54 protein-coding genes (2 of these 54 cut by a window edge) are annotated in these 57,671 nt (G+C 30.5%); 1 reads left to right on the top strand and 53 read right to left on the bottom strand.

Going from position 1 to position 57,671, the window contains the following annotated elements:
• From EYY60_RS09760 to EYY60_RS09520, 49 genes are all read right to left on the bottom strand, one after another.
• Window positions 1-731: the 5' portion of a glycosyltransferase family 1 protein gene (locus EYY60_RS09760; protein ID WP_132989164.1), read on the bottom strand. Its footprint begins 517 nt before the window's first position; the window shows 731 of its 1,248 coding nt (coding positions 1-731); it begins with the start codon at window positions 729-731; its stop codon lies off the left edge, out of view.
• 20 nt (window positions 732-751) lie between these two features.
• Window positions 752-1,834 (bottom strand): non-hydrolyzing UDP-N-acetylglucosamine 2-epimerase, encoded by a 1,083-nt coding sequence (gene wecB / locus EYY60_RS09755; RefSeq protein WP_132989163.1) that lies wholly within the window; start codon window positions 1,832-1,834, stop codon window positions 752-754.
• Entirely contained in the window at window positions 1,824-2,765 is a 942-nt protein-coding gene (locus EYY60_RS09750) for a glycosyltransferase family 2 protein (protein ID WP_132989162.1), read from the bottom strand. Before EYY60_RS09750 ends, wecB begins: the two co-directional genes overlap by 11 nt.
• Window positions 2,766-3,605 (bottom strand): glycosyltransferase family 2 protein, encoded by an 840-nt coding sequence (locus EYY60_RS09745; protein ID WP_132989161.1) that lies wholly within the window; start codon window positions 3,603-3,605, stop codon window positions 2,766-2,768.
• Between the two features lie 10 nt (window positions 3,606-3,615).
• Window positions 3,616-4,788 (bottom strand): glycosyltransferase, encoded by a 1,173-nt coding sequence (locus EYY60_RS09740; RefSeq protein ID WP_132989160.1) that lies wholly within the window; start codon window positions 4,786-4,788, stop codon window positions 3,616-3,618.
• A 108-nt stretch (window positions 4,789-4,896) separates the two neighbouring features.
• Window positions 4,897-5,913, bottom strand: coding sequence for an acyltransferase (locus EYY60_RS09735; RefSeq protein WP_132989159.1), 1,017 nt, complete (start codon window positions 5,911-5,913; stop codon window positions 4,897-4,899).
• Window positions 5,910-6,932, bottom strand: a complete 1,023-nt coding sequence (locus EYY60_RS09730; RefSeq protein WP_132989158.1) for a glycosyltransferase family 2 protein — start codon at window positions 6,930-6,932, stop codon at window positions 5,910-5,912. The genes EYY60_RS09735 and EYY60_RS09730 overlap by 4 nt, the downstream gene beginning before the upstream one ends.
• A complete protein-coding gene (locus tag EYY60_RS09725) occupies window positions 6,929-7,846 on the bottom strand; it encodes a glycosyltransferase family 2 protein (protein WP_132989157.1) in 918 nt (305 codons plus the stop codon). The genes EYY60_RS09730 and EYY60_RS09725 overlap by 4 nt, the downstream gene beginning before the upstream one ends.
• Before the next feature lie 12 nt (window positions 7,847-7,858).
• Window positions 7,859-8,776 carry a glycosyltransferase family 2 protein gene (locus tag EYY60_RS09720; protein ID WP_132989156.1) on the bottom strand — a complete coding sequence of 306 codons (918 nt, stop codon included), beginning with the start codon at window positions 8,774-8,776 and terminating at the stop codon, window positions 7,859-7,861.
• On the bottom strand, window positions 8,773-9,867 hold the full coding sequence (locus EYY60_RS09715; protein WP_132989155.1) for a glycosyltransferase WbsX family protein: 1,095 nt from the start codon (window positions 9,865-9,867) through the stop codon (window positions 8,773-8,775). The genes EYY60_RS09720 and EYY60_RS09715 overlap by 4 nt, the downstream gene beginning before the upstream one ends.
• Window positions 9,860-10,999: a glycosyltransferase family 4 protein gene (locus EYY60_RS09710; protein WP_132989154.1), complete on the bottom strand. Its 1,140-nt coding sequence runs from the start codon at window positions 10,997-10,999 to the stop codon at window positions 9,860-9,862. The genes EYY60_RS09715 and EYY60_RS09710 overlap by 8 nt, the downstream gene beginning before the upstream one ends.
• Window positions 10,996-11,706 carry a CatB-related O-acetyltransferase gene (locus EYY60_RS09705; RefSeq protein ID WP_132989153.1) on the bottom strand — a complete coding sequence of 237 codons (711 nt, stop codon included), beginning with the start codon at window positions 11,704-11,706 and terminating at the stop codon, window positions 10,996-10,998. Before EYY60_RS09705 ends, EYY60_RS09710 begins: the two co-directional genes overlap by 4 nt.
• Window positions 11,707-13,086, bottom strand: a complete 1,380-nt coding sequence (locus EYY60_RS09700; RefSeq protein WP_132989152.1) for a hypothetical protein — start codon at window positions 13,084-13,086, stop codon at window positions 11,707-11,709.
• Window positions 13,087-13,303: 217 nt separating this feature from the next.
• The gene (locus tag EYY60_RS09695; protein WP_132989151.1) at window positions 13,304-14,503 is read right to left on the bottom strand and encodes an ABC transporter ATP-binding protein; all 1,200 of its coding nucleotides are present in this window, start codon (window positions 14,501-14,503) and stop codon (window positions 13,304-13,306) included.
• A gap of 2 nt (window positions 14,504-14,505) precedes the next feature.
• The gene (locus EYY60_RS09690; RefSeq protein WP_132989150.1) at window positions 14,506-15,351 is read right to left on the bottom strand and encodes an ABC transporter permease; all 846 of its coding nucleotides are present in this window, start codon (window positions 15,349-15,351) and stop codon (window positions 14,506-14,508) included.
• A 223-nt stretch (window positions 15,352-15,574) separates the two neighbouring features.
• The gene (locus EYY60_RS09685; RefSeq protein ID WP_132989149.1) at window positions 15,575-17,542 is read right to left on the bottom strand and encodes a polysaccharide biosynthesis protein; all 1,968 of its coding nucleotides are present in this window, start codon (window positions 17,540-17,542) and stop codon (window positions 15,575-15,577) included.
• 84 nt (window positions 17,543-17,626) lie between these two features.
• Window positions 17,627-18,511: a glucose-1-phosphate thymidylyltransferase RfbA gene (rfbA, locus tag EYY60_RS09680; RefSeq protein WP_132989148.1), complete on the bottom strand. Its 885-nt coding sequence runs from the start codon at window positions 18,509-18,511 to the stop codon at window positions 17,627-17,629.
• A 39-nt stretch (window positions 18,512-18,550) separates the two neighbouring features.
• Complete coding sequence (rfbD, locus tag EYY60_RS09675; RefSeq protein ID WP_132989147.1) at window positions 18,551-19,396, bottom strand: dTDP-4-dehydrorhamnose reductase; 846 nt, start codon at window positions 19,394-19,396, stop codon at window positions 18,551-18,553.
• On the bottom strand, window positions 19,396-19,944 hold the full coding sequence (gene rfbC / locus EYY60_RS09670) for a dTDP-4-dehydrorhamnose 3,5-epimerase (protein ID WP_132989146.1): 549 nt from the start codon (window positions 19,942-19,944) through the stop codon (window positions 19,396-19,398). The genes rfbD and rfbC overlap by 1 nt, the downstream gene beginning before the upstream one ends.
• Before the next feature lie 12 nt (window positions 19,945-19,956).
• Window positions 19,957-21,084, bottom strand: a complete 1,128-nt coding sequence (locus EYY60_RS09665) for a DegT/DnrJ/EryC1/StrS family aminotransferase (protein WP_132989145.1) — start codon at window positions 21,082-21,084, stop codon at window positions 19,957-19,959.
• Window positions 21,077-21,505, bottom strand: coding sequence for a cupin domain-containing protein (locus EYY60_RS09660; protein WP_132989144.1), 429 nt, complete (start codon window positions 21,503-21,505; stop codon window positions 21,077-21,079). Before EYY60_RS09660 ends, EYY60_RS09665 begins: the two co-directional genes overlap by 8 nt.
• Window positions 21,502-22,467: an MraY family glycosyltransferase gene (locus tag EYY60_RS09655; RefSeq protein WP_132989143.1), complete on the bottom strand. Its 966-nt coding sequence runs from the start codon at window positions 22,465-22,467 to the stop codon at window positions 21,502-21,504. Before EYY60_RS09655 ends, EYY60_RS09660 begins: the two co-directional genes overlap by 4 nt.
• Window positions 22,467-23,372, bottom strand: coding sequence for an NAD-dependent epimerase/dehydratase family protein (locus EYY60_RS09650; RefSeq protein WP_132989142.1), 906 nt, complete (start codon window positions 23,370-23,372; stop codon window positions 22,467-22,469). The genes EYY60_RS09655 and EYY60_RS09650 overlap by 1 nt, the downstream gene beginning before the upstream one ends.
• Window positions 23,365-24,471, bottom strand: a complete 1,107-nt coding sequence (locus EYY60_RS09645) for a glycosyltransferase (RefSeq protein ID WP_132989141.1) — start codon at window positions 24,469-24,471, stop codon at window positions 23,365-23,367. Before EYY60_RS09645 ends, EYY60_RS09650 begins: the two co-directional genes overlap by 8 nt.
• Before the next feature lie 2 nt (window positions 24,472-24,473).
• Window positions 24,474-25,553: a glycosyltransferase family 4 protein gene (locus EYY60_RS09640; RefSeq protein ID WP_132989140.1), complete on the bottom strand. Its 1,080-nt coding sequence runs from the start codon at window positions 25,551-25,553 to the stop codon at window positions 24,474-24,476.
• Between the two features lie 83 nt (window positions 25,554-25,636).
• Window positions 25,637-26,731 (bottom strand): glycosyltransferase, encoded by a 1,095-nt coding sequence (locus tag EYY60_RS09635; protein WP_132989139.1) that lies wholly within the window; start codon window positions 26,729-26,731, stop codon window positions 25,637-25,639.
• Entirely contained in the window at window positions 26,728-28,020 is a 1,293-nt protein-coding gene (locus tag EYY60_RS09630; protein WP_132989138.1) for a hypothetical protein, read from the bottom strand. Before EYY60_RS09630 ends, EYY60_RS09635 begins: the two co-directional genes overlap by 4 nt.
• An 82-nt stretch (window positions 28,021-28,102) precedes the next feature.
• Window positions 28,103-29,413 carry a glycosyltransferase family protein gene (locus EYY60_RS09625; protein WP_132989137.1) on the bottom strand — a complete coding sequence of 437 codons (1,311 nt, stop codon included), beginning with the start codon at window positions 29,411-29,413 and terminating at the stop codon, window positions 28,103-28,105.
• On the bottom strand, window positions 29,410-29,928 hold the full coding sequence (locus EYY60_RS09620) for a DapH/DapD/GlmU-related protein (protein WP_132989136.1): 519 nt from the start codon (window positions 29,926-29,928) through the stop codon (window positions 29,410-29,412). Before EYY60_RS09620 ends, EYY60_RS09625 begins: the two co-directional genes overlap by 4 nt.
• A 128-nt stretch (window positions 29,929-30,056) precedes the next feature.
• Complete coding sequence (locus EYY60_RS09615; RefSeq protein ID WP_132989135.1) at window positions 30,057-31,550, bottom strand: glycosyltransferase family protein; 1,494 nt, start codon at window positions 31,548-31,550, stop codon at window positions 30,057-30,059.
• Window positions 31,547-33,016 carry an O-antigen translocase gene (locus EYY60_RS09610; RefSeq protein WP_132989134.1) on the bottom strand — a complete coding sequence of 490 codons (1,470 nt, stop codon included), beginning with the start codon at window positions 33,014-33,016 and terminating at the stop codon, window positions 31,547-31,549. The genes EYY60_RS09615 and EYY60_RS09610 overlap by 4 nt, the downstream gene beginning before the upstream one ends.
• Window positions 33,009-33,992, bottom strand: a complete 984-nt coding sequence (locus EYY60_RS09605) for a glycosyltransferase family 92 protein (RefSeq protein WP_162847869.1) — start codon at window positions 33,990-33,992, stop codon at window positions 33,009-33,011. Before EYY60_RS09605 ends, EYY60_RS09610 begins: the two co-directional genes overlap by 8 nt.
• Before the next feature lie 161 nt (window positions 33,993-34,153).
• Entirely contained in the window at window positions 34,154-34,765 is a 612-nt protein-coding gene (locus EYY60_RS09600; protein ID WP_162847868.1) for an acyltransferase, read from the bottom strand.
• Between the two features lie 110 nt (window positions 34,766-34,875).
• The gene (locus tag EYY60_RS09595) at window positions 34,876-35,976 is read right to left on the bottom strand and encodes a DegT/DnrJ/EryC1/StrS family aminotransferase (RefSeq protein ID WP_132989131.1); all 1,101 of its coding nucleotides are present in this window, start codon (window positions 35,974-35,976) and stop codon (window positions 34,876-34,878) included.
• Window positions 35,973-36,515: an acyltransferase gene (locus EYY60_RS09590; RefSeq protein WP_208749465.1), complete on the bottom strand. Its 543-nt coding sequence runs from the start codon at window positions 36,513-36,515 to the stop codon at window positions 35,973-35,975. Before EYY60_RS09590 ends, EYY60_RS09595 begins: the two co-directional genes overlap by 4 nt.
• Window positions 36,496-36,918, bottom strand: coding sequence for a sugar 3,4-ketoisomerase (locus EYY60_RS09585; RefSeq protein ID WP_132989129.1), 423 nt, complete (start codon window positions 36,916-36,918; stop codon window positions 36,496-36,498). The genes EYY60_RS09590 and EYY60_RS09585 overlap by 20 nt, the downstream gene beginning before the upstream one ends.
• Window positions 36,911-37,312: a sugar 3,4-ketoisomerase gene (locus tag EYY60_RS09580; protein WP_132989128.1), complete on the bottom strand. Its 402-nt coding sequence runs from the start codon at window positions 37,310-37,312 to the stop codon at window positions 36,911-36,913. The genes EYY60_RS09585 and EYY60_RS09580 overlap by 8 nt, the downstream gene beginning before the upstream one ends.
• Window positions 37,313-37,460: 148 nt before the next feature.
• A complete protein-coding gene (locus tag EYY60_RS09575) occupies window positions 37,461-38,537 on the bottom strand; it encodes a lipopolysaccharide biosynthesis protein (protein WP_317128858.1) in 1,077 nt (358 codons plus the stop codon).
• A 6-nt stretch (window positions 38,538-38,543) separates the two neighbouring features.
• A complete protein-coding gene (locus EYY60_RS09570) occupies window positions 38,544-40,994 on the bottom strand; it encodes an SLBB domain-containing protein (RefSeq protein ID WP_132989127.1) in 2,451 nt (816 codons plus the stop codon).
• Between the two features lie 45 nt (window positions 40,995-41,039).
• The gene (gene rfbB, locus EYY60_RS09565) at window positions 41,040-42,086 is read right to left on the bottom strand and encodes a dTDP-glucose 4,6-dehydratase (RefSeq protein ID WP_132989126.1); all 1,047 of its coding nucleotides are present in this window, start codon (window positions 42,084-42,086) and stop codon (window positions 41,040-41,042) included.
• An 11-nt stretch (window positions 42,087-42,097) separates the two neighbouring features.
• Window positions 42,098-43,105 carry a mannose-1-phosphate guanylyltransferase gene (locus EYY60_RS09560; RefSeq protein ID WP_132989125.1) on the bottom strand — a complete coding sequence of 336 codons (1,008 nt, stop codon included), beginning with the start codon at window positions 43,103-43,105 and terminating at the stop codon, window positions 42,098-42,100.
• A 35-nt stretch (window positions 43,106-43,140) separates the two neighbouring features.
• Window positions 43,141-44,424 carry a nucleotide sugar dehydrogenase gene (locus tag EYY60_RS09555; RefSeq protein WP_132989124.1) on the bottom strand — a complete coding sequence of 428 codons (1,284 nt, stop codon included), beginning with the start codon at window positions 44,422-44,424 and terminating at the stop codon, window positions 43,141-43,143.
• A gap of 284 nt (window positions 44,425-44,708) precedes the next feature.
• Window positions 44,709-45,173, bottom strand: a complete 465-nt coding sequence (locus tag EYY60_RS09550) for a UpxY family transcription antiterminator (RefSeq protein WP_132989123.1) — start codon at window positions 45,171-45,173, stop codon at window positions 44,709-44,711.
• Between the two features lie 83 nt (window positions 45,174-45,256).
• Window positions 45,257-46,648, bottom strand: a complete 1,392-nt coding sequence (locus tag EYY60_RS09545) for a UDP-glucose 6-dehydrogenase (RefSeq protein WP_132989122.1) — start codon at window positions 46,646-46,648, stop codon at window positions 45,257-45,259.
• Between the two features lie 21 nt (window positions 46,649-46,669).
• Window positions 46,670-47,659 (bottom strand): SDR family oxidoreductase, encoded by a 990-nt coding sequence (locus EYY60_RS09540; RefSeq protein WP_132989121.1) that lies wholly within the window; start codon window positions 47,657-47,659, stop codon window positions 46,670-46,672.
• Window positions 47,660-47,670: 11 nt separating this feature from the next.
• Window positions 47,671-50,118, bottom strand: coding sequence for a polysaccharide biosynthesis tyrosine autokinase (locus EYY60_RS09535; protein ID WP_132989120.1), 2,448 nt, complete (start codon window positions 50,116-50,118; stop codon window positions 47,671-47,673).
• Window positions 50,119-50,140: 22 nt separating this feature from the next.
• Window positions 50,141-50,932 carry a polysaccharide biosynthesis/export family protein gene (locus EYY60_RS09530; RefSeq protein WP_132989119.1) on the bottom strand — a complete coding sequence of 264 codons (792 nt, stop codon included), beginning with the start codon at window positions 50,930-50,932 and terminating at the stop codon, window positions 50,141-50,143.
• Window positions 50,933-51,004: 72 nt separating this feature from the next.
• Window positions 51,005-51,625 (bottom strand): recombination mediator RecR, encoded by a 621-nt coding sequence (recR, locus tag EYY60_RS09525; protein WP_132989263.1) that lies wholly within the window; start codon window positions 51,623-51,625, stop codon window positions 51,005-51,007.
• 152 nt (window positions 51,626-51,777) lie between these two features.
• The gene (locus EYY60_RS09520) at window positions 51,778-52,143 is read right to left on the bottom strand and encodes a CoA-binding protein (protein ID WP_132989118.1); all 366 of its coding nucleotides are present in this window, start codon (window positions 52,141-52,143) and stop codon (window positions 51,778-51,780) included.
• Between the two features lie 151 nt (window positions 52,144-52,294).
• Between EYY60_RS09520 and EYY60_RS09515 the strand changes: the two genes are divergently transcribed.
• Entirely contained in the window at window positions 52,295-52,921 is a 627-nt protein-coding gene (locus tag EYY60_RS09515; RefSeq protein WP_132989117.1) for a MarC family NAAT transporter, read from the top strand.
• 85 nt (window positions 52,922-53,006) lie between these two features.
• On the opposite strand, the gene ctlX is transcribed toward EYY60_RS09515, so the two are convergent.
• The 4 genes from ctlX to eno all read right to left on the bottom strand — a co-directional run.
• The gene (gene ctlX, locus EYY60_RS09510; RefSeq protein ID WP_132989116.1) at window positions 53,007-53,942 is read right to left on the bottom strand and encodes a citrulline utilization hydrolase CtlX; all 936 of its coding nucleotides are present in this window, start codon (window positions 53,940-53,942) and stop codon (window positions 53,007-53,009) included.
• A gap of 77 nt (window positions 53,943-54,019) precedes the next feature.
• On the bottom strand, window positions 54,020-54,934 hold the full coding sequence (locus EYY60_RS09505) for a dimethylarginine dimethylaminohydrolase family protein (RefSeq protein WP_132989115.1): 915 nt from the start codon (window positions 54,932-54,934) through the stop codon (window positions 54,020-54,022).
• A 62-nt stretch (window positions 54,935-54,996) separates the two neighbouring features.
• Window positions 54,997-56,274 carry a citrate synthase gene (locus EYY60_RS09500; protein ID WP_132989114.1) on the bottom strand — a complete coding sequence of 426 codons (1,278 nt, stop codon included), beginning with the start codon at window positions 56,272-56,274 and terminating at the stop codon, window positions 54,997-54,999.
• Between the two features lie 156 nt (window positions 56,275-56,430).
• Window positions 56,431-57,671, bottom strand: the 3' portion of a protein-coding gene (eno, locus tag EYY60_RS09495; RefSeq protein ID WP_132989113.1) for a phosphopyruvate hydratase. It continues 52 nt past the right edge of the window; 1,241 of the gene's 1,293 nt are visible here — the last part of the coding sequence; the start codon falls outside the window, past its right edge; the stop codon is at window positions 56,431-56,433.

Raw genomic sequence — 57,671 nt, 5'->3', positions numbered from 1 at the left:
AAATTTCCTGCATGCAATAAATTAAATTTTGATGCTTCAAAATAGTCTGGCAAATCTTGATTTTGAATATTTTGCTCGGCATTTTGATGAGGTATTACAATACCAGTTTTTTGGAAATTGGGAAAATAACTAGACATCCATTCTTTTAATAAGAAACTTGGAAAAATACTAAATTTTGCTTTTTCAGAAACCTTTAAAAAAAATCGTTCTTTTTGACGAAATCCTGGTTGGATCCAATTATAAGGCCGTGGATAATAATGAAATGGAAAAGGATCATGCACATAAGCCATCCATTTATCATGAAATTCAGGAATACCTAACATGGCATAATGAGGCTTAAAACTAGCTCCTTTACTTAAAGTCAAAATCAAATCATAATTATCTATAATCTCTTTTTTCAATGTTTTTTTTATACTTTGTGTATCATTAAAAAAGGTAAAAGAAAATCCAAACCAACTTTCTAAATAGGGATTCAAACTAATTTTTGTAATCCGAGTAAAAACTCTTTCTGTTCTACTCAATAAATATAGAAGTGAAAATTTTCGTTCTTTTATTTTAACACATTGAACACCCTCTAAAAAAATTTCTTTTGGTGTATAATGAAGTACTTTCAGATCAAATCCTGATTTTATCAGATTATTAATCAATGCCACACGCCCTTTTGACCCACTACTATCATTAATATCAATAGATTCTGAAATCACTAATATCCTTTTGGCTTTAATATCCATCAAATTAAGAGATTATAAATTTAATTTTTGCGGATAATGTCGATTATCCTTTCTGCAGTTTTTCCGTCCCATAATTCTGGTATAGTACCCTTTTTCCAATTCCCTGCAAATAGTTTTTCTAAAATAGGTTTAATTGCATTTGGATTAGTCCCAATCAATTCATTTGTACCTACCGTTATAGTTTCTGGTCGCTCTGTATTATCTCTTAAAGTAATACAAGGAATTCCCATTACAGTTGTTTCTTCAGTGATCCCGCCCGAATCGGTAATTACGGCTTTGGCATTTTTTACCAAATAATTAAATTGTAGATATCCCATTGGCTGAACTAAATAGAGATTTTTATGATCTATCCCTAATTTATCTATCACTTTTTGAGTTCTAGGATGTACCGGAAAAACGACTGGTAGATTATTTGAATTTGCTAAAATTTGCTCTAGATATCCTTTTATTTTTTCATCATCATCCACATTTGATGGCCTATGAATTGTAAGTAATAAATAATTCCCTGCATTTAGATTAATCGAATCCCAAAAATCAGGTTTGACAAATTTTAATTTAAACTTTTCAAGAGTATCGATCATGGTGTTGCCAACAAAAAATATTTTCTCAGATGCAACTCCTTGCGCAATTAAATTTTTATTTGCTGTAACCGAAGTAGTAAAAAAATAACTAGTAATACTATCGGTAACTATTCGATTTATTTCTTCTGGCATTGACCAGTCGTTTGATCGAATTCCAGCTTCTACATGTGCTACTTTTACTCCCATTTTAGCCGCTACAATAGAGCATGCCATTGTTGAATTGACATCACCAACAACGAGACAAATATTTGGCCTAAAACTTTCGTTTAATAGTTTTTCATAACGTACCATTATTGCCGCTGTCTGTTCGGCTTGACTTCCTCCTCCAACTTCTAAATTATGGTCTGGTAACGGAATATTTAATTGTTCAAAAAAAGTTCCACTCATATTCGCATCATAATGTTGACCTGTATGGATAAGCCTATATTTTATTTCTGAATTTTTTAAATCTTTAATTGCTGAAATAATGGATGCTATCTTTATAAAATTTGGTCGTGCTCCTGCTATAATATCAATTTCCATATTGAGGCTTTATTAACTTTTTATAAAATTTATGCATACGAATTTTAAACGGTAAAATTCGGTAAATAATTACCCATTTTGACTTCTTAAGAAAATTTAATTTGCTAGCGTTAAGTATTTTTGAAAACAATTTAAATTTCTTGTAGGACAAAGCTAGTTGAACAAAATATCTCATTAGTGAATCATTTAATAGATTCTTGGACTCTAAATTTTGAACCACTAATAAAATTGCCTCCTGTTTTGATTCAACGCGTATCGGATTATTCCTATAAAACTCAGCTGTATTGGAATTAGAATGTTTTCGTCCATAAAACAAACATTTTTCGATAGAAATTCCTCGATAACCAGATGAAATAATTCTGGAATACAACTCCCATTCTTCAGCATACATTAAATGTTCTACAAAACGATTCTTTTCAAAACATTCTTTCTTCCACATTACTGCGCAGGAATTAAAGGGAAGCTCATTTTTCAGCATTTTGTCGAGATATTTTACATCTACATAAAAAGAATCATAATCTTTCGAATAGTCAAAATCATAATCAAATTTTTCAAAAAAAACGTTCCGAATGTAACGGCAAAAGTAAATATCCGTATTTTCTAATTCTCGAACACATAATTCTAAATTTTGCGGATGTACAATATCATCATCATCAAAGAAAATAATTCTCGATCCTTTAGCTAGATCTAGTCCATAATTTCTGCATCCAGGCAAGCCTTTTTGGTAAGTATCTGGGCGTTTTAAGAATTTAAAACGTAAATCTTCATTTAAGATTTGATCGATAACTTCGCTGGTATTATCATTCCCGCCGTCATCAATGATCAAACATTCCCAATTTAAATAGGTTTGTTTTTGTATTGATTCTAATGTTTCAACAATAAAATGCGCCCTATTGTAGGTCGCCATAATAATGGTTACTTTTGGTTGCATTTATTTAAAAAATAATTTTATAATTCTAAAAGGTTTGAGTACAAAAGTCCCTATTTTGTAATCTATTGAATTCATTTTCTTTTTTTTCTCAATCTCCTCTTTTTGAACTAACTTTAGAAGATAATCGGTATATAGTTCAAAATTCTCTATATATAAAGTTTTATTTTTATTAAAAACATACGCTAATAATTCATATTTTTTTGAATTTGCTATACTTGTTGTCGAATAATTTCTTTTCCTATATGTGTATAATGGCTCTGGAATTACCACGGCTTGACCGCCATTTTTTAAAAGTCGAATAAAAAATTCCCAATCCTCAAAACCATTACGCATGTCTTCATCATAACCACCACATGCATTCCAATCTGCCTTTTTAAACATTGATGTCCCTAAGGCACTATTTCCAAATATAAAATCAGTTATCCCTCCTCCATTTGGAGTGAATATTCTTGACGATCCATCTTTGAAAAGCAAATTAGCTTGACAGGTTACCAATTTAGCATCTTCACTATTTAAAAAGATTTCCATTGCTTTTTGGCAAAAACTCAGGTCAAAAAAATCATCACTATCTAATACCAGAATGTATTTTCCCTCTGAAGCTTCGATACCTATATTTCTTGCTTTACTTTGTCCCTGATTTTCTTGAGTAATCAGCTTTGTGATTTTTGGTTCAAGTCTTTTCAAAACCTCTTTAGTATCTAAATTTGAACCATCGTCAACAACTATAACCTCTTTGTTTAAATGTGTTTGATTTAATGCTGAATTTATAGCTTGCTCAACATATCGATAGTCGTTATAACAAGGGATTATGATAGAAATTAAAGAACTATTTTTTTGCATAAGTTTTAAATCAATTTTTCATCTTTTTACTTATTATTTTTTCAAGTCTATGCACATATGATTCTACATCATACTTTTTTATTTTCATTAAATTTAAATCTCCTTCAATCTTTCTTAAACTATCCGAAGCAATTAATTTATTTAGTTTTTCAAATAATATTTCCTCATTGTTATCAATTAAGAATTCAGATTCCCCTAATAATTGGACACAGCCCGGATGGTTTGTAGTTATTACCGGCAATCCGTATAACATATATTCCATAACTGCATTTGGCATACCTTCAATCCTTGAAACTAAGACGCCTATGTCAATACAACTTAATATATCAGTAACCTTTTCTTCTGACAATAAAGAGACATTATTTTCTAAGCAATTGTTTTTAACAATATTTAATAGATTATCAAATTTTGTCTGTGTTGCGCTTGTATTAAATCGATTACCTAAAAAAACTAAATGAATATTTTTATGAATTTCATTTAATTTAATAAACGACTGTAATAAAAGTTCATGAAATTTTTCTTCGCGATAATGTGCAACCATTCCAATTACAATTGCATTTTCTTGAATATTATATTTCCTGCGTAATAATTTTTTGTCTCCAATTTCTTTTGTCAAAGATAGATATTGAGGAAGTATATTTAATTTTTCCCTATTTATAGAATAAGGTGAGGTAAACATCTCTAAACAATTTGATGCATTGCCAATCACAAGCGGTATATTATTAACAGCAATTTTTTCAAAAATGTCTAAACTTAGGGTATCTAGTCCTAATTGGTGCCAAAAAGTAAATTTAACAGAAGGTATAAGCTTGTATAAGTAGTAAGAAATTTTGGAAGGAAAATTTAAAAACGGAATAATAATTTCAGGATTGTATTTTTTTACTTCTTTTCTCAGGCGTATTAAATATTCTATTGACCATTTTAATCGCTTTATATTTAATATTGAAAACTCCTTTTTTAAAATAAGATAGGGAGGACCAAAGTACAAAACATTATTAATGCCACATTCTTTTACATAATCATCAAATTCAGCTGTTGTTTCGCTGGAAAAAGTTAAAAGCAAATCGACATTACAATTATATTCCTTTGAGAGGTATTTTCCTAATCCTAAAGCCTGCCTTTCAGCTCCTCCTAATGCACCTTGATGAAGAACCAATAATATTCTTTTACCTGCTAATCGCATCTACCTTCAATTTATTTCTTTATTATTAAAGCACTAGTTTTGATATCTAACTATGCTTTTTTAATCTGCAACTCATTTTTAACGATCATAATTTCTCTAATTATTTTTTCAAACAATTAAGTATCCATACCTTAATTGTTTGAAACAAAAGGTTATCACACTACAAACAAAAAAACATACAAATGCAAGCATCAAAATACTTATTACTGGACTGGCTGTATATACATTAAAACCAATTAAATTAAATTCATCCAAAACTAATGGATGCATTAAATAAATGCCAAAACACAATTGATTTAATCGTTCTACAAATAAATGAATATTTTTATTTGAACTATGTGCTTTATTAAAAAGCATAAATAATCCTGAACTAACCAAAAATGTATTTAGAGACAAATGCTCATAAAAATAATAATAGGGTTCAGAATTCAACACTGTAAAATGACATGTTCCTAAAAATGTAATGGTAAGGCCTAAAATAATAAACGAAATAGGAACTACTATTTTAAATTTAAACATCGATAAATAATAGCCTAAAATGAAATAGCCAATATAACCAGAAAAATAAACCAAATTAATTTTCGGAAAATAAATTTTTAAATTCGGGATTGTAAGAGTCACAGTAAGTAACCAAATAATTAATACATATTGTATCTCTTTATTAGAAGCATTTTTTATCCATTTTCTCAAAATTGGTACCATTAAATAAACCCCTAATAAAGCAAATATAAACCATAAATGATACTTTGAACCATAAAAAACATCTTTTACAACTTTAACTAAATTGAACGAGTCTTCTCCAAATAAATAACGATTTAAAAGACTATAAATCGTTGACCAAATTATAAATGGCGGAAGTATCTTGCCCAATCTTTTCTTCAAAAAATCAATTAGTTCATAATCTCTCCCCAATAATAAAGCACCGCTGATCATAAAAAACATAGGGACAGAATATCTGCTGATACTGTCAAAAAAATTAGCGACATTCCAATCAAAAAAGGAAATTTGACCATATTTTGTAACTAAAGATGCTGAAACATGAATAAGTATAACGGAGAAAGTTGCCATTATTCTTAAAAAAGACAATCCAAATTGTGTTTCGAAAGAAACATTTTCATTCTTCATTTTAATAATTTTGTTTTTAAATACTCTCTAGATTTAATTTTTAAAATATATGAGATATCCTGTAAAGACAATTCAAACAAAGCCTTTGTTCTCCATTTTTTTGTAATTCCGATTGAAGTCTTTTTAAAATAAAGAGAAAACAGAATCGATCTCTTTAAAATTTTCAAAACTTTCTCTAGTTCAATTGGAGAATAAATTTGAGTTTTTTTGTTTAAAAATTTTAAATTGTTTAGCCATTTTAAAAACAATTTCAAGTCTTTTAATTCAATAGGTTTATCCAATAATAACATTTTTACTATTACAACATCACTAAACAATTTAGTGTCATATTGCAATTTTTTAAATAAAAACAATTTTATACCTATATCGCCTTGTATTTGTATTGATTTATAACGAGTAGATACTTGTGACTCATGAACTCTATAATTATACAACACCTCCTGTATATTATAAAATTTTCCTGACCAAGCCACCTTTGACCAGAAGTCATAATCCTCAACATGTAATTTTGTTTTATCAAAAATATAATCTCGACACCATGATCTTTCAAGCATAACACTGCATAACGACATTGAACATGATAAAAGAAGTCTGGAAACTATTTCGTCATGACTTTTTTTATACTTTATTATCTTATTCGAACAATCAAACTCTTGAAGCCAGCTGCCACATGCTTTAATATCATGATTATTTTCTAAAATTTCTAATTGTTTTTGAAATCTATCAGGCCAACTAATATCATCACCGTCCATACGCGCAATATATTTTCCTTTAGCTTCTCTAAAACCAATATTAAGACTATCAATAAGTCCTTTATTTTGCTGCTTAAGTATTAGCTTAATCCTTTTATCTCCAATGCTATCAATTATTTTAACGGTATCATCAATAGAATGGTCATCAATAATAATTATCTCAAAATCCTGAATGGTTTGAGTCAAAATAGAATTAACAGCATCTTCAATATACATCGCACAGTTGTATACTGGTAGAACAACTGATATTAAAGGTCCTCCACTCATACTCGTCCAAGTATTAATAATAATAAACTTTTAAATTTTAATTTAAACTCATGAAATGGATCTGCTAAAAAAGCTTTTATTAAAAAATAAAACTTTGATTTATATTTCGTTGAGAATTTCAATTTAACAAATCTTGACAGATAATAATTGGAACGATATACCCTAATATATTCGCTTGTAAAATTATCTATTTCCATTTTTTGTTTTTTTCTTCTTTTATAAGCCTTATTTATAGCATAAAAATGCCAATATTCTGCTTTATATAAATTATCATTACAGGATATACTGTTTTTGTGGACCCTATAGCTATACAATACTTTATCGACAAAGGAATGACTCCCCGTCTCTTCAAGTTTATAATATAAATCTTGATCGACCGCCCTTTTCATCTCGCTATCTATACCGGGGGAATCTAAATAAAAACTTTTTTTGAATGTTGCAAAATGTGTTAATGCTCCTTTAGCATAAGTAAGATATGATTTATTTGAAGGCACAAAAGATCCATATTTACTAGCTTCTTTAAAATTCATTTCTAAGTCTACGAACTCGTATTTTGAAGTAATAATAGCTGCTTTTAAAATTTTTATATGCTCTGATACCATGACTTCTAGAGCATTTTCTTTCAATGCATCATCAGGATCTAAAAATCCTAAAATTTCTCCCTGTGCTAGTTGTGCACATCTGTTTTTTGTATAGCCACAACCTTTATTATTTTTGTTCTCAAATAATTTAAAACGACTATCATCTCCTGTTATCTGTTTTATTATTTCAACTGAATTATCAGTCGAAGCGTCATCTACAATAATTACTTCCCAATTATAATAAGTCTGATTTAATATACTTTCATAACAGTCCTTAAAAAAATGACCATTATTATAATTTGCTACTAATATTGAAAAAAGAGGATTCTCCATTATTTAACTCGTTTAATTTAAAAATGATAAATTGGAGTTCCTACTTTCGTTTCTTCTGCTTATTATACCTTTTTTATCCAAACTATTTAATATTTGTATCTGTACTTTGATTTTCAAAAAAAGTTTAAACCTAAAAGACAACAGAGCTCTAGCAGCAAATTTATAGAGTTTTTTATTTTCCAATTCAAATGAAAATTGATTGAAAGGATTAGAGGCCTTCAATAAAATTTTTCTCTTATAAATTAATTGTGAATCATGGAAATAAACACTTTTGTTTACTTCGTCCCTATCATGAAATAACTCTGTTATGGCCAAAATCCCCACTTTCATTCCATGAAAATGCACTCGTTCTACATAATTATCATCTTCACCATAATGAAAAAAGGAAGGATTAAATCCGCCGACTAATTCTATACACTTACGTGACAATAACCAACCTGCTGCATTAACAAAACTCACTTGATAAACATTTGGTTGTATTTTATTTAAATAAATATCTGAATACAATTTTTTGCATTGATACGGAATAATATAATTAGAAAAATTATAATCGAGCTCATCTCCTTTGCCATTCAAATGCATTGGGCTTATAATTCCATATTCAGGTTGCTTTTGTTGTGCACTTATTAATTTTTCGATGGTATCTGGTTGTACCCAAGCATCTTGATTCAATAAAAAAACGAAATCAGCATCATTATTATATGCTTTTCGGATACCTATATTATTTGCTGCTCCAAAACCCAAATTAGATGAACTTTGGACAAACATTATTTGCGGATATTTCGATTTTAAAATTTCTTGAAAACCATCTGTGGAGTTGTTATCTATAATCAGAATCTCAACTGAAATTGTACTCTGAATCAAACTGTCTAAACATTTTTCAATCCATTTTAAAGGATTATATGTCACTATGACAACTGCCGTTTTCATACTAGCGCTTCAAGATAAGATGTCCCCCATTTTTGGCAAGGCTCTAAATGATTCCCTTCTGCCCACTCATTCCATGCATTTATAAATACAAAAGAATCATCTAAACCTTCAAAATTTTTAGTTGTCGTTTTGTTTTTGTACCAATATTTAAATAATTCCGGAGTGCTATCATTAAGCATAATTGCATTCTGTCCACTTCGTCGAGATGAATTATCCCACATTGGGGTAACTCCCGGGTATACGCCTTTGGTTCTATTTTGAAGATCATACTCGATAAACTCTTTATAATCAACCCTAAAATCTTTATTCTTAACTTTACTTCTCCATTTGAATTTCTTGCGCAGTTTATTTTCAATACGTTTTACAAAACTTTTTTTTCTGTTTTCAATTTGGGTTTTAAAACTCTTCATTGATCTAGATAAAGGCTGAAATTCAATTATCGCATCAAAATCAAAGCTCAACAATTTTTCTTTATCCCATCCAATCCAACGTTCAAAACATCCCAAATAAAGTTCAATATTTTCCTTTCTTGCCTCCTCTCTAAAAATAGCAATAGTGTTTGCCATATCTGGAAACAAATCAGGTTTATAAAAAATAAAAAATGGTTTATTATTTACCCGTATATATCTTTCATCTTTAAAAAAAGACAATAAAAATTTTATATGTTCTCGATCGTCTTCTTCTGAATAATTCTGCTCTAATAAAATATCCTTTATGCTCCCATCCCAAGCTCTAGTCCAATTTTCATTTGCCCAACAGAACATAAACGGAAAATCTTCTTTTTGATTTTGCATTTTTCTGTCAATGGGTTCGTTCATAATACGTTTACCATTAAACCAATAATGGTAGTAACAAAATCCATAGACACCATATTGTTTAGCTAGATCTTCTTGAGCTAGACGTGCCTCTTCTAATCGCAAATCATAAAAACCTAAATCTGCTGGCAAATGAGGCTGATAATGTCCTTTAAATCTTGGTTGCGCCTTAGTTACATTAGTCCATTCTGTAAAACCTTTTCCCCACCATAAATCATTTTCAGGTATTGGATGAAATTGTGGTAGATGTATAGCTATGGGCTTAATTTTATTCATTTATTATCTTATTAAAAATATTTGAGATATTTTGTATGTAGCTATCTTTAGAAAAATATTTCATTGCTAATTTATAACCGTCATCTGAAGATTTTTTGTAACAATCAGAATTATTTATCAGATTATTCATTTTAACAGCTGCTTCATCTGCGTTATTATATAAAGACAATTCATAATTATCAATTAGAATTTCAGATGGCCCACCGCTATTTCTGGCTAATACTGGTATTTTATGACTCATTGCTTCTATTAATGTTCTTCCAAATGCCTCATCTTTAGAACAATTCATCAATATATCTATTTCTTTGTATATTTCTATATTAGGTATATATCCTAAAAAAGCTACAACATCTGTCAATTCATTATCCCTAATATAATCCTGCAATGATAAGTAATAATCGTGATTGGAAATAGCTCCGTAAATATTTAATCTTAAATTATTATTCTTTTCATAACATTTCTTAAATACTTGTATTGCAAAATCCTGTTTTTTAATACTCATTACTACTCCCACAATTCCAATCGTCATCAGATTGTTATTTTTTACTTTAAAAAAATCGTCCTTATGTTCAAGAACTCCATTGTATATAATTTCAGAATTAATTCGTTTTTTTCCTAACCAATGTGCTTTTAACAAATTAGTCGTAAAAATAGAAACTTTACTTTTTTTAATTTTATTTGCAAGTACCTTTCTTGATGGAATATATAAAATATTAAAATCCTTGTCGCCATATTCCCTAATATGCCAAACGTGAGGTTTTTTTATTTTTTTAGACAGATCATAACCAAGAGATAAGACCGAAGTATTTGTGTAGATGATATCTGGCAAAAAGTTTTTTGCTATCAAGAGCAGTTTTTTTTCTAACACTCTTTTACATCTATAATAACTTATTGTTAATTTTAAGTGATTAAGCAACGAAGAATAATTAAAATAACCGCATCTCGGCAGTTTTAATATTTCATAATTAATACCTATCCGATTCAATTCATCGACCATCATTCCGTTATCGGGCAGAATTACTAAAAAATCATAAACGGTCTTTAATTCTTCTAAAATGGTTACTAAAGAATGGGATGCTCCATTTAGATATTGTTCATGGGCTAGTACTAATATTCTAGGTTTATTAATCATTTTAAATTTTGCAATTTAGCCATCGTTAAATCGCCATAAAATAGGTCTTTATTTTTTTTAATTTTATCAATTTCCCAATTCCACCATTGAATTTGAAGCAGCTCATTTATAATATCTGGAGAAAATCTATATTTTAAAACCTTCGCAGGAGTTCCGCCTGCTATTGCATAAGGAGGTATATCATTTGTTACTACCGCATTTGCCGCAATTACAGCACCGTCTCCAATTTTTACCCCTGTTAGTATTGTTGAACCAGTTCCAATCCACACGTCATTTCCTATTTCAATCGCTCCTTTTGAAACAGCGTCTGCTCCATATTTATCATTGAAAATTCTATATTTTATAAAATAAGTTGTTGTACAATTAATATCATGATTATGTTCTTGAATATTTGTTCCTCGAGCGATAGAACAAAAATTCCCTATTGTTATTGGATAATCTAAAGCATAAAATTCTGTATTAGGCCCATTAACAGTAGTATTCGTGCCTATAACTATATTACCGTCAAATAGAACCTTATTAATCAAACTTCTAGCGCCAACTTTTACTTGTCCTCTTAATTCTGAAAATTGTACTTGTGCACTTCCATCAATTAACCCTAAGCACTGAACTTTTGATTCAATTATATTTTTTTCAATATCCTTTTTCTTAGGTTCACTAATTAAAGTTTTCTTAAATTTTCTATATAGGCTTTTAATTAATTTCATTTAATTAAAATTTTCTGTAATCAATTTATAAATATCTTTTTTCTCGGCTCTCGAATTTGATTTGTAATTTATCTTTTGTTCAAATATAAAATCTAAATCCTCTTGATCCTTTATAAATAAATATTTTTTTGTTGTGATTTCATTTTCATAACACAAATAACCTTTATCTCCATATATAATATTTGTTACATCAAAATATTCTGCTTCAATAGCAGAACCTGAAAAATTAGTTAAATGGTAATCTACAAAATTAAAAAGTTTGTACAAGGTTAATGAATTTGCTTTATCAATTTCTATTTGTTCTTTATATTTTAATTTAAGCATTTCGCATATTTCTTTATCTTGAGAGTAACGAGGATGCAATCTCAAATATAGCACAACATTAGGATGTCGATCTAAAGAATTGATTATATAATCTGGCAACCCAGTTCCTTGCAAAGTAACAAGTACCCTAATATGCGAGTCTGTCTTTATTTTTTTTATTTTTTTTGATAACTCTAAAGAAAGATTGCCCCCTATGATATAGTTTATCTTTTTTATATCCTGAAATTGTCCTTCTAAATATGCAGCATCACTCTGTCTCCAAGCCCAAATTTTTGAAGGAAAAAAATCTTTTCCACTTCCTTGCATGGCTTTCCAACTACTATAGGCAAAATGATTTGAAGTCACTTGACTGTGCTGATATTCTACTGTGGCAATATTTAACTGATTCGCTGCTCTAATAATGCTCATCATTGTATTGTTATAATAACAATATAACAGAATATTTTTCACATTACTTTTTTTCAAAATATTGAAATACGCAAAATACTCAGCTTGATTAGTAATAATATTTTCTACTAAATGATTGTACAGTTTAAAATCGATGCCGTATTGCTGCGTTAAAAAATCACAAAATTGCTTTAATTTAAATTTGATATCAGAATTTTTATTAAACTCATTTTTAACCAGCTCTAAATAGATTTTCCTTAAAATTTTTATATCATGACCGAGAAAAAAATCTTCTTTTTTAAAATCAAAAATGCAGTAATCAATTTTTAACTTTTCGAAACAGTCAATAAATGGGTCTGTATAAGGATTAATAAGAGCTGTTTCGTTATAAGCAGAATTAATTTTTTGATTAGAATCAGTAACAATTATATTTTTAATTGATTTACTTCTTTTAAAACTTTGTTTATAATATTTGAAACGTTCCTTCAAAGTTATTTTTAGTGGGACTTGAGAGAAACACTTGTTGCTGTCACTTAATTTAAAAATACCACAATTTTTTAAATGCACTTGATATGCCACCTGGACTTTTACCAGAGGCCACCAATTAATATCATAAAATAAAAATTCATGATTTTCAAACTCTTTAATAAAATCTTCGTGATTTAACATAATAATCTAAATACAAACTATATCTTCTTTTTAAAACATTGCTTTTATACCTTTAAAAACACTTATTAACATTAAAAGAAAATTAATTTTGAAGTTTTTGTAAATAATTTCTAAAAAACTTTTGATTTCAAAAAAGATTATAGAATCTTTTTTGAAATCCGTTTCAATCCAATTCTAGTCTGTATAAAAGCATGAACTATTTTAGAATGTTATAAAGCTAACTCCATTCACTGGGCAGTAAAAAATCAGCACCAATAGAAATAGTCGGTTTTACAATAAAGTGACCTATATTACTCTGTCTTAATATTTTTTTATTTGTATCTAGATTTATTACATGTATATGGATACTATATTTACCGTACTTCAAATACAAACCTTTAATAACGGTAGTCACTTTAATTTTTCCTTCAATCACTTTCCCTACAAAATTTACCGTATCTGAATCAACCTCTGCCAAAAGTTTATATTCAATATTAAAAAAACCTAGTCTAAATTTTAAATTTTCAATATCAGTATTAGCTTCTAATTCAAACTCAATTCTCAAATCTTCTCCATTTCTAATAGAAGTCTCGGTCACTTTTTCTGAATTTTCAATAAAATTAAATACTTTTAACTCTATAGATCCATCGCCAATTAATTGTTCGTCACTAGTTTGAAACTTAAAGAAGTACTTTTCAACTACCTCTCCAACATTTTTACTATAAAAATCTAATTTACCATGCTCTAACAACATTGCTTCATTACAAATTGTAGTGACTTGCGTCATTGAATGCGATACAAATATAACAGCAGAACTTGCCAACAATTCTGTAATTCTGTTCATACATTTTACTCGAAACCCCAAATCACCAACCGAAAGTACCTCATCTATAATTAAGACATCTGGCTCCATTTGAGCTGCTACTGCAAAACCTAAACGCACTTTCATTCCGCTGCTGTAATTTTGAACAGGCATATCAATAAACTCTCGAATTTCTGCAAAATCAATAATTTCTTCTACCTTAGAATCAATTTCTGCTTTTGAAAAACCTAAAACAGCTCCATTGTTATAAATATTTTCACGGCCTGTTAAAATAGGATTAAATCCAGCACCAAGTTCAATCAATGCGCAAACCCTACCTCTCATCGTTACCTTTCCTTCATCCGGATTGATTAGGCCATTCAATATTTTCAGTAAGGTAGATTTTCCTGCACCGTTATGTCCAATCAAACCAAGGCATTCTCCACGGCGCAATTCAAAACTAATATCTTTTACAGCCCAAAATTCCTTTAGTCGCAATGCTTCTGGATTTTCATTTTTATCCCCCAAAACATTTGAAAACAAATCCTTCACACCATACCAAAGACTAGTTTTTAAATCTTTGCAAAACTTTTTTGAAAGATTTTCGGCTTTTACTAAAACTTCATTTTCCTGCATAATTAAGCACTCATACGTTCAACAATTATTGGAATAGAAATTCGGTAAAAAACTAATCCCAAAAAAAATAGTGGAATACAAACTGCAAATATTCCAAAATAATAAGTGATATATTCAATATCTTGTCCAAACAATAAATTTCTTGTCGTTAACAATAATGGCGTTAATGGATTTGCTTCCATTAAAGTTTTCAACAATCCTGTTTTGGGAATTGCATATACTACGGGAGTTGCATACATCAAAAAGCTTAATCCCATACTAACTATTTTTGCAACATCATTATAGAGTATTCCAATTGGAGTGATAAACAAGCCTAAAGTCGTTCCAAAAAAAATAATTCCTAAAAATGCCGCTGGAAATAATAAAATAGAAGTATGGAAACCTACTCCATAAACTATTAAAAAAAACAAGAGCAAAAGTATTTTTGCAAAACTGTTTGATATTAATTTATAAACGCCTGACAGAATCAAAGCTTCTTTGGGAAAATTAATTTTAGAAAGTATTCCTCTTGCAGCATTTGTATTTGCCATAGGAGCATTAATAGATTCTATAATAATAGACCACAATAGGGTTCCAGAAAATACAAAAACAGGGTATGGGACACCAGTATCTGTTAATTGAACGGCTCCTGATTTACTTAAAATGATCCAAATCAAAGCTGTTGACAAAGGCGTTATAAAAGCCCAAAGAATACCTAGAAAAGATTGACGGTATTGTGCCTTAATATCGCGTACCGCTAATTGTTTTGCTAAAAAGCGAGAATTATAAATATCTTGAAGACTTTCTCGCACAAGTTTACCAATTTTTTTATTGTTTGCTTTTTGGTAAACTGTTGTTTTTAATTCCATTTAAGTAGGTTAGAATAATTGTTTATTTAATTATTTAATTTGGGCAAATATATTCATTCAAAAATGATTTTTTTTAATCTTAATATAATGAAATCTCATCAAGACATTTGTTCATCTCTTAATTAACAAGATTTTTACTCGTTTGAAAAATTCCTAAAAAGCAAAAAGGCGTTTTAAAAAAACACCTTTTATTATATTTCATTAAAAATTTAAAGTTCAAAAATTATTTATCAAGAACTTCAAAAGCAGAATTCATACTTTTGAATTCAGGGACAATTTTTTTCATTTTTGCGACAATATCATCATTGTCATAGAAATCAGCTATACCAATAAGTTCGTCTATATCAGTATGCAAGTTTTCATATTCATCTTGAATTTCTTGCGCAATCATAATTTTATTATGATAAGTCGGCAACGTTTTAGAAGTATCATTTAATAATTCCTCATAAAGTTTCTCTCCTGGTCGCAAACCAACAATCTTGATCTTTATTTCCTTATCTGGAATAAATCCTGCAAGTTTTATCATTTTTTTAGCCAAATCTATAATTCTAACTGGTTTACCCATATCAAAAATATAAATCTCACCTCCATTACCCATCGCCCCTGCTTCTAATACTAATTGACAAGCCTCAGGAATTGTCATAAAATAACGGATAATGTCTTGATGTGTTATTGTTACTGGCCCGCCTTCGGCAATTTGTTTGGTAAACAATGGCACTACAGAACCATTTGATCCTAATACATTTCCGAAACGAGTTGTAATAAATTTTGTAATAGCTTCATTATTTTCTCTTTGGTTTTTCAAAAATAATGATTGAACATATTTTTCTGCAATTCGTTTGCTTGCCCCCATAACATTGCTTGGATTCACAGCTTTATCTGTAGAAACCATAACAAACTTTTTGACACGATATTTACATGATAAATCTGCTAAATTCTTTGTTCCTTTAATATTAGTCAAAATAGCTTGCGACGGATTTTCTTCCATCAAAGGAACGTGTTTATAAGCTGCCGCGTGAAAAACAACATGGGGATTATAGTTTTTAAAAACCTTTTCCAATGCTTTCTTGCTTTTCACATCAGCAATCACAGCAACTATTTTAGTTTCAGAGTTCATTGCATAAGTTTCTAAACATAAATTATGCAATGGAGTCTCGGCATGATCTAGAATTATAACAACTTTTGGATTAAAACCAAGAACTTGTCTCACGATTTCACTACCAATAGAACCAGCAGCTCCAGTAATCAAAATTGTCTTTTCTTTTAATTGTTTAGAAATAGATTTGCTATCCAAAACGATAGGTTTTCTTTCTAGTAAATCTTCAATCTGAATATTTTTTACTTTTTGAGAAATCTCTTTTTGATTCTCCCAATCCGAAATAAGAGGTACTGTATAAACTCGATAATTAAATTCCAAACACTGATCTACAATGATCAACTGCTCATCTTTAGATAAACTTTTATCTGCAATAATTACACCTTCTGCAGCTACAGAACGCATTAAAGCTGGCAATTTTTTACGAAGAATCAAAATTGGCAAGTCCAACATCCTCTTAGATGCATTTTGATTATTTTTATCAACAAATCCAACAATTTTAAATCGAGATGGCGTTTCAAACTTCAATGCATTAGCGACAGAAATAGCATTTGCATCTGTTCCATAAATTACGGTCCTGATTAATTTTGTATTTGCTTTTTCCGAGAAATACAACTCAAAAGTTTGTTTGACAATTACACGATATAAAAATAAGCCACAAAATGATAAAACCAAATTGATGAAAAGCGCAGTGTTTAAAAATGCTTTATGCCCTGTATATAATTCAAAAACTAAATTAAAAAACAAAAAGAACACTAACACAGACATTTGTGAGAACAAAAGTTTAATAGCGTCAATATAAGAAGAATGCCTAATAATTCCTGAATAAGTTCTAAAAAGCCAAAAGAAAAATATATTTACAAGTATTAGACTTCCAACAAAATAAAAATCATGAGAAGTTATTATGTATCCTAAAGCTGTTCCTTCAAACAGCATATATGTGAAAGTAAATGAAAAGATCAAGACCATTATATCTATTGCCACAATAATCCACCTAGGTAAATAACTAAGATTATTAATATGTGCTCTTAGATTTCTAGGTGACAACGAATTATGTAGCACATCGGCTATTTTAGACTCTTTATCTGTATTCAATTTCAATGATTTTGATTCTGCAATTTGTATAGGTCTTACAAAAATACAAATTAAACGGTTTAAAAAATTATTTATATAAGTAAATTAAAATTTAAGCCCCTTTTTCTTTTGCTTTAAGAATTCTAATAAATAAGTTCCGTATCCAGATTTAACCAAAGGTGTTGCTAATTCTTCTAATTGTGTATCGTTAATAAAACCTTGTCTCCAGGCAATCTCTTCAATACAACCAACCTTTAGGCCTTGCCTTTCTTCAAGTACCTGAACAAATTGCCCTGCCTGCATCAAACTATTAAAAGTTCCCGTATCCAACCAAGCAGTTCCTCTACTTAAAATACCAACTTTTAGTTTTCCATTTTCCAAATATACCTTATTTACATCTGTAATTTCATATTCACCACGTGCACTAGGTTTGATATTTTTAGCTATTTCTACAACGGAATTATCATAAAAATAAAGACCAGGAACAGCATAATTAGATTTTGGCTCTAGAGGTTTCTCCTCAATAGAAATAGCGTTTTTGTTTTCATCAAATTCAACCACACCATATCTTTCAGGATCAGAAACGTGATAAGCAAAAACAACACCACCATTCGGATCGGCATTATCTTTCAATAATTGTTGCATATTTGTTCCAAAGAAAATATTATCCCCAAGAACTAAAGCTACTTTGTCATTTCCAATAAATTCCTCACCAATCACAAAAGCTTGAGCTAAGCCGTTTGGATTTGGTTGCTCTGCATAACTAAATTTACATCCAATTGTACTTCCGTCTCCAAGAAGTTTTTTAAAATGAGGCAAATCATGCGGTGTTGAAATAATCAAAATCTCACTAATACCAGACATCATCAAGGTTGATAACGGATAATAAATCATTGGTTTATCATAAACCGGCATTAATTGTTTGCTTACTGCCAATGTTAATGGATGTAATCTTGTGCCAGAACCTCCTGCTAATATAATTCCTTTCATATCCTTTAATCTATTTTTTAGTACTTAATCCTAAATATTTTATTTAAACATTGCTTTCAAACTCTCCTTATAATCCGAAATAGATAGCTTGTAAGTTTCTTTTATTTTCTTCTTATCTAATAGTGAAAACTCTGGTCGTTTAGCTGGAGTTGGATATGATGAAGATGGAATGCCACCCACAATACATTCATATTTCCCTAATTCTTTTATGCTCAACGCGAAATCATACCAACTTATTTCACCTTCATTTGAGTAATTATAAATCCCTGGTACCCAATTTGAAGACTCTATGATAGAAATCATTGCTTGTGCTAAATCAGCAGCATAAGTTGGCGAACCAATCTGATCATTAACTACATTAATCGAATCTCTTTCTTGCATTAATCGCTGCATGGTCTTTACAAAATTGTTTCCAAATTTGCTATACACCCATGATGTTCTAATGATAATCGAATCTGAATTTTCATTTAAACAGGAAACTTCGCCAGCCAATTTACTTGCTCCATATACATTTATCGGATTTGTTTCAGCTTCCTCATTTAATGCTATAGAGGACGTACCGTCAAAAACATAATCTGTAGAAATGTGAATTAATTTTGCTTTATTTTCAAATGCATATTTTGCAATTATTTCAACTGCTAAATGATTTATTGTAAAAGCTAAATCTTTTTCGCTTTCTGCTTTATCAACTGCGGTATAAGCTCCACAATTAAAGATAACATCTGGATTAATCTCGTTTATTTGTTTTTTAAGCAACTCTATCTGATCTAGAGTTATTTTTGTCCGATCAGCAAATACCCATTCGTATTGCGAATAATTCTCAGATAAAACTTTTAGTTCTGAACCTAATTGTCCTGTTGCTCCTGTTACTAAAATTCTTTTCATTAAAACAAACTATTACAATTTTCAATAAAAGGAAGAATTTGATCTTTTTCTGAAACTATTGCTTCCTCTAAATTCATTCCCCAATCAATGTTTAGAGATGGATCATCATATTTAATTCCGCCCTCAGAAGCTTTATTATAAAACTGATCACATTTGTACATTACAGAAGCGGTCTCGCTAATAACTGAAAAACCGTGCGCAAATCCTTGTGGCACTAATAATTGTTTCTTGTTTTCTGCTGACAATAAAACACTGAATGCTTTACCATAAGTAGGAGAATCTTTTCTCAAATCAACCGCAACATCAATAATTTCTCCTTCCAGTACACGGACTAATTTTGTTTGAGCGAAAGGCGGATTTTGATAATGCAAACCTCTTAAAGTACCTTTTTTAGAGAAGGATTGATTGTCTTGAACAAAATCAATATTAATTCCCAAATCCTCAAACTTAGTCTTGCTATATGATTCAAAAAAATAACCTCTTTCGTCCCCAAAAACGGTTGGTTCTACAATTACTAGATCTTTTATAAATGTTTTTTCAATTTTCATATTTTATTTTTCTTACTCGGAGAAATTACAAATAACTTCTTTTATTCTTATTTTATCTTCGTTTTTTAAATTTGATCCTGATGGCAGGCATAAACCTCTTTTAAATAATTCTTCTGCAATATTACTTCCGTAGTAGGGATGTTTTTCAAAAATTGGCTGTAAATGCATAGGCTTCCATAAAGGGCGACATTCTATATTTGCATTATCAAAAGCAAGTCTCAAATTTTCTCTTTGCTCTTTTGTTTTTAACAATACGGCATTTAGCCAGTAATTCGAAAAATAATCCTCATTTAAATTATCAAAAAGTTCGATGTCTTCCATTTTCTCAAAAACTTCTTTATAAAAAAAATGATTACTTCTTCTTAAATCAATATTCTTTTCTAAAATAGTCATTTGTCCAAGACCAATACCTGCGCAAATATTACTCATTCTATAATTATAACCAATTTCACTATGTTGATAATGAACTGCCTCATCCTTTGATTGAGTGGCATAAAATATTACTTTCTCTTTTTTCTCATTCGAGTTTGCAATTAATGCTCCCCCGCTAGAAGTTGTAATAATTTTATTTCCATTAAAGGACAAAACTCCATAATAACCAAAACTACCACATTTCTTTCCTTTGTACTTGCTTCCTAAAGCTTCTGCACTATCTTCAACAATTGGTATTTCATATTTATCAGCGATTGCATGCACTTCATCAACTTTATAAGGCATACCATATAAATGAACCGCAATAATTGCTTTAGGTTTTTTTCCTTTTTTAATTCGATCCTTAATAGCAATCTCTAATTGCTCTGGGCAAATATTCCATGTCTCTGATTCACTGTCTATAAAAACAGGAGTTGCATTTTGATACAAAATAGGATTTGCTGAAGCAGAAAATGTCATACTTTGACATATCACCTCATCGCCTTCTTTAACTCCCAATAAAACCAAAGCCAAATGTATTGCTGATGTTCCAGAGTTTAATGCTGCTACAAAATTATCTTGACCGAAATAATTCTGCAATTCATTCTCAAACTCGTTTACATTTGGCCCTCCCGAAGTAATCCAATTTGACTTTAAAGCTTTCTGGATATATTCTTGCTCAAAACCGCTCTCCTCAGATAATGATAAATAAATTCGTTTACTAGTCATTTTTAATAATCCAATAATCTGAAGGATAACGAACATCGTCTTCCTCAACTTTTGTTAAGGGCAAAGTCGAAAATGACATTAATTTTGAATTTTCTTCCAAGGATTCTACTGCATTTGCATAGCCTGCAGGAATATGGACAATTTTACTATCTGCTTCTGAAACAAAAATAGTCTCAATGATTAAATCTTTTGATGGATTTTCCCAATTATCAATTTTTATGAAATGAATATTGAAAGAACCTGCTAAACAATAAAAATTTTTAGCATCTAATTTATGTCCTTGCCAAGCCCGTATTGGATTTTCACATGAGTTGCTTATGATATAAAATCTTTCAATATCAGTAAAACTGAAATCGTTTACATAGGAAATACTCCCGCGATGATCTGTAAAATTTCCGCCTTGAATTATTTTAGGAATCATAGTTCTAATCTTAGTTTGCTTTTACTTAATAAATAAAATTTTAGCGAATAAACTAAAAGCAATGGAACAAGTACAATTGAAAACAAAACAATGTCTTGTACTTTTTGATAAAGAAAAACAACTAAACAAGAAACTCCAATTTGAAGTAGTGCATAATACAGAGAAACTAAACGGTGCTGTATTTTATATTCGTTACTCAGAACTTGATATAAATGCAAACGATGAGCTTCAAAAATATTTTGTTTTAAATAAAGGCGATGAACAATTGTACAAATAGCATCAACGCCATATACTGCAAGAAACAATAGCCAAATAAGAGAATTAGTAACCAAAATAAGTTTCGAAATCAAATAAATAATCCAAAATGCAATCGCAATACTTCCGACATCACCAGCAAAGCACTTTGCTCTTTTTCTGTAATTGAAAAACAAAAAAACTACACTTGCCATCATGGCATATTTTATGAAAGCTCCATCAGTAAAAAGCTGAATTTTTGTATTTACATACAATAGTGCGCCCATTACTACCAAAGTGTATAGACCTGTAATTCCATTAATTCCATCCATGAAATTATAAGCATTAATCAAACCGACTGCTAAAACGTACGCGGCCAAAATTCCCCAAAGCGGCAATAAATCGAACAAGCCCAGATCATAAAATATTAAAGAAATAGCAAGAAAATGGATCGAGATTCTAATTTTGTTTGACAGACTTTGAATGTCATCCCAAAAACTGACTAAGCTGACAAGGGTAATTCCTGTAAAGAAAAAGTAATTATTTTGAACATTCTGTACAAAATAAAGCAACACAGAAAACCAAAAAATGATTCCACCTCCTCTTAATGTTATTTCGGTATGTGAACTTCTTAAATTAGGTTTATCAATAATATTAAACCGATCTGCTATTTTAAAATAAAGCAGCATTATAATCATTAAAACAATTCCTAAAATTGTGTACTCCATTATTTATTTATAAAACTTTTTATTGTTTTTTCTAAGCCTTGTTGTGCTGTATTAGGTAATTTATTAATTCCTATCGCTAATTTTATCTTTTGGTTCGAAACTCTATAATTTTCTGTTAATTTTTGGATAGTCTCTGAATTCAACGGAAAATTAATGAAATCACCTACTTTACCCATACTAATAATGAGTCCTTTGGGAACTTTTACCAACTTTTCTTTTTTATTTAAAACTGCTGACATTATTTTTACTACGTCATTTGTAGATAAAACTTCGTCATCAGAAAAATTATAAATCCCAGAAGGAATTTCCTTATTTTCAAGTATTTCTTTTATTAAAAAATTAAGGTTGTCAATGCTTAAAAACGATCTTTCATTGTTAAAAGATGCCAAAGGGTAAGGCATTCCTTTCTTGACTACATTAAAAAGTAAATTCAGATTTCCTTTATTTCCCGGCCCATGAATCATACAAGGCCGAATAATAAAAATTCTTTTTCCTTCTGGAATTTCTTTTGATAAAATATATTCTTCAGCTTTTAATTTTGATAAGCCATAAGGTGTTTTTGGACTAGCAACAATATTTTCAAAAAGAACATCTTCTACCTCATCTGCAACCGCCTTAACACTACTGAAATAAATAAAATCTTCAATTTCACTGGCTAAAAATGCATTAAATAGTTCTATAGTTAATTCACTGTTAACTTTAAAATATTCTTGAGAATCACTTATGTTTTTTGTATCATGTGCTTTTCCAGCTAGATGAATCAAAGCATTTCCTCCTAAATTATTTATCCAATTTGAATTTCGCAAAGAAATATAATCTATAAAGAAAGAATTCTTTATTAAATTTTCTGCCAAATTACGGCCAACAAAACCAGAACTTCCAGTTATAGAAATTATCTTACTCATTGTATAAGTTCTTATATGCTTCTGACATCTTCTCTCTAGTAAATAATCTTGACCTATCTAAAGCATTTTTTGAAAACAATTCATATAATTCTTTGTTTTCAATAATTTTAGAAATAGCCATCCTTAAATTTTCTGAAGATTTAGGCTCTACAGTTATTCCTGAAAAATCATTTAATGACACGTATGGAACACCTGACTCAAGATTTGTGTTGATAACAGGAAGACCATTAGCCATTGCTTCTAATTGAACAACACCAAAGGCTTCCGCTTCATTTATAGATGGCAGGATAAATAAATCTGAATTTTTGTAAATCTGAGCCAACTGAGCATCATTTGCATTTGTTACAAATACAACTTTATGAGAAATATCAAGTTCTTTAACTTGTTCTCTCAAAGTTTCTAATTCTTCTCCATTTCCAACAATTGTCAATTTTACAGGTAATGTTTTAATTGCATTGATTAAATATTCTACGCCTTTATATTTTCTCAATTTACCTACAAAAAGCAGCTCAAAATTTCTATTTTCAGGCATTTCTTTTCCTGTTAAAATTTTATAACTTGGATCAAAACTCAAAGGAATTACCTTCGTTTTTTCTTTATAATTCTTTAAAATATCAGAAGCCTCAAAAAGTTGAGGAGAAGTTACAATAATATAATCTGCCCTATCTAGTAACTTTTTAATTATAGGATTGTAAAATTTCTCAATCCAACTCCAGCGAGAATTCTTGATATTTGCATGCCAAGTAATAATAAGTTTTTTATTTTTAACCTTTTTAAGATACCATAGCAAACTTACTTCCATGGTAGGAAAAGGATAATGATGGTGAATTATATCATTCTCATATATCAATTTCTTTAATGCCGGATATCTCAAATTCAAAGGTTGACTTTTAAGAAAAATAGGAGTAATCTCTTTAAGAATGGTAATTCTGCCTATATATTTTTTTACTTTGACAAAACTCTTTAAGTGATTATTCGAATAAACTGTAAAATCAATATCTTCAGAACAATCAACAACGCCTTCAACTAAATTTTTAACCACACTTTCCATGCCTCCTTGACATGGATCATAGTATTTTACCAGCTGAACTACTTTCATATTTAAACAGCAATATTTTTAATTAAATTATAAACTTTTTCTCCAGAATCCTCCCATTTAAAAAAAGTACTGCGTGCTTTTCCTTTTATTCTCATTTCTTCTTTTAAAACTGAATTATCAATGAGCTTTAAGATCCCTTTTTTAATACTTTCCGTGTCATAAGGGTTTACATAAATAGCTGCATCTGCACATACTTCTCGCAAACTTGGAATATCAGAAACAATAGTGGCGCTTTCTTTATACATTGCTTCTAAGGGAGGAATTCCAAAGCCTTCGTATAATGATGGATAAATAAAGAAATCACAGTTATCATACAACATTGCCAACTCGAAATCAGAAACAAAACCTGCAAAAATAATATTATTAGAATCTGACTTTAGTTTAACATTAAAATGGTTAGATTTTTTTCCTACCAGAACAAGTTTAATATCAGGCAAGTTTAATTCTGAAAATGAATCTATTAGTCTTTGCAGGTTTTTTCTCGGATCAATTGAGCAAACTGCTAATATATATTTATAATCTAGAATATAATTTATGTTAGAAGTACTTATCTCATTATTTCGAGAAGGATTTATAGTATCACTCACGGCATTATATATCACTTCAATTTTTTTCTCACTAACTTTTAAATATTTAACAATTTCATTCTTTGAAAAATTACTGACTGAGAGTATTTTGATAGCATTACGAGCTAAGATAGGGGTAGCATTCCTATAAAAAAAAGTGTAGGTTTTAGAAAACCACTTTTTATTAGCATAAAAAGATAAATCATGAATTGTAATAACCTGATTCTTGTAAAATATTGGTCCCAATCCTGAAAAATTAACGAGCAATGGACTTCCTTGAGATTTCAAAAATCTCTGTAAATCTATCTGTTCCCAGAAATGAGATTTTAAATTGCCTGTTTTTACTATTTTGAAATCTTCATTGTTTTCGTATTCAAGCCATGTAGGCACAATAATCTTAAAATTTAAATTTCTTTTTTTTAGTTGTTTACAAATTTCAAGTGAAAATCTGCTTATTCCATCCATTTTATGACTAAGAAAGCGCCCATTTATATAGATTTCTTTATTTACACTCATATCAAACTGTACTTGACTATTATTTTTCTATTTAACAAAAATGCTTTCTATAAACAAATTACAAAGAATTTTTTCAAATAATTTTAATTTAATACTATTCTGAACTTATTAATTGTGGAATCAAATGAATACTTTTCTAAAAACAACTCTTTAGAAGGCTCATTATACTTAAATGAATTATCTAAATTGGTAATTATTTTAACCATTTCTTCTTCTTCATCACAACAAATGCCTACTTTGTTACTAATTTCATATCCAACAAAGGCTTCCGTCGTCCCTACTAAAAACTTACCAAACATTAAAGCCTCAGCAGTTTTTACTTTCATCCCCCCCCCAGAAAAAATAGGGAGAACTACAAAATCTGCCTTTTCGTAGTATTCCGTCAAATTAGGAACAGAACTATATATTTCAAGATTATCAATTTCCTGAGAAATTTCATTCTTAAGTTTATCCATATCTTTCCCTACTACTATTAGCCTAATGTTAGTTTTCGGCATTACGTTTTCTAAAAACCACTTAATGCCTTGCACATTTGGAAAAAAATAAGACCCAACAAATAATGCTATTTTAACATCATTTGTAATATCTGAGGGAGTTTTATTATAGCTGTTTTCCATACTAATTGGAATTATCATATCAGGCTTTCTCTTATAAAGCGACATTAGCTCATTTTTATCTCGCTGATTTAATGAGATTATCTTATTAGAATATTTGCAGGCCATCTTTTCACTAAAATAGGCTAACAAAATGCGATAAAATAGAAAGTAATTTTTTTTCTTTAATATTTCTTGTAGAAAGAACTTATATTCTACATTATGAAAAAAAGTGACTACATTAATTGTTGGAAATTGTACCTTAATTTTTTTGCTTAAAATTCCAAAAAGAGATGAATCAATAAAAACAGTAGCTATCTTTAATTTATTTATTATGTCAACTATTTCTTTTTTGTGAAAAGTGTTTAGTCCACCAAAACCAAATTCGAAAATATCAACGGAAATATTTTTTAAATTCCAAAGTAATTTACTTTCATTTTTTTTTTTAGGAGTCCTACTTATAGAGTACAATAGAACATTTTCTTTACCATAAATTGTTTTCAAAGATTTCAAATTACGATTTGAACACATTCCGCCACCACTATCCAGTTGACCATTAAAATATGATATAAACAATATTTTCATTTTTTAAATTTAAGATTCAACACAAATAATAAGAATGGGACATAAACCATTGTTTTAAGCATGTATGGATAAGCCACCGCTCCTGTTGATCCTGCCCTTCCAATTGCAAGTCCAATATAAATTATAGAATAAATCATAAGTACCTTAAAACTATTTCTAGATTCTAAAAAATTGATAAAGGTGTTTAATACTGCACCAATAAGTATTGCATGAAGAAAAAATAGATAGCGCCCAAATACAAAAACAGATTCTCCTATTATACCTGTCAATGGCACGAAAAAATCAAGAGAATCATCCTTTCCCATTCCTAACAGAAGTTCCGCAATAGATACATTTTGATTAAAATCAGTTATCCAAGATTTTAAAAAACCTGGAATTGGCTGTGTTATGAACCAAATTAGATATTCACCAATATGAGTATCATTTTTAGATGCATAATCATAAATTGTATGAAACCAGGTCGGAAAAGTACACTCTATCCTAAATAAACCATCAACAGCGGTGCTAAATGGAATATCTGTAACCTCAACTCCCATTCTTAACGATTGATATGTTGTAAGAAATGAAACTGAAAAAAATAAGAAAACTAAGCTAGAAATAACAATTATTCGTCTATGTGCTTCATTATAATAGTATAATAATGAAACAAACAAAATAAAAGTTAAAACCATAGTTGTTCTTGCCGCGTAAGATGAATAACAATAATTTATATAAATTGGTAAAACCAAAAAGAACAGTAGAAAAAAAGGCCTTTTTTTAAATTTTATTAATGCCATATAGTAAAATGGCACTAAAATATTAATAAAGACATTTACAAAGCTAAACCATCCCGATTCTTTTTTCCCTTGAATACCTTCCATCATTGAGGATGCATCTACTCTGGGTGGAGAAATTAAGTTAAGCAACTTAAATTCAGGAAAAAACAAAAGTGATACCAGACAGAAATTATAAATAAATATAAAAAACAAACCGTACTTATCAATAATAGATTCGATTTGTATATCATTCAGCTTAATCTTTATGGTACTATTCCGAAATATAAAAAATGAAAAAACTAAAACTATGGTATAAAAGATGAAAAAGAACAAGTATTGCCCATCATCGTTTAAAATACTAATTCCAATACCTGAATAAATAAAGTACGACAGAACAAAAAGGAAAATAAAAATTCGTTTAAAAACGGTTTTTGTAATTCTAAATATTGGATAAAACATTCCAAAAACAAAAAGAAAAACAAAAAGAAGAGTAGAGTATGATATTTCATAATCCATCATTAATAATTCATCCATATCTCTTTCTCTTTAGAATATAATCATGTTGTTAAAAAATAAAACCATTAAAAACTAATTCCATCTATTAATTGAGAACAAATTACTTAGTCGATAAAATGTTATTCTTCATGTAAGATTTATCAATTACATGAACATGGTTTTCTACTTTTGAATATTCTCTTAAAACTTTAAGGAGCATAAAATACCTTTGGTGTCCAACTATTTTATAAAGCAATCTAAAGAAATTATTAATAAATTTTATTTTACCCTCCATATTAGATGTATTGAACCTATTTGATTTATCTATGGTACTCACTTGATGGGTAATCATCTTATTAGCTTTTAGTATAGAATAAAAAGATTTATCATCTGTTGTAATAAATGGATTGCCATCGATTTTCTCATCACTGAGTAATCTACGATATAAACGTCTGTGAACATTTAAAATTGGAGATGAATTATCATACTGACTATAAGAATATTTCATTTTCAAGTAATTCTTAAAACTACTTTCATTAAGAACTTTTTCATACTCTTTAAATAGAGGAAGTAAATCGTTAAAAACTTGTAATCCACGAACAGTGGTATGATGAATTTTACCTAAAATTAACATCGAATAATCAAATCCAGAATAATGTGTAAATAACAATGGAACCATATCTTTTCCATCAATTCGATCCTTAATATAAAAAACATTCTTTTCTACAACTAATTCACGCTCATCAAAATTCCAAGGCGCAACATTCATACCTATGTTATCACTCACTAAAAGCTCCCCTTTGTTGAAATATCCTGGAATGAAATCCATCCATTTTTGATCAGTAAAATATCCTTCGTAATAATCAATATAACAATAGTCTATTAATCTCTCGTTCCACCATTTTAACAATCTTGAAGAAACTTCATTATTTTTCAATGCAATAAATCCCAAATTAAAAACACCAGTATTCATCATATCATTATCCCTAATTTTTTTTGAAATGGAATTAACATTTAAAACATGAGGAGTTAAAATGATTGAATGCGACGTTAGATTATCAAAAACAGAATCTAATGAGTTAAAAATTAAAATATCAGGATCAAAGAAAATTCCTTTTTCATATCTTTTTTCTTCAAAAAGATATGAAAAACACATAGATTTAATAGAAGTACAAAATTCAGTAAGATTATACTTAAAACTCATTTCCTTCCATTTTTCTGATGTATAATTTAAAACATCTTTCGCAACTATAATATTATTTGGGAGTGCCGATTTCTTACCTATGATTGCCTTATCTGATTCAACAAATTCATCAACTACAAATATGTAAAAATCAAGATCATCATTATATTTTTTTATTGATTTTTCTAGAACTTGTGCTAATCCTATATAGTTTTTGGCACAAATTGTAAAAGCAACTTTTTTAATCATAACGTTCTTATTATTTTAGCAGGATTACCACCTGCCACTGAATTTTTAGGAATATTTTTGGTTATAACTGAATTGGCTCCAATAATGCTATTCTCACCAATTATGACATTAGGCAAAATAACGACTCCCTCTCCAATCCAAACATTTTTTTCAATTTTAATCGGCCCTTTACTATATAATTTTCGTACATAAGGAGGTACAAGAATTGCGTCACTAGTTATATCGCCGTGATAGTGATCTGTAATAAAAACTTTACTAGCTATTAGAACACCTTCTTCAATTATAATCTCATTTATTGCTCCAATATGGCAATCTGAATTTATACTAACATTTTTGCCAATTCTAATAGAAGGATAAAATTTTTCTCCTAAATGCATATCATAAGCTTCTAAACGTAATCTCACATCAGAAGTAAAACTGTCATCAATTGTAATATATTTTCCGCCATGTAAATATAAGGGATATCGAATATTAAAATTATCCCCAATTTTTTTAAAATCATTTGCTTTCCACATAGAGTACAATTGATTGAATCGTATATTAAAATAATGAAACATTTTGCATGGAAACAAAATGTAAAATACATATATTACAGATTTTAAAAAAAGTTTAAATATTACTTTCATTTACTAAACTAGGAGAATTACTTATTTTTTAATACTTGGTATATATCTTTATAAAGTTTAAATGAACAAAAAGCTCTTGGATAAAATTTGAAAGCATTTAGTTTTAAACGACTAACTATTAAATAATTAAACTGCTTCAAATAATTATTTTCACAATCTAAATAATAATTGGTAAAAACATCATAATCTATTTCTTCTTTTAAAAATGATGATTCTAACACATTATTAGAAAATATCTTTGTTAAATTTTTAGAAAATTCATCAGAAGATATGATATGTTTAGCATTATTATTGCCCTCGCTTAACCTATATGCATCATCCAAAATTAATCGTTTAGCATAAGATTCAAAAGATTCAAGATTAGTATGTGTAATATTAAAATCATCCGTAATATTCCATCCAACAAATCCCTCAATAAAATTACATGGTATGTCTGATGTGGTAAATGATAATATTGGTTTAGAACTTACAGCAGCATATTGCCCCATTAGTCCACCTGTTAAGGGATATGTACTTAAATAAATATCACTATTTTCAAATACATGCGTAATATCAGATCTTGAACCAAGTAAAAATATTCTATCTTCGAAATTATGGGAAACTATAAAATCATTCAAAGGTTTGACATCACCACTTCCTGCAATTAACAAAACTACCTTGCTATCAATTGCCAAAAGAATCTTAATTAATTCAAAAAAAAGTCCAGATTTACCGTACATTTTGTAGAAAGCGCCACCGGTAAAAATTTTTATTGCATCCTCTTTAATTCGAGATGGGAATCCAATAAAAGGCTTACAATCTGTAATAGGGTAAAATGGCTGCAACAAGAGCTGGGAAGACAATAGTCCTCTTTTCTCTAGCGAAACAGTTTTACCATAATTTCTAAACTCCAAACTGTAATCAATACATTTTGTACCCAGCCAAAATGCGTGATCAGTTAAATTTACCTGATATCTTATAGCAGATGATAAACTATTCCAAACGCTGACAGCAACAGCACTTGATGGATACAAATGTAAAAAAGCTTTTTCAGGTCGAAACGAAACTACTTTATTAAAAATAACCCTCATTTTATCTATCCGGGGTAGATTGTCATCTACAACAAAAAATTCAGCTTTAGGATAGGAAGAAATTTCATCTACAATTTTTTTGGAATGAGACAGATTCTTTCCTTCAAAAATAAATAATAATTCAACGTCCAAACTTTTTAATGCTCGAATGTATTGTTGGGTTAATCCTCTATTATCAAGTGCAAAAACATCATAGAATACAACTTTTTCTTTTATTGGACTAAATGAATTATCTTTTGGTAATACAGCCTCAGAAATAGAAGCCAACAAATTTTCTAAATCATCATCAGTGTAAATCCAATTAAACATATACGCAGTTTCCGCACAAGTCTCTATATATTTTAATGATTCTTCATAATTTCCATTATCAAACTCTAACTTTGCATTTTGTTTTAACTTTGTATAAACTGACTGTATATCTTTTAATTCTAATTTTTTCATAGTTTCAATTTCTTAAACTTTTCTTTAAAATTATACAGATTGTTTAATGTCTTTAAACTTTTAATACCAACAACTACTAATAATAAAGCACTTATAAAATATTGACTATAACTTTCAAAAAAAAGAACATTTAACATGGTTAAAAATGTAAATAAACCATAAAACCCAATATTTAATATGTTTTTTTTGCTAAAGTAAAAGCCATTAATTTTCTTAACTAAAAAAATCACTAGCAGTAACTTAAAGAAAAGTGCTATCGAGTCACCAATTCCCAGAACAACAAAACTATAGTAATTCCATCCAAAATATACTATTCCTAAAAACAATAGACACCATAAGGCATCCGTGGTCACAGAGAATTTACCTTTATTCTTAGCTAAAAACAAAACCCCTAATGGCCAAGAAATTAAAGTAAAAAAAGCCCCAAAAAGTTGCCATTGCAAAATAGAAACCGTACTTGTAAAAGAAGCACTGTATAATAATTTAATTAAAAAACTTGCAGAAGCTATTAAAAAAATTATCATTGGAGTGCCTAAAACTAATGCTATCTCTAATTGCTCATTTACTAACTTATTAGATTCATTTTTATCATTATTAATTGCGCTCAATCGAGGAAAAAAATCAGATAACATTGCATTCAGTATAATTCCTATATATGTAGTACTTATCATCCAAGACGCCTGAAAAAAACCAACCCCCTCTATGTTCATTTTGTCAGCAATAATTATCCGAATCAAATAAAGCGTCAGAGTAGCCATAAAACCACTAACCACAATAAAAAAGCCTAATTTAGCCATTCCTAGCCCTTTTGACACTATTAGCTTAATTGGTAATTGCTGTCTACTATAAGAAATTTTTCTTGAGTAATAAGAAGAGAGAATTAAAGGTATAATTGAAGAAAGAATTAGTACTGGCACTATACCACTTACTCCGAAAAAATAGTAAATTACAATACTAATCAAAGTACTATATACAGCACCATATAATGATGCTAAAGCCATAAATTTTATTTCACGTTTTCCTTGCAGCAATGCTAATTGTCCTCCGGAAATACTAGTTAAAAGAAGTGTTATTGACAAACATGCAACACTTAAGGCGTTATCCCCATTACCGAAAGTGAATATACTCAATGGTTGTGCCAGAATTACAGTTAAAGTAAATCCTAGAAAACCTGTCCATAATACCAAACTTCTTAATACCGTAATAGTTTGATTAACTCTTTGTATTTCACCAGAAGCTTCTGCCTCTGCGACATCTTTTACTGCACTGTAATTAATTCCAAAACCAGTAAGATTGCGGACCAAATCAATTATAGATTGGAACATCCCTACCATACCTAAACCATAAGGCCCTAGTAATATAGCCAAAATTTTGGTTCTAAGAATGCCAATTGCAATAGTCAAAAATTGTGTCCCTCCTATAATACTTGTAGCTCTAAGAATCTGCTTTTGTGATGCATTACTCATCTATTTCCATTGTTTTGGTTTGCCCCAATGCTCTACGCAACTCAATTAAATATTTGAAAATTTTATAATCAGAAGATCTATTAAAAAATTCAGTATAATAAAATTGATCAATCGTTCTATCATGATTATTCACATCGCCTCTCTTAACCTTATTTTCAAAATAATAACCAAAAGATTTACTCCAATAATGATTAATTTGAATAGTAAATGATTTATTTAAAAAGCCCATTCTATGGATATCCCATCGGATAATTTTCTTAAATTCATTTATTGGTGGTATCAAAAATAATCTATTGAATAATTTAACCTTGACCACTGTTGCATGATGAACATTAGCATCAAATGACGAAATATCAAAATCAGTATTCAAAAAGACTTTTCCCACTGTTGCCATTTTATCCCAACTCACAGTGTACTGCTCGGTAGTTAATTTATCAAAATCATGTTGTATTTTACCAGAGCTCCCAAACATTTTCCAATAAAGTACGATACAAGGATAATTTTTATAATTTATTAACCATTCAGAAATTGTTTTTTTATAAAATGGAGTTACAAATTCATCTAAATCTAAAAAAGTCACCCAATTAGTTGAATTTCTGTAATTTTCATAAAAATGCTGATATGCTGGAAATTGACCTTTTTCTACGGGCCATTCAATCAAAGTAACTAAACCATCCTTTACGTAAGAATCTAAAACTTCTAAGTAATTGTCATTTGAAAAATTGTTATAAAGATAAAAATGTTCAATCCCTACAATTCTATGAAATTCAATCCATTCTTTCATGTTATGAGCCTCATTCTTAAATATCGCACAAATTGACACGCCAAATTCTTTCTTTTTTATTTTATTATTATACAATTTAAGTATAATAATATAAACAATATCTAGGACTGATAACAATAATAGTTTTGTATAAAATTTAAAATTTATAACTATAGGCTGATCATATATAAAATAATTGTTTTCCTTTTTCAAATTCTTCATGTTTAATAATAAATATTTTTTCCTAAACTTTTAAAAGGTCTAGGTATGAAAATATAACCTTAATTATTTATTCTTTATTGATAGTAAATCTTGAGGCAATATCCTTTAAAGCTTTAAAACACAACTTAAAACACTAAATCATTGACATTAAACTAGATAATATCTCTTGACCAATTAATATCAGTTTTAACCACTTTTGCAGGTATACCAGCTAATAAAGAATTTGGAGCGTATTCTTTATTAATAATTTTACTCTGACCAGCAATTATTGAATTATTTCCAATGACTGAACCTTTTAATATTGAAGAGTTATTTGCAACCCATACGTGATCACCAATAATAACATCTATTTGATGTTGTTGTCCACCAATCTTATGCCAATCAGAATCGCTAATAAATACACCCCATGCGCATAAAAAATCTTTCCCAATATGAATTTTTTTATTACACATCAATATTGTGTCAGCCGTAATTCCAGAACCTGATTCTAAATCTTTTCCTCCAATATATAAATTAGCTTTATCACTCAAATCAATTTTTACTCCATTACCAATAATGAAATCTCCATCAATCTTTAAAATAGAATTTATTCCTAAACATATAACAACTGGTGATCTTCCACCAATATGCGAACTTATTGTAACGTTACCATTAACTATAAATTTTGCATCAAAATTTTTGTTAACTTTCAGTCTAAGAAATGGATCAGTTATGATTATTCTGCCATTTCCTTCATCGATCAATCGAGAATAATAAATTGACATTAATTTACAAATCAATATATTAAATACAATAAAAGGATTTTTAAGTAATGTTTTTATTTTCCGCCTTATCATTAGTACCTTGAATAAAAAATAATTTATTATTTAAATTTTTATTTGTAATTATTTAAAACTTCAATAACTTTAAAAACCTCATCACTTTTCATAACAGGACTTATTGGTAAACTCAAAACTTCATTATGAATCAGTTCTGTTATTGGTAAGACTAAATCTTTTAAATCAGAATAACATTTCTGTTTATGGGGCGGTATGGGATAATGTATTAATGTTTGTATGTTATTTTTTAGTAAATAATCTTGCAAATCTTTACGGTTAGAAACGCGCAACACGAAAAGATGCCAAACATGAGTTCCTAATTCACCACTTTCTGGCAAAATTATTCTTTCATTCTTTATATTTTTAATATAAAGATTTGCTATTTCTTGACGACGTACTAATTCAGAGTCAACGTAGCGCAACTTAACATTCAAAAAACCCGCTTGTAGTTCGTCCATGCGACTATTTAGACCTTGAAACTGATTTACATATTTTTCAGCAGAACCATAATTAGCCAAAGCACGTATAACTTTTGCTAAATCTGGATTTTTAGTCGTAACTGCACCCGAATCTCCTAGTGCCCCAAGATTCTTTCCTGGATAAAAACTAAAACCAGCAGCATCACCGAGATTCCCTGTTCTAATTCCGTTCCATCGAGCACCTATCGCTTGAGCATTATCTTCAATAATTTTTAAACTAAACTTTTTAGCCAGAATCTCTAACTGTTCACCCCAACAAATTCTTCCATATAAGTGAACTACCATAATAGCTTTAGTTTTCGGAGTAATTTTATTTTCAATCAAATTCAAATCTAAGTTGAAAGTACTTAAATTAGGTTCGACCAAAACTGGCACTAGTTTATTATCTGTAATTGCCAGTACTGAAGCTATGTAGGTATTGGCAGGAACTATAATTTCGTCACCTTCTTGCAGAACACCCATTTCTATATAAGCTTTAAGAATAAGGCGCAACGCATCTAATCCATTAGCAACAGCTATAGCATGTCCACCTTCTTGAAAAGTTTCTAAATTGCTTTCAAATCTTTTTACTTGTTCCCCTAATAAATACCAACCACTATCAATTACTTCAGCTGCTACTTTTTTAAGTTCTTCTGCATATTGAGCATTTATTTCTTGTAAATCTAAAAATTTAATCATTTTTTTACTGGTTTAAATCCTTCTAAAAAATATTCTTCTCCCGTGTTTTCATCTATTAAATCTAAATTTAGTAAATGAGAATCATCAGTAATATAACCTTTATGTGTTGCAGGATTACCGTACCAAACGGTATATGGTGGAGTACTTTTTGTCAATACACTTCCTGCTCCGATTAATGTTTTAGCTCCGATTTCAATTCCACATAAAATTGTAGAATTTGCTCCTATTGAAACAGACTCATTGACAATTGTTTTCTCGTTTTTATAATCTTTATTTTTAGAAATAGGGATTCTGTCATTAGTGAAAGTAACATTTGGGCCTATCATTACTTTATTTTTTATCAAAACACCATCCCAAATTTGTACACCTGGTTTTATGGTAACATCATCGCCAATAAAAACATCATTCTCTATAAAAACATTACAATTTATATTGCATCGCTTTCCAATCGATGCTCCCTTAAGTATAATTGAAAATTGCCAGACAAAAGATTCCTCTCCAATTTTTTTTGTTTGCACATCAGATAGTGGGTGTATCATTCTTATATTTTAAATATTCATCGTACTCTCTAATATAGTCTGACTCTTCATATTCAGCAGAAGCCAATACTAGACAAATAGAACCACTCGAAAAACTTTTAATCTCTCTCCAAATACCAGGCAATATATGCAATGCCTTTGAAGGGTCATTTAAAAAAAAATCTTTTCTAGTAATACCATCATCTAAAACAAATGTAAATGAACCACTGGCAGCAACTATATATTGCTGTAATTTGTAATGACCATGTCCACCTCTATCAGCTCCCATGGGAACGTCATACAAATAATAAATTCTTTTAATATCAAAAGGAACATTAACATTATTTTCTAAAACAGTAATATTACCAGCATCACTGTGCACCTTTGACAAGTCAACTACTTTGCAATCGGAAACACTATACATCCTTTATTTTTTTTAGTTCTTCAAAATCTCTGATATAATCTTCCTTTGTAAAAAAATCACTTGAAACATGTAAAGCCAATGAATTTGTAGAAAAATTTTCTATATGTCTCCATGTTTTTGCTGGTAAGTATATCCCATAATAGCTTCTATTCAATGAATATTTTTCTGTACTACCATCCGGATTTGTAATTATTACATCAAAACTTCCACTTAAAGCAATAATAATTTCCTCTTGAGTTTTATAAGCATGTCCACCGCGTATCTCTCCACCTGGAACATCGTAAGTCCAAAAAGTTCGCTTTATTTCGAAAGGTATTTGTGTTGGATATTGTAAAAAAGTCAGATTTCCTCTAGGGTCATGTATCTTAGGGAAACTTATAATTTTTAGTTCCATTTATTTACTAATTGGTCAGCATAAAAAACACCGTTCTTTGCTACATTTATTTATTCTAATTGCTTAACAAAAAATCACAAATTGTAATTTTGTTAAGTTTCTCTTCTCCGTTTACAAATAAAATTATTTAAAACTAAGCATGTCAACCTTAAACAATCTCTAAGCCTTTTAGCACCCTTTTAAAGATCAACCCTAAAACAGTCAGAAACCCAACTAAAAGCCCTCCAATAATAATGCCTTTTGCTTTTCCTAAACGTTCTTTATGTAGTGGCAGAATTGGTCGGTCTATAACTTGAATTAAAGGCGTTTCTTTTCGTAAAGTTACTTTTGCTAATTCACTTTGTTTAACTAACTCTGTAAGTATAGCAGTATTTGCTTGTACATCTACTTGCCTTCTAGCCGAAGGTGTCCTACGCACGTTAAGGGCTGGATTCAAATTAAAAGTATTGTCGTTGGCAAGAGCAACGCCAGTAATTGCACCATTTAATTCAGATCGAACAGAATCGACCTGATGCTCTAAAATTTGCATATTCATACGAGCCTTTTTACTTTTTGTATCAACATAAAACTCACCCACTTGTTTTGCAAGTGTTTCGCAAAAATAAAGAGAAAACAATTCGTTATCAGAAGTCACATCCATTGTGATAATTGATATTTTTTTATCCTTTTGAGCTACTGCTAAAGAAGTTTTCAAAAGATTACTATATATGACTCCTAAAATACTATCTTGTATTCGTGTAAACTTCTGGGGATTACTCCCAGGTACAAATTGTATGTTTTTCAGTTTAGAATCATCATCCCAATTCTTTCTCCACTCATTATTCTCAATATACATCTCGGCCAAAGAAATTTTTTTACCATTTATCTTCACTGGAGACAGTAGAGTTTTCTGAACCATCAAGCGTGATTTAAATAGCTCGGTTAAATTTGAACCTGTGAATATACTACCACCTCCGCCGCCGATATCAAAACCAAATGAGCTTGCTAATCCAAGAGCACCACCCAATCCCCCGCCTGGTTTTTCATCTTCCAACGCAAAAGTTAAAGTTGCGGTGTAAGTAGATTTCTTAATAAGCGAAAATGTTAATCCTAAAACTCCTCCAATTATTCCTGCTAGAATAATTATTTTCCATTGTGATAATAAATATTCTTTCCATTCTCCTATTTTTTGAACCAATACTTTTAATGAAATTTCATCATTTTCAATTAACTGTTTCTCCATCATTTCTTTTTATTTAAAAGCCGTAACAATAAGCAATGCCAAACTAGTTAAAACACTACCAATACTAACCCACTCTCCAGTACTCATCTTTTTAGTTTCTGGCTTTTCTGGAACAACAATTTGAGAATCTGGCTCTACAGTAGGATATGATCTAAAAAACAAAAATGATCTTGTTACATCAGCTTTACCATTTGGATAAATTATATATGCTTTTTTCTTCCATCCTTTATTATCAACTCCTCCTACCGCATTAATATAATACTTAAATCCTTTACCACTTCTGTAAGGAATTTCAGAAGTAAGCAAGACATTTCCAGTAACTTTTACACCTTCATTATAAACTGCGACTTCAATTTCATCACCAGGAAATAAAGTCACATTTGAATAATGATTTTTATCTTTTACTATCTTTTCCCAATTAACTGGAATAGTAGCATATTTTAAATCTTCTTTTAATTTTTTAGCAAGCCTTTCTTTTAGAGTATCATTTTTAGATAAATTCAAATCAACACTTTCAATTTTTTCAATCTGCTCTTGCTTAATTGGTCTTTTAATTTTCATCCCATCTAGGTTGGCAATAGAAGTTAATCCTCCAGCTCGCATAACCACATTATAAACTGTTTCTTTTTTATTAGCCAAAACGTATTTCCCTGGGTATCCTACTGCTCCAGAAACAGTAACCATTTGCGGTTTTTCATACACAGCCATTTTACGTATATTGATTACATCAAAAGGCTTTAGTATAAAATTTTTCACCTGTTCATTGTTATCTGCAGTAATTTCTAACTCTATTAATTCAACTCGTTTGGGATCTGTATCATCTATTACATCAGACTTCACCATTCTAGCAATTTCAACTCTTTTTGATGCTGAACCGGTAAGTCCTCCTACTTGTACAACCAAATCATTTAAAGTTAAATTTTCAAAATATTCATACTCACCAGGATTTTTAACTTCACCATCAATAGTTACTCTGTATTCTTCTCTGAAATCTAAAATTGAATAAACAGTTACAATATCTTCCCTTTTTAATTCAATGTCAGCATTTAAATCCCCAGACAATGCACTTCCTAAATCAACATTTACAATTTCAGTGGTTAAATCTGTTTTTAAACGAATAATTCGAGCTCTTTTTGTATATGCATCTTCTTTAAGACCTTCTGCTCTTGTAATAAGATCCGAAATTCGCATTCCTTCACTATAAGAATAATAATCTGGTCTAAAAACAGCACCTTCAATTTTGATACGGTTTTCGAAACGATTTAAAATTTTAGTTACTTTAAAAACATCGCCTGATTGTGGTATATAGGTATTATACTCACTTTCATTAATATCATGAACTTTAAATTCTTTTCCTGTTTTTTGCAAAACATTTACTGAAGCAGTATAAGCAAATTCATTAAATCCAGATGCAAAATTTAATAAATCAGAGAATTTTTCTCCTTTTTTCATTTCGAAAATCCCAGGACGCTTAACCTCTCCCTCGACTACAACGCGATCAATATATGAAGGAATTCTAATAACATCATTATCTTTTAATGTAACATTATCAGATTGATCACCTTTAACTAAAAATTTGTAAATATCAATATTTCTGTAAACTTTATTGTTTCTTAACAACTCAATATTTCGATAGCTTCCATTTTTTCCTGGACCGCCAGCTAAATGCAAAGCATTATAGACCGTAGCCAATGATGAGATCGAATAATTTCCTGGTTGTTTTCCGCCAACAATGGTAATCTTAATAGTTCTGATTCCGCTCAAACTAACACTAACTTGTGATTGTCCTGATCTTACAGTACTATATACTCTTGCTATTGCCGCTTTTATCTTTTGAGTGGCTACTTCAATTGACATTCCAGAAACCGCAATTTGCCCAACATAATCAATAGCTATTCTTCCCTCAACGCTTACTGGAATGCTGGCATTATATTCTTGAACACCATAAACACTAACCTGTAGTTCGTCACCAGGGCCTAAAACATAATTCATTGGTGTCGCCAGTTTCAAATCAGGCTCAAAATTTAATGTTGGATTATCAAATAATTCGGAGCCAAAAATCAAGGCATTTAATGAGTCTTTTACTTTGTCATTTTTAATTTTTTCTTGTTTTCTCCCAAATTCAGAATCTTTGTCTGTTTTCTTTGACTTACCGTCTTTATCTGTAGTTTTATTTTTCTCAGAATCTTTTGCAATTTTCTTCTCATACTCTGTAAGTTTAACTCTCAGTTTATTAAACTCTGTTTGAGTCATCCCTTTTGACAATGCTATTGACTCAATCTCATCAAGAGTTGCATTATTACTTTTTAATTGGGCACTGATTTTTGCCAAATCATCATCTGACAAATAATCAACCTTTACAGTACTCAAATCTTTAGACTTAAGCAAATCCTGAGCATGTCCCTGAAAAGACATCAATAAAATAAAAAATAATGTAAGAACGTAAGTTATCTTTCTCATTTCAGCTGTAGTTTTAACTTTTATATATCGTTAAAAAAATTTATATTATGAATATTGTTTATTGTAATAATCTTTGTAAGATCCTGAAGTCACATTTTTTAGCCACTCTTCATTGTTAAGGTACCAATTAATTGTTCTCTCTAAACCTTCTTCAAAAGTTACAGATGGCTTCCATCCTAATTCCTTATTGATTTTTGAAGCATCGATTGCGTATCGTAAATCATGTCCCGGTCTATCTTTTACATAAGTAATTAGTTTTTCAGAAGTTCCATTTTCTCTTTCTAATTTGACATCCATAATTTGGCACAATAGTTTTACCAAATCAATATTTTTCCATTCATTGAAACCGCCAATATTATATGTTTCGTGATTTTTACCTTCATGAAAAACTAAATCAATAGCAATAGCATGATCTTCTACAAAAAGCCAATCACGTGTATAATTTCCGTCGCCATAAACTGGCAAGGGTTTATTATTTATAATGTTATTAATAAAAAGCGGGATTAATTTCTCAGGAAAATGGTATGACCCATAATTATTTGAACAATTTGTCAAAACATATGGAAGACCGTAAGTTTCTCCGTAAGCACGTACAAAATGATCCGAACTTGCTTTTGAAGCTGAATAGGGAGAGTTAGGATCATAAGGTGTTGTTTCTGTAAACAAACCTTCAGCACCAAGAGAGCCATATACTTCATCTGTACTAATATGGTAAAATCTTTTCTCTTCAAAATTGCCTTTCCATTGATTTTTAGCTGCATTTAACAAATTCATTGTTCCAATAACATTTGTCCTAACAAATGCTAGCGGATCTTCAATAGAACGATCTACATGAGATTCAGCAGCTAGATGCAAAACACCATCAAAATTATGTTCAGAAAAAAGCTCATTGATAAAAGTTTCATCAACGATATCGCCTTTTACAAAAGTATAATTCGGTTGATTTTCAATATCCTTAATGTTTTCAAGATTTCCAGCATAAGTTAAAGCATCTAAATTAAAAATGTGATATTCTGGATATTTATTTACGAAACGTCTCACAACATGTGAACCAATAAAACCAGCACCGCCAGTGATAAGAATTTTTTTCATTTTAAATTTAATTAATTTAATAACTCTGAATTTTGCTTTTCTAGTTCGCTATAAATATCTTTTACATCTTGCGAGTTTTCTTTTTGCAAAATCAAATTAGCAGAATCCGTGTGAACAAATACTGTATTTTTTAATCCTAAAAAAGTAGTGTGCAAATCACACCCAATTACCATATTTCCATTTTTATCAATTGGATGTCCTTTTGAAATCAAGTAATCATAAACTGATTCAAACGACCCTAAATCTGACCATGAAAATGAAGCTGGAACAACTTTAATTTTCTTGCTTCGCTCCATTACAGCATAATCAATACTAATAGAAGGAATTTCCATTGATAAATCTAAATCTAGAAAGCCTTCTTTGCTTGATTCCCAAACCACTTTAGACTTTTCATATACCACTGGTTCAAATTGTTTTAATTCATCCAAAAGAACTCCGGCTTTAAAACAAAACATTCCACTGTTCCATAAAAAATTGCCTCTAGCGATAAACTCTTTTGCTGTAGTTTCGTTTGGCTTTTCACGGAAAGATATTACTTTATCGCCTTTTGATTCAATATACCCATATCCCGTTTCAGGCTTTGTTGGGATAACTCCAAATGTCACAATATAGCCGTCATTTGCTTTTGAAATAGCCTCATCAATAGCATTATTATAATTTTCCATTAAATCAATGATATGATCTGATGGTGTCACAATCAATACATCTTCAGGGTCGGATGCAAAGGCTGCAAAAGCAATTGCCGCAGCAGTATTTCGAGGAGTTGCCTCAACAATATTCGTGTATAAAGTTTTGGATTTATCCATTACTTTTCCACTTAAATGATGATTATCAACATTTCCAACAACCATGACTTTATTGGCTAAATGACTATTGCGATCTACTGTCATTTCAAATAAAGATTTACCTTCAAAAATCTCTAAATACTGTTTTGGTTGGCTTTTACGTGAAAGTGGCCATAATCTCGAGCCTACACCACCAGTTAAAATTACATGCGTAATTGTTTTTTTTGTACTCATTATTTCTATAGTAATAAAAAAAGGAGTCGTAGAAACTATAACCTGTTGTCAGCTACAGCGCCTAAGACTCCTTTTACATCGTATAATAAACTATTTTCTTTCTGTAATTCTGCGAAATTTAATTTTAGAAATTCAGTATGCGCAACACCTAATACTATTGCATCAAATTTTTCTTTAGGAATTGAATTTACAGTAACTAATTTATATTCTTCTTTTACTTCCTCTATATTAGCCAGGGGATCGAATATTGTTACTGATATCCCATATTCTGTTAAAGATTTTATAACATCAACAATTTTGGTGTTCCTGACATCTGGGCAATTTTCTTTAAAAGTTATTCCAAGCATCAAAAGATTAGCTCCATTAACGGAAATACCTTTTTTTATCATCAATTTAACGACCTGAGAAGCAATATATTCACCCATACTATCATTTAAACGTCGTCCTGCTAAAATTATTTCAGGATGATAGCCAAATTCTTGTGCTCTTTGTGCCAAATAATACGGATCAACACCTATACAATGTCCACCTACTAAACCTGGTTTAAAAGGTAAAAAATTCCACTTTGTAGCCGCCGCCGCCAATACCTCTTGAGTATCGATATTCATTAAATTGAATATCTTGGCTAATTCATTTACAAAAGCAATATTAATATCTCTCTGAGAATTTTCTATAACTTTGGCAGCCTCAGCGACTTTTATTGTTGGGGCTAAATGCGTTCCTGCAGTAATTACAGTTTTGTATAAAGCGTCTACTTTTAAACCAATTTCTGGAGTAGATCCAGAAGTGACTTTTAAAATTTTCTCAACAGTATGTTCCTTGTCTCCCGGATTGATACGCTCTGGCGAATATCCTGCGTAAAAATCAACATTAAATTTAAGCCCTGAAATTCGTTCTAAGACTGGCACACATTGTTCTTCTGTAACGCCTGGATATACGGTAGACTCGTAAATAACGATATCACCCTTTTTTAAAATCTTAGCAACAGTTTCACTTGATTTATATAACGGAGTTAAATCAGGACGATTATTTTTATCCACAGGTGTTGGAACCGTAATAATAAAATAAGTACAATCTGCAATATCCTCTGAGATATTTGTACAATAAAGGCCTACCTCTTTTGTGGGCTTATCGACCAATACTTTTTTCAAGGTATCTTGATCAATCTCTAAAGTTGAATCTATTCCAGATTTTAAACTAGCAACTCTAGATTCATTAATATCAAATCCAACAACTGGATATTTTGTAGCAAACAATCTTGCTAAAGGAAGACCAACATAACCTAAACCAATAATAGCTATTTTTATGTTCTCGTTCATTTAAAAAATATTAGCTTTAATCATTACAACACATGGCTTCGCCACTCCAAGCCCCATTTATTTGCTCGGTTTACTAAAAAGTATATTCTCGGCAAATATAACATAATAACTCAATTTATTCAATACGGTTTCCCGTAATAAGAGTAAAACAAAAAATAAGAAAAATTTTAAAAACCACAACTAGTTATTTATCAGTGTGTAAAAAAAAACACTATAAAAAAAACAGAAGATAAAATCTCAAATCCGAGCATTTTTATCTTCTGTTTTTATTTTTTTAGTTAAAACTATTTGTATTTTATCTTGAGAACACAACCCATAGATTCTAAAACCAAAATATAATGTGTTTTTGAAACTTCTTGAACAATTGCATCTTGATTACTAAAAGCTCCTGATTCTAATTTTATTCTATCCCCTACTTGAATTGAAGACACAGAAATATCGCTGACATTAGTATCTTTTAAACTAGCTCTAATTATATTAATTTCTTCCTCCCTAACAACTGCAGGTTTCCCCAACCAAAACAAATATCTCACAACGCCTGGAATATTGAAAACAGAATTTCGGTCAATTTCTGAAAGCTGAACAAATACATAAGAATTAAAAAGAGGCACTTCAACCTTCTTTTTCCTATCTGACCATTGCTTAACTTGGGTAATTAATGGACAATAACATTCAACACCTATTTGTGTAAGCCTTTCAGCAACTTTTTTCTCCCATTTGGGTTTTGTATAAAGTACATACCAATTCATAGCTCTTTCATTGAAATAAAATTTTCGACACCTTCTACCTAATTAATCTAATATTAAATTTCACTTCAATATCATTCTCAAAGTTAAGAACCTATTCCTTTATAAATAAATCCAATTGTTTCTAATTGTTTTGCATCTAATATATTTCTTCCATCAAACAAAAATGCAGGTTTATGCATAGAATCATATATTTTTTGCCAATCGTATGTTACAAATTCATCCCATTCTGTTAAGATTGAAATTGCATGTGCGTCTTTGCAAGCCTCATAAGGGTCTTCAAATACCATCAAAGATTTATTATTCTCTTCACTTGATCTTGTTTGCAAATAATCCAAATCACTTAACATTTTGCTTTGCGAAACCTTAGGGTCATATACTGAAATATGCGCTTGCTCATTAATTAAGTCATCTGCAACATAAATAGCCGCTGATTCCCTAGTATCATTGGTGTCTTTTTTAAATGCCCATCCTAAAAAGGTAATCTTCTTATCTGCTACTGTATTATATAAAGTCTGAACTATCTTGTTAGAGAATCTTCTTTTTTGATAATCATTCATTATGATTACCTGTTCCCAATAATCAGCAACTTCATTTAGCCCATAAGATTTTGCAATATATACTAAATTCAAAATATCTTTTTGAAAACACGACCCTCCAAAGCCTACAGAAGCTTTTAAAAATTTTGACCCAATTCGGCTGTCCATTCCAATTGCTTTTGCAACTTCATTTACATTGGCTCCCGTCTTTTCACACAATTCAGACATTGCATTTATTGAAGAAATTCTTTGTGCCAAAAATGCATTTGCTGTAAGCTTAGATAATTCTGATGACCATACATTTGTTGTCAAAATTTTATCTTTTTGAACCCAATTTGCATAAACATCAACCAAAGCACTAATCGCATCTTCTCCTTCAGGTGTTGTATCTCCTCCAATTAAAATTCGGTCTGGATTTAGCAAATCAGTCACCGCGGTTCCTTCTGCCAAAAATTCAGGATTTGATAAAATCTGAAACTGAACTCCATTTCCAGTATTGTCTAGAATACTTTTTATTGCTTCTGCTGTTCTAACAGGCAATGTCGATTTTTCTACAACTATTTTATTCTCTTTTGCAACTTTCGCTATCTGCCTAGCACATAACTCGATATATTTTAAGTCAGCAGCCATACCTTTTCCCTTTCCATAAGTCTTGGTTGGAGTGTTTACCGATATAAAAATCACTTGAGCTTCATCGATTGCTTTTTCAACATCTGTCGAGAAGAATAGATTTCGCCCTCTAGCTTCTGCTACGATTTCAGACAAACCTGGTTCATAAATTGGAATATTTTCTGTATTAGGATCATTCCAATCTTTAATTCTTTGTTCGTTCAAGTCAACCACTGTCACTTGAATATGTGGACATTTTTGAGCAATAACTGCCATAGTTGGACCTCCAACATAACCAGCACCAATGCAACAAATTTTTGTAATTTTCATTTATTCTACTATTATCTTAGTCTATTTTTCTCTTAAATTATTCCAGTACCAACTTACCGCTTCTTTTAAACCTTCTTGCAAAGAATATTTTGGATTATAATCCAACATGTTTTTTGCTTTCTCAATACTGGCCAATGAATGCGGAATATCGCCAGCTCTATTTTCACCATAAATAACTTGAACTTCTGCAATTTTTGGATCAAATTCTGAAAGATATTTTTTTAAATGCCCTACTAAATCATTTAATGTATTACGCTCACCATACGCCGTATTGTAAACAGCATTAACAGCGTTCACATTTTTGCTTTTGATTGCTAATTCATTCATTTGAATTACATTTTCAATGTATGTAAAATCTCTTGAATAATTTCCGTCACCATTTATAATTGGGCTTTCATATTTCATCAACTGCATTACGAACTTTGGAATTACCGCAGCATACGCTCCTTTTGGATCTTGTCGCCTTCCAAAAACATTAAAATACCGCAAACCTATAGTTTCCAAACCATATGTTTTACTAAAAATCTCAGCATACAATTCATTAACATATTTTGTAATGGCATATGGCGACAAGGGTTTGCCTATAACTTCTTCAACTTTAGGCAATCCTTCAGAATCTCCATAAGTTGAAGAACTTGCTGCATAAACAAAGCGCTTAACTTTTTCATCTCGGGATGCAACGAGCATATTTAAAAATCCAGAAACATTTACATCATTTGTCATAATAGGATCATTAATTGATCTCGGGACAGACCCAAGAGCCGCTTGATGCAAAACATAATCAGCTCCTTGCACAGCCAAAACACAATCAGCTAAATTTCGAATATCACCTTCTATTAATTTAAAATTTGAATTCTCTATAAAACCATCCAAATTATGACGATGACCAGTTGAAAAATTATCGAGACAAACTACTTTATTTCCAAGTCCCAAAAAATACTCGCACAAATTTGAGCCAATGAATCCTGCACCTCCAGTAATTAAAATTGTATTTTGACTTGATGTTTCCATTTAAATCAGATTTATTTTCTCATCAATTTATTAAAAAAGGTTTTGATTGATTTTGGCTTTTTTTCATCATCAAGATATCCGTTTGAATAATCTCCATAACCATACCCATATCCGTATGCAGATCCATATTTTGCCTTATTTTCATAACCGTTCAAAACAATACTTGCATTATTCAGCTCACCTCGTTTAACTCTTGTGTTTAGCAACGTAATCATATCTTTTTTAGTATAATTCTGCCTTACAATATACAAAGTAACATCCGAAAATTGAGACAACTCCAAAGCGTCTGATACTAAACCGACAGGCGGGGTATCTAAAATGATATAATCGTATTTTGTTTTTAACTCTTCAATCATTTCACGCATAGCATCGCTCATTATTAATTCCGATGGATTCGGCGGAATTGGTCCAGAAAGTATAACATGAAGATTTGGAATCTGGGTTGAATTTGTAATTTCATCAATACTATTTTGCTTAATCAAATAGTTCACAACTCCAGTTTTATTGATTAAACCGAACTCATCAGCTAATCTAGGTTTTCTTAAATCCAAGCCTACGATAACGGTTTTCTTTTCACTTAATGCAAAAACTGTTGCGATATTAATCGAACAAAATGTCTTTCCTTCTCCACTTATTGAAGAAGTAATCATCAAAGTTTTTGAACCGCTAACTTGTTGCTTTTTATACAAAAACTGCAACGAAGATCGTATTGCTCTAAATGATTCTGAAAGAGCTGATTTTGGCTTATCAAAAACTGCCAGATTAACACCATCTTTATTTACTCCAACTACCCCAATTATTGGTATTTGAGTTAGCTTAGTAACCTCCTCGGTATTTTGAATGGAATTATTAATAAAAAAGAATAGCAAAACAAATGAAAGCGGAATCAGAATTCCTAAAAACAACGCCAATATATAATTTACTGAGGTTTTTGGCCCAACCAAAACTCCATTAATCCCTTTTGCTGGATCAATAAAGTGAATATCTGACAAATTAGACGCCCTAACAATTTCTGCTTCATTTCGTTTCTGCAAAAACGACGTATAAATATTATCATTTAAATCATATTTTCTTTTGATTTTCAATAATTCCTGTTGATCTTCCGGCAAACTCTTTGCTGTATTTTCAGCCTCATTGATTTTAGCATTTACCAATGACAAATCGTATAATAACGAAGCCTTTGCAGAAGTAATATTCTCTAGCAAAACGCTTTTTAATGCCTCCATTTGATTATCAAAATCTTTAAAAATCTTATCACTCTTTACAGCATAAGCCATTTCTGACCTTTGAGCTGAAAGAGCAATTAGTTTCGAAATATTTGCAACAATATTAGGATCATCAATTCCTGCTACAGATGGCGCTGGCAATCTTGAATAATCAACACTATTATTAAGATAAGACTTTAAAGAATTATAGTATGTAATTTTTCTAGTTACCTGATCTTTCTGAGTGTCAAAATCCATTATCTTATTAGAAAACTTATCAGTACCACCTTCTATTTCATAAATATTCTTGTCTTTTCTAAATGACTTCAACTCATTTCCAGTTTGTTTCAATTGCGCTTCCATTGCAATAAGTGTACTGTCAATGAATTTTATTGTATTAGTTGCAAATTGATTCTTCCCATCAAGTTGAATTTTGATAAGCATCTTAACTGTTGAATTCAGATATTCTACAAGCCTTGCCTTGTTAGTCCCCTGCATGCTCAATGTTAATATAGAACCTCCTTTATCGTCAGAGCTTACATTAATTCCTTTATAGCGAGACACAGTTCCGTCAAAGTCATTAAACTTAACATAATATTCGTTTCCTTTATACAATCCTGGATTATCATTGATTTGAAGCTTCCAGTTTAAAAAAGGCAGAGAAACTTGCTCACCCACCTTATATTTTTTTATAAATTCTATCGGTTGAACAGCTGTATTAGAATATGAATTTTCAGCATAGTTTATCAATGAAACAGAATTACTTTCAAATGGTATACGAACTTCATATACATTTTCACTGAGGAATTTAATTTTAATTAGTGTATTTGCTAATTGCCCTCTAGACTTATCAATATTAACATAAAAAGGCACTTCACCATAGGAGTCAATCAAATTGTACTTCCCCATAGTCAAATAATCAATATAATATTGCAATTTACTAACAACTAACTCATTATGAGATCTTGACTGCAATATGGTTGTAATTCCGTTAACTTGATCTGAAATTCCCCCCCAGTTAAAAACCAAACTTGTATTTGAAGTAAAAAAAGGATTGCTTTCTTCTTTAATTGAAATCAAAGTTTGCATTCCATAAATTTTTTCTTTACGTATATTTACTTGATATGCGATTGTAAACGCAATGATCAAACTAATCAAAAACCATTTCCAATAGCTGAGGATTTTCAGCAACAAACCTTTAAAATCAAAACTTGACTGATTTTCAAAAATCGAAAAATCTTTTATATCTAACATTTTCTGAACCTTGTTTTGATGGTTATTTTATAATTAAATAAATTGTTGTTGCCAATGATATTAAAGTAATTATTGTACCTATTGACTGTATTCCCGTCTGACCGGTTCCCCATGTTTTTTGCCTCAATGGTTTTACATAGATATAATCATTAGGCTGTAAATAGTAATAAGGTGATTTCATGACATTAACATCCGTAAGATCAATTTCGTTCATTTGAACCCCTGTAGGCGTCTGACGAATTATGGTTACCGCTTTTCTATTTCCAACTGTATTAATATCTCCTGCATTTGCAACAGCTTCCATAATATTTACATGCTCTTGAAATAGTGTTTTTGTTCCTGTACTTCCAACTTCACCGTTAATTGTATATCTAAAGCCTGCTAATTTTACTGTTACGAAAAGATTTGCTTCCGTTTTAAAATATTCTTTAAGTAATTTTTTTTCTATCATTACTCGAACTTCCTCTAAAGTATATCCAATGACATTTATTTCGCCTAAAATTGGGATTCTAATATTTCCATGATCATCAACTGTAAAACCATCAAAATACAAAGCTGCCTCTGACCTTCCTGTTGCTGAGTTTGTACTTTCAGTTTTATTAAAAATTGAAACCAACTTGGGATCTATAGCTTTCAAACTAATACTCAAAACATCATTAACCTGTAGCCTGTATGGCTTAGTTTCCACAGCTGCGACAGTATTTGAATCTTCTGAAGTATTTTTATCCTGCAGATATACCAAATCTTTAATAGGGATACACGAAGTAAAAAGTGAACTGATCAGCAGCAGAATATAAAAGCTTTTTTTTGTCATTGTTAAAATTTTATCGCAAATATAGCTTTTCATTTATTCTTCAGAAAATCTATATTTTATTTGGGGTTTTGTTTAATTGTTTTTGAATGTTTTTTCAAATGGAACACGGTGCAAGATACTTCTTCCTAATGTAACTTCGTCAGCATATTCCAATTCATCACCGACAGATATTCCTCTCGCAATTGTAGAAATTACAATTTGGGATTCAGCAATTTGTTTATAGATATAAAAATTAGTTGTATCGCCTTCCATCGTTGAGCTTAGAGCAAAAATGATTTCAACAACTTTTCCGGATTTGACTTTTTCGACCAAACTTGAAATATTCAACTGACTTGGGCCAACACCTTCAATTGGAGAAATTTTCCCTCCCAAGACATGATAAATTCCTTTATACTGACCTGTATTTTCAATAGCCATAACATCTCGAATATCCTCAACAACGCAAATAGTCTGATGATTTCTTGATAAATTGGCACATATTTCACACACTTTTGTATCTGAAATATTATGACAATTTTCACAAAATTTAATATCCTCACGCATATTTAAAAGTGCTTGAGACAAAAAGCCTGTTTGCTCCTTTGGCTGTTTGAGCAAATGAAGAACTAATCGCAGAGCTGTACGCTTACCAATACCAGGCAATTGCGACATTTCATTAACCGCTTTTTCTATTAATTTTGATGAAAATTCCATGACGACAAAAGTAACATTTTTAACCGTATCAGCGCCTTTCAAACAATTAAATTCAATTCTAAAAAAAATATGGTTTTATCTTGTTTCGATCTGCCAATAAAAAACAAAACTTTCCAATATGATCGGAAAGTTTTAAAAACGCTTTTTTTCAATTAATATTGGTTTGTAGCCAATAAAACTAATGTACATGCAACTTCAACCTCAATATTATTCAATTCTAGTAACTGATATAATTCAGGATTTTCAGTTCCAGGATTAAAAATTACTCTTTTTGGCTGCGCTTCAATAATGTAATTATAATAATCACGCTGACGTGCCGGATTTAGGTATAAAGTTACTGTATCAATATTTTTAACAGGAATTGCTTTTGTATGAATTTTTACTCCGGCAACCTCTCCTGCGTTTTGACCAATTGCTAATACTGTGTGCCCTTTTTGAGTAAGCATATTTACAGCTCTAAATGCATAACGATCTGGTTTTGTTGTTGCACCAAGAAGCAAAGTTTTTTTGTTTTTCATCTTTTTAAAATATTTCACAAAAGTAATCAAAAAGGATGAGCTTAGCTTGTCTTATCAGTTCAGAATATTGACTCTAAAAAACAATAACATAACGCAAATTTATCTGTTGATATAAAATTTTGACTACTTTTACTTGACTAACAGAAACTTTATGGATTTATTCATTTATTTATTTGCCGCACTTTTTTCAGTATTAAACCCTATCGGAACCGTTCCTATTTTTGTTGGATTGACACAACATGATTCTCAAAAAGAACGTTCCAGAATTTCTCTTTGGACAGCCATAAATGTTGGTATAATTTTATTGGTTTCTTATTTCATCGGACAATATGTTCTGACCTTTTTTGGAATTAGTATCGATGCTTTAAGAATTGCTGGAGGAATTGTAATCGTAAATTCAGGCTTCTCATTACTTTCTGGAAAATTCAACAAAAAAAGAGGAATCAACAAAAAGATTGAAAATGAAGCACAACAAAGAAACGACATAGCATTAACACCACTAGCAATACCAATGCTTGCTGGCCCAGGATCAATGTCATTATTAATTGCTTTTTATCAGGAACATCATCAAATGGAGGAAATTATTTTTTCTTGCCTTGCTATTTTAGCTATTTCGGTTGTCATTTTTGCAATTCTAAAAAGCGCTCATTACTTAGCAAGAATACTTGGAGCTTCGGGAATTGTAGCTATTTCAAGAATTGTTGGCTTTATTGTAATTTCAATCGGAATTCAATATATCGTAAGCTCAATTGTGAATATTATTAAAGGAAATTTTTAATCTAAATCACTCTTTCAAACATAAAAAATGGGATAAAACTTTAAGCTTTATCCCATTTTTATTTTATTTTAAAATCTGTTTTTTTTTATTTTCTCGGCAAAAACACTTCGGCCATCATGCATCTTGCACTTCCACCTCCGCATGCTTCAATAGTATCTAAACTTGAGCTCAAAATTTCAGCATGTTTTTCTAATTGCGCAATTTGCTTTGGAGTTAGACTCTGATGTGCGGAAGCACTCATAACAATATATTTTTTATCATTTGCTCCTCGAACTTCCAACATATTTCCAGCAAAATTATTCACCTGATCTTCTGTAATCAAAATAATTTCTTTGTTATCATCTTTTAGATTTTCCAAAACCATTTTGCGTTCTTTTTTATCATCAATGCAATCTGCACAAATAACAGCAAAAGTTTCACCTAAACACATCATCACATTGGTGTGATAAATCAATTTTCGTTCTCCATCAACAGTCTGAAAAGCTTCAAAAATTACAGGAGCATAATCAAAATCTTCACAGAATTCGATAAACAGCTCTTCATCGGCACGAGGCGATAATGCGCAATATGCCTTTGCATTGGCACGGTCTAACAGCAAACTCCCAGTTCCTTCTAAAAAATAGCCATCATCTTCTGCAGATGTGTAATCCATTATATTAGAAATTTCAAAACCTTTCTCTTCTAACGTGTCCAAGATATCTTCACGACGTTCTTGACGCCTGTTCTCAGCAAACATTGGATAAAGAGCCACATCACCATTTTCATGAAATGAAACCCAGTTGTTTGGAAAAATACTATCCGGAGTGTCTGTTTCCAAAGTATCCTCAATTACAGTAACATCTACACCAACTGCTCTTAATTTTTCTACAAAAGCATCAAACTCCTGCTGCGCTTTGGCGTTTACAGTACTTGGCAAAAGCCCGTCTAATACTTTTTGGTAATAATTATTTACTGCAGTCTGTTCATTCATTCTGAATGCAACTGGCCGAATCATCACGATTGCATTTGTTGTCTGTTTCATGATTTTATATTTTTTTTGTTTCAGGTTTCACGTTTCACGTTTTATAAAGCTTGAAACGTAAAACTAAAAAACTATTTTTAGTCTCTAATTAACGGAAGTGTTGAACATCTCAACAATCCTTCTTGTTTTGCAATTTCAGCGTATGGAATTTCTTCAACAGTAAACCCTTTTTCGCGAAGCCAGTTATTCAATCTTGTAAAATTCTTTTCAGAAACAACTACATTTTCATCAATTGAAAACACATTCGAAAACATGTTATACATTTCATTTCTTTCAATGTGAAATAAATTTTCCTTTCCAAAAAGCTTAACCAAGTAAAGATAATCAGCTTCCTCGCGGAAACCTCTTTTATAAATAATACCTTTATCTTTTCCAACAGGCTGAAAACAACAATCTAAGTGCAGTGCATTATCACGAGCTTCCAATTTAGATTTCACTAAATCAAACTCCTTAACAATTTTATTTGGAAACAATTCTTTAACATAATTTACACCATGCATATTAGTTCTTGCAGTAATGTAGTCTTTATAATCACTCCCTTTATAAGTTCCAATAAAAATATGATCGTTCCAAAGCATTACATCTCCTCCTTCTATATGAACTTCTTCCGGCGGACGTACCACTTTTAACGGGTCAATTTGATCTATTACATATTGAATAGCATCCAACTCTCGTTCTCTATCTGGAAGAATATTAGATTTCACAAAAACGTTATCAATTACAAACCCAATATCTCTAGCAAAGATTTGATTGTAATTTTCAATCATTTCCGGACGGTAAACAGTTACATCATATTTCTGAAAAACGGCATTGAAAGCATCCATTTCAGCAACCATATCTTTTTCTACAGGATAAGTTCCTGCCTTAATATGTTCCAATGACTTAGGATCATAAGCTTCCTCTAGTGTTGGAGTCGGCCCATTATGAACAGCAGAACCCAAAACTACGGCACGAAGCCGCGATGTTTCGTTCTTTACATTTAATTGCAACATAACTCTATTATATTTTGAGCAAATATAAAAAAAGCTTCACAGTTAAGTGAAGCTTTCGTTTTTTATTTATTAGACTTGAACTCTCTTAAAGGATGTCCAGTATAAATTTGTCTTGGTCTTCCAATTGGCTCTTTGTTTTCACGCATTTCTTTCCATTGTGCGATCCAACCTGGCAATCTTCCGATAGCAAACATTACTGTAAACATATCTGTTGGAATCCCTAATGCTCTGTAGATGATTCCAGAGTAGAAATCAACGTTTGGATACAAGTTTCTTGATTTGAAGTATTCATCTTCAAGAGCCGCTTTTTCTAATTTTCTTGCGATATCTAAAATCGGATCTTCAACACCTAAAGTTTCTAAAACTTCAGTAGCTGCTTTTTTGATGATTTTTGCTCTTGGATCGAAGTTTTTGTAAACTCTATGTCCGAATCCCATTAAACGGAATGGATCATTTTTATCTTTTGCTTTCGCCAAGAATTTGTCAGTATCTCCACCGTCTTTGTTGATTTCTTCCAACATTTCAAGTACCGCCTGATTCGCTCCTCCATGAAGAGGCCCCCAAAGTGCTGAAACTCCAGAAGAAATAGAAGCAAATAAACCAGCGTGAGATGAACCAACCATTCTTACTGTAGATGTAGAACAGTTTTGTTCGTGATCTGCGTGAAGAATAAACAATTTATCTAACGCCGCAACAACAACAGGATTTGCACTATAAGGACCTGTAGGCAATTGGAACATCAATTGCATAAAGTTCTCAACATATCCTTTTGTATTGTCATAATAATTCAATGGATACCCCATTGATTTTCTATAAGTCCAAGTTGCGATCACTAAAAATTTAGCCATTGTTTTGCAAATTGCCTCATACATTTCTTTTTCATTATCAACATTAACTGCTTTTGGGTTGAAGGCAGTCAAAGCGCTTGTCAATGCAGATAATACTCCCATTGGGTGCGCTGTTTTTGGGAAACCGTCAATGATATTTTTCATTTCTTCGTTTACCAAAGAATGTTTTTTAATACCATTTTCAAATTGCTCTAACTCAGCTGCTGTTGGCAATTCTCCAAAAATCAAAAGATAAGACACTTCTAAAAAGCTAGCTTTTTCAGCTAAATCTTCGATTGAATATCCTCTGTAACGCAGAATTCCTAATTCACCGTCCAAGAAAGTAATTTCACTTGTACAAGATCCAGAGTTTTTGTAACCCGGATCAATTGTAATAATACCTGTTAAATCTCGTAATTTGTTAATATCGATAGCTGATTCATTTTCACTCCCTGTGATAACCGGAAGTTCAATTTTCTTACCATCTACTTCTAATGTAGCTATTTTTGACATAATATAATCGGAAATAATTCTATAAAATAATAATTTATCAAATCTAAGGAATTTAAGACTAACTAAAAAAAGAATCCTGCTATGAATTTGTTAAAACTCCAAAAAAAAACCATCCGCCGTGGCGGATGGTTTAAAATCAATATATAACTAGTATGATTATTTAATTTTGAAAGCATTTAAACCTGGGAAATAAGCAGTACTTCCAAGTTCTTCTTCAATTCTTAATAATTGGTTGTATTTAGCCATACGATCAGAACGAGAAGCCGAACCAGTTTTAATTTGCCCACAGTTTAAAGCAACAGCTAAGTCAGCAATTGTATTATCTTCTGTTTCACCAGAACGGTGAGACATTACTGAAGTATACCCAGCATTTTTAGCCATGTTTACAGCAGCAATAGTTTCAGTTAAAGTACCAATTTGATTAACTTTTACTAAGATAGAATTAGCAATTCCTTTTTCGATACCAGTTGATAAACGAGCAACGTTAGTTACAAATAAATCATCACCTACTAATTGCACTTTATCTCCGATTTTTTCAGTTAAAGCTTTCCATCCATCCCAGTCATCTTCGTACATACCATCTTCGATAGAGATAATTGGATATTTAGCAGCAAGTTCAGCTAAATACTGAGCTTGTTCTTCAGAAGTTCTGATTTTTCCAGTTTCGCCTTCAAATTTAGTGTAATCGTATTTACCGTTTACATAAAACTCAGAAGCAGCACAGTCAAGAGCGATCATAATTTCGTCACCGAAAGAATATCCAGCTTTTTCAACTGCTAGTTTGATAGTATCTAAAGCATCTTCAGTTCCACCAGCCAAGTTTGGAGCAAAACCTCCTTCATCACCTACAGCAGTACTTAAACCTCTATCGTGTAATACTTTTTTCAAGTTATGGAAAATTTCTGTTCCCATTTGCATTGCATGTGTAAAAGAAGTTGCTTTTACAGGGAAAATCATAAACTCTTGGAATGCGATAGGCGCATCAGAGTGAGAACCTCCATTGATGATGTTCATCATTGGAACAGGCAATGTGTTAGCAGAAACTCCACCTACATATCTGTATAATGGCAAACCAAGTTCATTAGCAGCCGCTTTTGCAGCAGCTAAAGAAACACCTAAAATAGCATTAGCTCCTAATTTAGATTTGTTTGGAGTACCATCTAAATCAATCATTAATTGGTCAATTGTATTTTGTTCGAAAACAGAAGTCCCAACTAATTCTTCAGCAATAATAGTATTTACATTATTCACTGCATTCAAAACACCTTTACCTAGATAAGCTTTACCTCCATCACGTAATTCAACAGCTTCGTGCTCTCCAGTTGATGCTCCAGATGGAACAGCAGCTCTACCTAAAACTCCATTTTCAGTTACTACATCAACTTCAATAGTAGGAT

The organism is Flavobacterium zhairuonense, assembly GCF_004352915.1.
GTDB lineage: Bacteria > Bacteroidota > Bacteroidia > Flavobacteriales > Flavobacteriaceae > Flavobacterium > Flavobacterium zhairuonense.
The sequence above is the reverse complement of the archived record's forward strand: the minus strand, read 5'-3'. Positions and strand labels throughout refer to the sequence as shown.

What these genes read in the sequence shown, in the direction of transcription:
- wecB (WP_132989163.1), bottom strand. Translation starts at nt 1,834, where the DNA reads ATGGAAATTGATATTATAGCAGGAGCACGACCAAATTTTATAAAGATA.
- EYY60_RS09750 (WP_132989162.1), bottom strand. Translation starts at nt 2,765, where the DNA reads ATGCAACCAAAAGTAACCATTATTATGGCGACCTACAATAGGGCGCAT.
- EYY60_RS09745 (WP_132989161.1), bottom strand. Translation starts at nt 3,605, where the DNA reads ATGCAAAAAAATAGTTCTTTAATTTCTATCATAATCCCTTGTTATAAC.
- EYY60_RS09740 (WP_132989160.1), bottom strand. Translation starts at nt 4,788, where the DNA reads ATGCGATTAGCAGGTAAAAGAATATTATTGGTTCTTCATCAAGGTGCA.
- EYY60_RS09735 (WP_132989159.1), bottom strand. Translation starts at nt 5,913, where the DNA reads ATGAAGAATGAAAATGTTTCTTTCGAAACACAATTTGGATTGTCTTTT.
- EYY60_RS09730 (WP_132989158.1), bottom strand. Translation starts at nt 6,932, where the DNA reads ATGAGTGGAGGACCTTTAATATCAGTTGTTCTACCAGTATACAACTGT.
- EYY60_RS09725 (WP_132989157.1), bottom strand. Translation starts at nt 7,846, where the DNA reads ATGGAGAATCCTCTTTTTTCAATATTAGTAGCAAATTATAATAATGGT.
- EYY60_RS09720 (WP_132989156.1), bottom strand. Translation starts at nt 8,776, where the DNA reads ATGAAAACGGCAGTTGTCATAGTGACATATAATCCTTTAAAATGGATT.
- EYY60_RS09715 (WP_132989155.1), bottom strand. Translation starts at nt 9,867, where the DNA reads ATGAATAAAATTAAGCCCATAGCTATACATCTACCACAATTTCATCCA.
- EYY60_RS09710 (WP_132989154.1), bottom strand. Translation starts at nt 10,999, where the DNA reads ATGATTAATAAACCTAGAATATTAGTACTAGCCCATGAACAATATCTA.
- EYY60_RS09705 (WP_132989153.1), bottom strand. Translation starts at nt 11,706, where the DNA reads ATGAAATTAATTAAAAGCCTATATAGAAAATTTAAGAAAACTTTAATT.
- EYY60_RS09700 (WP_132989152.1), bottom strand. Translation starts at nt 13,086, where the DNA reads ATGTTAAATCACGAAGATTTTATTAAAGAGTTTGAAAATCATGAATTT.
- EYY60_RS09695 (WP_132989151.1), bottom strand. Translation starts at nt 14,503, where the DNA reads ATGCAGGAAAATGAAGTTTTAGTAAAAGCCGAAAATCTTTCAAAAAAG.
- EYY60_RS09690 (WP_132989150.1), bottom strand. Translation starts at nt 15,351, where the DNA reads ATGGAATTAAAAACAACAGTTTACCAAAAAGCAAACAATAAAAAAATT.
- rfbA (WP_132989148.1), bottom strand. Translation starts at nt 18,511, where the DNA reads ATGAAAGGAATTATATTAGCAGGAGGTTCTGGCACAAGATTACATCCA.
- rfbD (WP_132989147.1), bottom strand. Translation starts at nt 19,396, where the DNA reads ATGAAAAGAATTTTAGTAACAGGAGCAACAGGACAATTAGGTTCAGAA.
- rfbC (WP_132989146.1), bottom strand. Translation starts at nt 19,944, where the DNA reads ATGAAAATTGAAAAAACATTTATAAAAGATCTAGTAATTGTAGAACCA.
- EYY60_RS09665 (WP_132989145.1), bottom strand. Translation starts at nt 21,084, where the DNA reads ATGACTAGTAAACGAATTTATTTATCATTATCTGAGGAGAGCGGTTTT.
- EYY60_RS09660 (WP_132989144.1), bottom strand. Translation starts at nt 21,505, where the DNA reads ATGATTCCTAAAATAATTCAAGGCGGAAATTTTACAGATCATCGCGGG.
- EYY60_RS09655 (WP_132989143.1), bottom strand. Translation starts at nt 22,467, where the DNA reads ATGGAGTACACAATTTTAGGAATTGTTTTAATGATTATAATGCTGCTT.
- EYY60_RS09650 (WP_132989142.1), bottom strand. Translation starts at nt 23,372, where the DNA reads ATGAGTAAGATAATTTCTATAACTGGAAGTTCTGGTTTTGTTGGCCGT.
- EYY60_RS09645 (WP_132989141.1), bottom strand. Translation starts at nt 24,471, where the DNA reads ATGAAAGTAGTTCAGCTGGTAAAATACTATGATCCATGTCAAGGAGGC.
- EYY60_RS09640 (WP_132989140.1), bottom strand. Translation starts at nt 25,553, where the DNA reads ATGAGTGTAAATAAAGAAATCTATATAAATGGGCGCTTTCTTAGTCAT.
- EYY60_RS09635 (WP_132989139.1), bottom strand. Translation starts at nt 26,731, where the DNA reads ATGAAAATATTGTTTATATCATATTTTAATGGTCAACTGGATAGTGGT.
- EYY60_RS09630 (WP_132989138.1), bottom strand. Translation starts at nt 28,020, where the DNA reads ATGGATGAATTATTAATGATGGATTATGAAATATCATACTCTACTCTT.
- EYY60_RS09625 (WP_132989137.1), bottom strand. Translation starts at nt 29,413, where the DNA reads ATGATTAAAAAAGTTGCTTTTACAATTTGTGCCAAAAACTATATAGGA.
- EYY60_RS09620 (WP_132989136.1), bottom strand. Translation starts at nt 29,928, where the DNA reads ATGTGGAAAGCAAATGATTTTAAAAAAATTGGGGATAATTTTAATATT.
- EYY60_RS09615 (WP_132989135.1), bottom strand. Translation starts at nt 31,550, where the DNA reads ATGAAAAAATTAGAATTAAAAGATATACAGTCAGTTTATACAAAGTTA.
- EYY60_RS09610 (WP_132989134.1), bottom strand. Translation starts at nt 33,016, where the DNA reads ATGAGTAATGCATCACAAAAGCAGATTCTTAGAGCTACAAGTATTATA.
- EYY60_RS09600 (WP_162847868.1), bottom strand. Translation starts at nt 34,765, where the DNA reads ATGTCAATTTATTATTCTCGATTGATCGATGAAGGAAATGGCAGAATA.
- EYY60_RS09595 (WP_132989131.1), bottom strand. Translation starts at nt 35,976, where the DNA reads ATGATTAAATTTTTAGATTTACAAGAAATAAATGCTCAATATGCAGAA.
- EYY60_RS09590 (WP_208749465.1), bottom strand. Translation starts at nt 36,515, where the DNA reads ATGATACACCCACTATCTGATGTGCAAACAAAAAAAATTGGAGAGGAA.
- EYY60_RS09585 (WP_132989129.1), bottom strand. Translation starts at nt 36,918, where the DNA reads ATGTATAGTGTTTCCGATTGCAAAGTAGTTGACTTGTCAAAGGTGCAC.
- EYY60_RS09580 (WP_132989128.1), bottom strand. Translation starts at nt 37,312, where the DNA reads ATGGAACTAAAAATTATAAGTTTCCCTAAGATACATGACCCTAGAGGA.
- EYY60_RS09575 (WP_317128858.1), bottom strand. Translation starts at nt 38,537, where the DNA reads ATGATGGAGAAACAGTTAATTGAAAATGATGAAATTTCATTAAAAGTA.
- EYY60_RS09570 (WP_132989127.1), bottom strand. Translation starts at nt 40,994, where the DNA reads ATGAGAAAGATAACTTACGTTCTTACATTATTTTTTATTTTATTGATG.
- rfbB (WP_132989126.1), bottom strand. Translation starts at nt 42,086, where the DNA reads ATGAAAAAAATTCTTATCACTGGCGGTGCTGGTTTTATTGGTTCACAT.
- EYY60_RS09560 (WP_132989125.1), bottom strand. Translation starts at nt 43,105, where the DNA reads ATGAGTACAAAAAAAACAATTACGCATGTAATTTTAACTGGTGGTGTA.
- EYY60_RS09555 (WP_132989124.1), bottom strand. Translation starts at nt 44,424, where the DNA reads ATGAACGAGAACATAAAAATAGCTATTATTGGTTTAGGTTATGTTGGT.
- EYY60_RS09550 (WP_132989123.1), bottom strand. Translation starts at nt 45,173, where the DNA reads ATGAATTGGTATGTACTTTATACAAAACCCAAATGGGAGAAAAAAGTT.
- EYY60_RS09545 (WP_132989122.1), bottom strand. Translation starts at nt 46,648, where the DNA reads ATGAAAATTACAAAAATTTGTTGCATTGGTGCTGGTTATGTTGGAGGT.
- EYY60_RS09540 (WP_132989121.1), bottom strand. Translation starts at nt 47,659, where the DNA reads ATGGAAACATCAAGTCAAAATACAATTTTAATTACTGGAGGTGCAGGA.
- EYY60_RS09535 (WP_132989120.1), bottom strand. Translation starts at nt 50,118, where the DNA reads ATGTTAGATATAAAAGATTTTTCGATTTTTGAAAATCAGTCAAGTTTT.
- EYY60_RS09530 (WP_132989119.1), bottom strand. Translation starts at nt 50,932, where the DNA reads ATGACAAAAAAAAGCTTTTATATTCTGCTGCTGATCAGTTCACTTTTT.
- recR (WP_132989263.1), bottom strand. Translation starts at nt 51,625, where the DNA reads ATGGAATTTTCATCAAAATTAATAGAAAAAGCGGTTAATGAAATGTCG.
- EYY60_RS09520 (WP_132989118.1), bottom strand. Translation starts at nt 52,143, where the DNA reads ATGAAAAACAAAAAAACTTTGCTTCTTGGTGCAACAACAAAACCAGAT.
- EYY60_RS09515 (WP_132989117.1), top strand. Translation starts at nt 52,295, where the DNA reads ATGGATTTATTCATTTATTTATTTGCCGCACTTTTTTCAGTATTAAAC.
- ctlX (WP_132989116.1), bottom strand. Translation starts at nt 53,942, where the DNA reads ATGAAACAGACAACAAATGCAATCGTGATGATTCGGCCAGTTGCATTC.
- EYY60_RS09505 (WP_132989115.1), bottom strand. Translation starts at nt 54,934, where the DNA reads ATGTTGCAATTAAATGTAAAGAACGAAACATCGCGGCTTCGTGCCGTA.
- EYY60_RS09500 (WP_132989114.1), bottom strand. Translation starts at nt 56,274, where the DNA reads ATGTCAAAAATAGCTACATTAGAAGTAGATGGTAAGAAAATTGAACTT.